The sequence below is a fragment of the Saccharopolyspora sp. NPDC047091 genome, from assembly GCF_040643635.1.
In the GTDB taxonomy this organism is placed as follows: Bacteria; Actinomycetota; Actinomycetes; order Mycobacteriales; family Pseudonocardiaceae; genus Saccharopolyspora_C.
Genome location: NZ_JBEYUS010000054.1, coordinates 1 through 45,331 on the forward strand (window position 1 = coordinate 1; position 45,331 = coordinate 45,331).

Annotated in this window: 39 protein-coding genes and 2 pseudogenes; 23 read left to right on the forward strand and 18 right to left on the reverse strand. The window is 74.3% G+C overall.

All coding sequences use genetic code 11. From position 1 onward, the window contains the following. The 4 genes from ABZ805_RS21150 to sigK all read left to right on the forward strand — a co-directional run. Positions 1 to 1,991 (forward strand): glycosyltransferase (locus ABZ805_RS21150; protein ID WP_358442874.1); only part of this gene is annotated, 1,991 nt, incomplete at its 5' end. Next, entirely contained in the window at positions 1,988 to 3,049 is a 1,062-nt protein-coding gene (locus ABZ805_RS21155; protein WP_358442877.1) for a glycosyltransferase family 1 protein, read from the forward strand. The genes ABZ805_RS21150 and ABZ805_RS21155, both read left to right, overlap by 4 nt. Before the next feature lie 578 nt (positions 3,050 to 3,627). Further along, complete coding sequence (locus tag ABZ805_RS21160; RefSeq protein ID WP_358442879.1) at positions 3,628 to 4,455, forward strand: hypothetical protein; 828 nt, start codon at positions 3,628 to 3,630, stop codon at positions 4,453 to 4,455. Positions 4,456 to 4,616: 161 nt separating this feature from the next. Then, positions 4,617 to 5,189, forward strand: a complete 573-nt coding sequence (gene sigK, locus ABZ805_RS21165; protein ID WP_358442881.1) for an ECF RNA polymerase sigma factor SigK — start codon at positions 4,617 to 4,619, stop codon at positions 5,187 to 5,189. On the opposite strand, the gene ABZ805_RS21170 is transcribed toward sigK, so the two are convergent. The 6 genes from ABZ805_RS21170 to rfbB form a co-directional block, all read right to left on the reverse strand. Beyond that, the gene (locus ABZ805_RS21170) at positions 5,176 to 6,894 is read right to left on the reverse strand and encodes an ABC transporter ATP-binding protein (RefSeq protein WP_358442883.1); all 1,719 of its coding nucleotides are present in this window, start codon (positions 6,892 to 6,894) and stop codon (positions 5,176 to 5,178) included. The two genes, sigK and ABZ805_RS21170, sit on opposite strands and share 14 nt — an antisense overlap. Beyond that, positions 6,888 to 8,552, reverse strand: coding sequence for an ABC transporter ATP-binding protein (locus ABZ805_RS21175; protein WP_358442885.1), 1,665 nt, complete (start codon positions 8,550 to 8,552; stop codon positions 6,888 to 6,890). The genes ABZ805_RS21170 and ABZ805_RS21175 overlap by 7 nt, the downstream gene beginning before the upstream one ends. A 430-nt stretch (positions 8,553 to 8,982) precedes the next feature. Then, complete coding sequence (locus ABZ805_RS21180) at positions 8,983 to 9,129, reverse strand: SapB/AmfS family lanthipeptide (protein ID WP_358442888.1); 147 nt, start codon at positions 9,127 to 9,129, stop codon at positions 8,983 to 8,985. A 147-nt stretch (positions 9,130 to 9,276) separates the two neighbouring features. Then, on the reverse strand, positions 9,277 to 11,817 hold the full coding sequence (lanKC, locus tag ABZ805_RS21185; protein WP_358442890.1) for a class III lanthionine synthetase LanKC: 2,541 nt from the start codon (positions 11,815 to 11,817) through the stop codon (positions 9,277 to 9,279). Positions 11,818 to 12,330: 513 nt separating this feature from the next. After that, complete coding sequence (gene rfbD / locus ABZ805_RS21190; RefSeq protein WP_358442892.1) at positions 12,331 to 13,281, reverse strand: dTDP-4-dehydrorhamnose reductase; 951 nt, start codon at positions 13,279 to 13,281, stop codon at positions 12,331 to 12,333. Further along, positions 13,278 to 14,267, reverse strand: coding sequence for a dTDP-glucose 4,6-dehydratase (gene rfbB, locus ABZ805_RS21195; protein WP_358442895.1), 990 nt, complete (start codon positions 14,265 to 14,267; stop codon positions 13,278 to 13,280). Before rfbB ends, rfbD begins: the two co-directional genes overlap by 4 nt. 369 nt (positions 14,268 to 14,636) lie before the next feature. On the opposite strand from rfbB, the gene ABZ805_RS21200 reads away from it, so the two are divergent. From ABZ805_RS21200 to ABZ805_RS21210, 3 genes are all read left to right on the forward strand, one after another. Further along, complete coding sequence (locus tag ABZ805_RS21200; RefSeq protein WP_358442898.1) at positions 14,637 to 16,499, forward strand: LCP family protein; 1,863 nt, start codon at positions 14,637 to 14,639, stop codon at positions 16,497 to 16,499. A 143-nt stretch (positions 16,500 to 16,642) separates the two neighbouring features. Then, positions 16,643 to 17,815 carry an LCP family protein gene (locus ABZ805_RS21205; RefSeq protein WP_358442901.1) on the forward strand — a complete coding sequence of 391 codons (1,173 nt, stop codon included), beginning with the start codon at positions 16,643 to 16,645 and terminating at the stop codon, positions 17,813 to 17,815. A 65-nt stretch (positions 17,816 to 17,880) separates the two neighbouring features. Then, positions 17,881 to 18,594: a TIGR03089 family protein gene (locus ABZ805_RS21210; protein ID WP_358442904.1), complete on the forward strand. Its 714-nt coding sequence runs from the start codon at positions 17,881 to 17,883 to the stop codon at positions 18,592 to 18,594. Positions 18,595 to 18,735: 141 nt separating this feature from the next. Here ABZ805_RS21210 and ABZ805_RS21215 read toward each other — a convergent pair whose 3' ends face one another. Next, positions 18,736 to 19,167: a DoxX family protein gene (locus tag ABZ805_RS21215; protein ID WP_358442907.1), complete on the reverse strand. Its 432-nt coding sequence runs from the start codon at positions 19,165 to 19,167 to the stop codon at positions 18,736 to 18,738. Between the two features lie 215 nt (positions 19,168 to 19,382). Between ABZ805_RS21215 and ABZ805_RS21220 the strand changes: the two genes are divergently transcribed. From ABZ805_RS21220 to ABZ805_RS21235, 4 genes are all read left to right on the forward strand, one after another. Continuing rightward, entirely contained in the window at positions 19,383 to 20,165 is a 783-nt protein-coding gene (locus ABZ805_RS21220; protein ID WP_358442909.1) for a thioesterase family protein, read from the forward strand. A 144-nt stretch (positions 20,166 to 20,309) separates the two neighbouring features. Next, a complete protein-coding gene (locus ABZ805_RS21225) occupies positions 20,310 to 20,486 on the forward strand; it encodes a hypothetical protein (protein WP_358442912.1) in 177 nt (58 codons plus the stop codon). Positions 20,487 to 20,488: 2 nt separating this feature from the next. Further along, positions 20,489 to 22,414: an asparagine synthase-related protein gene (locus tag ABZ805_RS21230; protein ID WP_358442914.1), complete on the forward strand. Its 1,926-nt coding sequence runs from the start codon at positions 20,489 to 20,491 to the stop codon at positions 22,412 to 22,414. After that, positions 22,392 to 22,655, forward strand: coding sequence for a PqqD family peptide modification chaperone (locus tag ABZ805_RS21235; RefSeq protein ID WP_358442917.1), 264 nt, complete (start codon positions 22,392 to 22,394; stop codon positions 22,653 to 22,655). Before ABZ805_RS21230 ends, ABZ805_RS21235 begins: the two co-directional genes overlap by 23 nt. A 2-nt stretch (positions 22,656 to 22,657) precedes the next feature. On the opposite strand, the gene purE is transcribed toward ABZ805_RS21235, so the two are convergent. The 3 genes from purE to ABZ805_RS21250 form a co-directional block, all read right to left on the reverse strand. Next, positions 22,658 to 23,170 (reverse strand): 5-(carboxyamino)imidazole ribonucleotide mutase, encoded by a 513-nt coding sequence (gene purE, locus ABZ805_RS21240; RefSeq protein ID WP_358442960.1) that lies wholly within the window; start codon positions 23,168 to 23,170, stop codon positions 22,658 to 22,660. Positions 23,171 to 23,340: 170 nt separating this feature from the next. Beyond that, the gene (locus ABZ805_RS21245) at positions 23,341 to 24,525 is read right to left on the reverse strand and encodes a 5-(carboxyamino)imidazole ribonucleotide synthase (protein ID WP_358442920.1); all 1,185 of its coding nucleotides are present in this window, start codon (positions 24,523 to 24,525) and stop codon (positions 23,341 to 23,343) included. A gap of 51 nt (positions 24,526 to 24,576) precedes the next feature. Beyond that, on the reverse strand, positions 24,577 to 25,374 hold the full coding sequence (locus ABZ805_RS21250; protein ID WP_358442922.1) for a hypothetical protein: 798 nt from the start codon (positions 25,372 to 25,374) through the stop codon (positions 24,577 to 24,579). A gap of 275 nt (positions 25,375 to 25,649) precedes the next feature. Between ABZ805_RS21250 and ABZ805_RS21255 the strand changes: the two genes are divergently transcribed. Both ABZ805_RS21255 and ABZ805_RS21260 read left to right on the forward strand, forming a co-directional pair. Beyond that, positions 25,650 to 28,082: a sigma-70 family RNA polymerase sigma factor gene (locus ABZ805_RS21255; RefSeq protein ID WP_358442925.1), complete on the forward strand. Its 2,433-nt coding sequence runs from the start codon at positions 25,650 to 25,652 to the stop codon at positions 28,080 to 28,082. Positions 28,083 to 28,166: 84 nt separating this feature from the next. Further along, positions 28,167 to 28,640 (forward strand): annotated as a pseudogene (locus ABZ805_RS21260) (GtrA family protein); the annotation flags it as partial. 59 nt (positions 28,641 to 28,699) lie between these two features. Here ABZ805_RS21260 and ABZ805_RS21265 read toward each other — a convergent pair. Further along, positions 28,700 to 29,974: an ATP-binding protein gene (locus tag ABZ805_RS21265; RefSeq protein WP_358442927.1), complete on the reverse strand. Its 1,275-nt coding sequence runs from the start codon at positions 29,972 to 29,974 to the stop codon at positions 28,700 to 28,702. A gap of 12 nt (positions 29,975 to 29,986) precedes the next feature. Next, on the reverse strand, positions 29,987 to 30,661 hold the full coding sequence (locus tag ABZ805_RS21270; RefSeq protein WP_224961839.1) for a response regulator transcription factor: 675 nt from the start codon (positions 30,659 to 30,661) through the stop codon (positions 29,987 to 29,989). 126 nt (positions 30,662 to 30,787) lie between these two features. On the opposite strand from ABZ805_RS21270, the gene hisN reads away from it, so the two are divergent. Continuing rightward, positions 30,788 to 31,558: a histidinol-phosphatase gene (gene hisN / locus ABZ805_RS21275; protein WP_358442963.1), complete on the forward strand. Its 771-nt coding sequence runs from the start codon at positions 30,788 to 30,790 to the stop codon at positions 31,556 to 31,558. Positions 31,559 to 31,812: 254 nt separating this feature from the next. Here the strand turns inward: hisN and ABZ805_RS21280 are convergent, their stop codons facing one another. Next, positions 31,813 to 32,145, reverse strand: coding sequence for a hypothetical protein (locus ABZ805_RS21280; protein WP_358442930.1), 333 nt, complete (start codon positions 32,143 to 32,145; stop codon positions 31,813 to 31,815). Then, entirely contained in the window at positions 32,142 to 33,830 is a 1,689-nt protein-coding gene (locus tag ABZ805_RS21285; protein ID WP_358442932.1) for a TNT domain-containing protein, read from the reverse strand. The genes ABZ805_RS21280 and ABZ805_RS21285 overlap by 4 nt, the downstream gene beginning before the upstream one ends. A gap of 264 nt (positions 33,831 to 34,094) precedes the next feature. On the opposite strand from ABZ805_RS21285, the gene ABZ805_RS21290 reads away from it, so the two are divergent. After that, positions 34,095 to 34,544, forward strand: a complete 450-nt coding sequence (locus ABZ805_RS21290) for a MaoC family dehydratase (RefSeq protein WP_358442934.1) — start codon at positions 34,095 to 34,097, stop codon at positions 34,542 to 34,544. Here the strand turns inward: ABZ805_RS21290 and ABZ805_RS21295 are convergent. The 3 genes from ABZ805_RS21295 to ABZ805_RS21305 all read right to left on the reverse strand — a co-directional run bounded on the left by ABZ805_RS21295 (position 34,541) and on the right by ABZ805_RS21305 (position 36,923). Further along, the gene (locus ABZ805_RS21295; protein ID WP_358442937.1) at positions 34,541 to 35,494 is read right to left on the reverse strand and encodes a hydroxymethylglutaryl-CoA lyase; all 954 of its coding nucleotides are present in this window, start codon (positions 35,492 to 35,494) and stop codon (positions 34,541 to 34,543) included. The genes ABZ805_RS21290 and ABZ805_RS21295 overlap by 4 nt on opposite strands. Continuing rightward, positions 35,491 to 36,009 (reverse strand): PH domain-containing protein, encoded by a 519-nt coding sequence (locus ABZ805_RS21300; RefSeq protein WP_358442939.1) that lies wholly within the window; start codon positions 36,007 to 36,009, stop codon positions 35,491 to 35,493. Before ABZ805_RS21300 ends, ABZ805_RS21295 begins: the two co-directional genes overlap by 4 nt. 89 nt (positions 36,010 to 36,098) lie before the next feature. Continuing rightward, complete coding sequence (locus tag ABZ805_RS21305; RefSeq protein ID WP_358442942.1) at positions 36,099 to 36,923, reverse strand: biotin--[acetyl-CoA-carboxylase] ligase; 825 nt, start codon at positions 36,921 to 36,923, stop codon at positions 36,099 to 36,101. A gap of 314 nt (positions 36,924 to 37,237) precedes the next feature. Between ABZ805_RS21305 and ABZ805_RS21310 the strand changes: the two genes are divergently transcribed. Continuing rightward, complete coding sequence (locus ABZ805_RS21310) at positions 37,238 to 39,154, forward strand: Xaa-Pro dipeptidyl-peptidase (protein ID WP_358442965.1); 1,917 nt, start codon at positions 37,238 to 37,240, stop codon at positions 39,152 to 39,154. A gap of 59 nt (positions 39,155 to 39,213) precedes the next feature. On the opposite strand, the gene ABZ805_RS21315 is transcribed toward ABZ805_RS21310, so the two are convergent. Then, positions 39,214 to 40,350: a S1 family peptidase gene (locus ABZ805_RS21315; RefSeq protein WP_358442944.1), complete on the reverse strand. Its 1,137-nt coding sequence runs from the start codon at positions 40,348 to 40,350 to the stop codon at positions 39,214 to 39,216. A gap of 417 nt (positions 40,351 to 40,767) precedes the next feature. Here ABZ805_RS21315 and ABZ805_RS21320 point away from each other — a divergent pair, with 417 nt between their 5' ends. From ABZ805_RS21320 to ABZ805_RS21350, 7 genes and pseudogenes are all read left to right on the forward strand, one after another. Then, positions 40,768 to 41,382, forward strand: a complete 615-nt coding sequence (locus ABZ805_RS21320) for a Maf family protein (RefSeq protein ID WP_358442947.1) — start codon at positions 40,768 to 40,770, stop codon at positions 41,380 to 41,382. A 142-nt stretch (positions 41,383 to 41,524) separates the two neighbouring features. Then, on the forward strand, positions 41,525 to 41,602 hold the full coding sequence (locus ABZ805_RS21325; protein WP_358442968.1) for a putative leader peptide: 78 nt from the start codon (positions 41,525 to 41,527) through the stop codon (positions 41,600 to 41,602). Positions 41,603 to 41,801: 199 nt separating this feature from the next. Continuing rightward, positions 41,802 to 43,127: a dicarboxylate/amino acid:cation symporter gene (locus ABZ805_RS21330; protein ID WP_358442950.1), complete on the forward strand. Its 1,326-nt coding sequence runs from the start codon at positions 41,802 to 41,804 to the stop codon at positions 43,125 to 43,127. Between the two features lie 105 nt (positions 43,128 to 43,232). After that, positions 43,233 to 43,604: a DUF1707 domain-containing protein gene (locus tag ABZ805_RS21335; RefSeq protein WP_358442953.1), complete on the forward strand. Its 372-nt coding sequence runs from the start codon at positions 43,233 to 43,235 to the stop codon at positions 43,602 to 43,604. A gap of 226 nt (positions 43,605 to 43,830) precedes the next feature. Beyond that, positions 43,831 to 44,565: a DUF3558 domain-containing protein gene (locus ABZ805_RS21340; RefSeq protein WP_358442955.1), complete on the forward strand. Its 735-nt coding sequence runs from the start codon at positions 43,831 to 43,833 to the stop codon at positions 44,563 to 44,565. Positions 44,566 to 44,779: 214 nt separating this feature from the next. Then, positions 44,780 to 45,088: a hypothetical protein gene (locus tag ABZ805_RS21345; RefSeq protein ID WP_358442958.1), complete on the forward strand. Its 309-nt coding sequence runs from the start codon at positions 44,780 to 44,782 to the stop codon at positions 45,086 to 45,088. A gap of 31 nt (positions 45,089 to 45,119) precedes the next feature. Beyond that, a pseudogene (locus tag ABZ805_RS21350) lies at positions 45,120 to 45,331 on the forward strand (hypothetical protein); the annotation flags it as partial.

Genomic DNA, 45,331 nt, shown 5'->3' on the forward strand with positions numbered 1-45,331 from the left:
CGGCGCTGCTGGTGCGCGCCGAGCTGTTCGCCGCGCTGGACGGGTTCGACGAGCGGTTCTTCATGTTCTACGAGGACGTGGACCTGGGCTGGCGGCTGAACCTGCGCGGCTGGCGGGTGCGCTACGAGCCGCGGTCGCTGACCTTCCACCGCCACCACGCCTCGATGACGCAGGTGTCCTCGGCGCGGGAGCACTTCCTGCTGGAGCGCAACGCGCTGGCCGCGCTGTACAAGAACGTCTCCGCGGAGACGCTGGCGAAGGTGCTGCCCGCGGCGATGGCGCTGTCGGTGCGCCGCGCGACCGCCCGCGGCGACATCGACCCGGATCAGCTGGAGATGACGCGGCGCCCGGAGGGCCCGGACTTCGACGACGAGGTGCCGATCTCGCGGGACTCGCTGGCGAGCCTGCTCGCGATCGACCGGTTCGTGGAGATGCTGCCGCAGCTGGCCGAATCCCGGGAGGTCGAGCAGGCCGCCCGGGTGCGCTCGGACGCGGACCTAGTGCCGCTGATGCGCAAGGCGATGGAACCGGCCTACCCGCTGCCGAGCTACCTGGCCGCGCACGAGGTGCTGGTGGACGCGTTCGGCCTGGACGAGGTCTACGGCCGCCCCCGCACCATCGCGGTGATCACCGGGGACTCGGTGGCCGAGCGGATGGCGGGCCCGGCGATCCGCGCCTGGCACATGGCGGAGGTGCTCAGCGCCGAGCACCAGGTGCGGCTGGTCAGCGTGAACGCGCACGTGAACCCGCCGGAGTCGGCCTTCCCCGTGGTGGCGGCGAAACCGCGCGAGCTCGCCGCGCACGTGGAGTGGGCGGACGTGGTGATCGTGCAGGGCCACGTGCTGGAGATGGTGCCCGCGCTCAAGCACGCCGACTCCACGAAGGTCGTGGTGTGCGACGTGTACGACCCGATGCACCTGGAGCTGCTGGAGCAGGGCCGGGACACCGACGACGAACGCCGCGCCGCCGACCTGCGCGGGGTGACGAAGGTGCTGAACTCGCAGCTGGAGCGCGGTGACTTCTTCCTGTGCGCCTCGGAGCGGCAGCGGCACTTCTGGCTGGGGCACCTGGCGTCGCTGGGCCGGTTGACGCCGGGCCTCTACGACACCGATCCGACGGTGCGCTCGCTGCTGGAGGTGGTGCCGTTCGGGTTGTCCTCGGTGGCGCCGCGCCGCACCGGTCCGGCGATCAAGGGCGTGCAGCCGGGCGTGGACGCCGACGACAAGGTGGTGCTGTGGGCGGGCGGCGTCTACAGCTGGTTCGACCCGCTGACGCTGCTGCACGCGGTGGACCGGGTCGCGCGGCGGCACCACGACGTGCGGTTGTTCTTCCTCGGCATGAAGCATCCGAACCCGGACGTGCCGGAGATGGGCATGGCGGACCGGACGCGGCACCTGTCGAGCCGGTTGGGGCTGACCGGCAAGCACGTGTTCTTCAACGAGACGTGGGTGCCGTACGGGGAGCGGCAGAACTTCCTGCTGGACGCCGACTGCGGCGTGACCTCGCACTTCGAGCACGTGGAGACGACGTTCGCGTTCCGCACCCGGGTGCTGGACTACCTGTGGTCGGGTCTGCCGGTGGTGACGACGGACGGCGATTCGTTCGCGGACCTGGTGCGGCAGGAGGGCTTGGGCGTGGTGGTGCCCGCCGAGGACCCGGACGCGCTGGCCGCGGCGCTGGAGCGGGTGCTCTACGACGCGGAGTTCGCCGCGTCCTGCCGGGAACGCATCGAGGCGGTGCGGGAGCGGTTCACCTGGGAGTCGGTGCTGGCGCCGCTCACCGAGTTCTGCCGCGACCCGCGCCCGGCCGCGGACCGGTTGCGGGCCGCGTCGCCGCTGACCCGGACGCAGCCGCCGGACCGGGTGGAGGCGGTGCGCCGCGATGTGGCGCTGCTGCGCGAATACCTGGACGCGGGTGGCCCGGTCGAGGTGGCGCGGCGGGCCGGTGGCCGGTTGCGCAGGCTGGCCGGTGATCGGCTCCGCAAGCGGTGAGCGGGCCGCTGCGGGTCCTGCTGGACGGCACTCCGCTGCTGGGCAGGCGCACCGGGATCGGGCGCTACACCGCGTCGTTGAGCGCAGAGCTCGGCCGGATGTCCGATGTGGACGCTCGGGCGATCGGGTTCACCGCGCGCGGCTGGCGCGCGCTGCGCGGGGCGGTGCCGCCGGGGGTGCGGGCCACCGGCGTGCCGGTGCCGGCGCGGGCGGTGCGGGCGTTGTGGACCCGGGTGCCGTTCCCGCCGGTGGAGCTGCTGGCGGGCGCGGTGGACGTGGTGCACGGCACGAACTTCGCGCTGCCGCCCGCGGTGCGCGCGGGCGGCGTGGTGACGGTGCACGACCTGGCGTTCCTGGACGAGCCCGCCGAGGCGGAGCCGGGTTTCGCCGACCTGGTGCGCTCCTCGGTGCGGCGGGCCGCGGTGGTGTGCACGCCGAGCGCCGCGGTCGCCGACGTCGTCGCCGAGCGGTTCGGGGTGCCGCGCGCGGACGTGGCGGTCACCCCGCTGGGCGTGGACCCGGAGTGGTTCGAGGCGGTGCCACCGGGTGCCGAGCTGCACCGGCTGGGCCTGCCGGACGAGTACTTCGCGTTCGTCGGCGCCGAAGGCCCGCGCAAGGGCGTGGAGGTGCTGCTGCGCGCGCACGACCGGGACCTGCCGCCGCTGGTGCTGGCCGGTCCGGGCGAGGCGCGGCAGACCGGCAAGGTGCTGCGCACCGGGTACCTGCCGGAACCGGAGCTGCGCAGCGTGGTGGCCGGGGCGCGGGCTTTGGTGCTGCCCTCGCGGGATGAGGGCTTCGGGCTGCCCGCGCTGGAGGCGCTGGCCTGCGGGGTGCCGGTGATCTGCTCGGATCTGCCGGTGCTGCGGGAGGTCACCGGCGGGCTGGCGGAGTTCGTCCCGCACGGCGACGCGGCGGCGCTGCGCGCGGCGCTGCGGCGGGCCGCGGAAGCCGCCCCGGACCCGGCGGCGGTGGCGGCGCGGCGGGCGCACGCGGCCCGCTTCACCTGGCGCGGCTGCGCGGAGGCGACGCTGCGCGCCTACGAGCGCGCGGCGAGCTGACCCGGCCGCGTCCGGCCGTCCGCCCCGGTTCCGCGACCACACCGATGCCGCGACCACACCGATGCACACCCGGTATCCCGGCACTCCCGGACCGTGACCGCGGCGGCCGCGATCCGTGCGAAGGTGCCGTGGCAGCACCCGGCACCGCATTCCTTCGTAGCCGCGGGCCCGATCGATCGGTCCCCGCGCGATGTTTATCCGAATCGATGGGGAACGCCGCCGGAACTCGGTGTCGAATCCCACCGGAAATCGACCAATCGATTTCCCGCCGCGTTCCTGATCTGCCGCTGGAGAATCAGTTCGCACCCGATCCCCTAATAGCGGAAAACCGTACGGGGATCACCCCCATGTCCTGCTTCCCGCAGCTCTCCTAGCGTGGTGACCACGGGCGGAACGGGTCGGCGGCGCGAGGGTCGCGGTGCGATCGGTCCCCGGAATCCGAGTCCTGGCAGGCTCGGACGAGGCTGTGCGGCGGGTACCGATGACTTCGCCACAACCGTTCCGCCCCGCTCGTGCGGAATCCCTGGGAACGGAGCGTGCGAACCGTGGACACGGTGTACGAAATATTGCGGAGAGTGGTGACCGGCGCGGAATCGCGCGCCGAGTTCACCGCCGAACCGCGCGCATTCCTGGACCAGGCGGGCCTGCCCGAGCTGAGCGGTGCGGACGTGGTGCACGCCGCCTCCCTGGCCCTCGACCTCGCACCGGTCGAGGTCGTCGACGAGTTCACCCGAGCCCTGCCCCCAGGGCTGGTGGCGCTCGCCGCCGACGGCCACGGCGCACCCGCGGACGCCCTGATGCCGTTCCTCCCGAACGGCCCCGATGAATTGGAGAGCACCATGGCCACCCCGGAGATCTTCACCGCGCTCGGCGACGTCGAAGGCCTGCTGTCGCCGACGGCGCGCACCACCGACGAGCAGTCCACCGAGAACAGCGGCAACAGCACCGAGATGTCCCGCAGCGAGGACAGCACCGGCTCGGACAACCAGCTGGGCGCGCCCGTCGGCAACGGCAACGACGTCGGCCTGGTCGGCGACATCAACACCGGTGACATCAGCGGCCTGACCGGCGACCTGAACGCGGGCAACGTCGCGGGCAACGGCGTCACCGACGTGGTCGGCGGCCTGGAGGACACCGTCGGCGGCGTCCAGGGCGGCGACCTGACCGGTCAGCTCTCGGACCTCACCGGCGCCGGTGACCTGACCGGCGGGCTGGACCTCGGCGGCGTCGACGGCGGCGGCGTCATGGGTTCGGTGCAGGACGTCACCGGTGAGCTGCCGGTCGACGACGTGGTCGGCGGCGTCGCCCCGATGGCGGACCTGACGGCCCCGCTGACCGGTGCCGACGGCCCCGTCGGCGGCGTCGAGGGCACCGTCGAGGACCTGACCGGCGGCCTCGGCATCTGATCCGGCCGACGCAGCGGGAAGGCCACCGGGCAGTGCCCGGTGGCCTTCTTCGCGGGCGCCCGATTCGCGCCGTTCCTGGCCGGATCACCGTTTCGGCCCGTCGCCGCCCCGGTCGGCACCGAACACCGGGAGTACGGGCGGACGACGGGACGGGAGATCGGATGCGGCAGCCCCAGGGCGCGGGGGCGCGGGACGGACCGGACGCACTGCTGCTCCGGGTGGCCGCGGGCGACCAGCGCGCGTTCGAGCTGCTCTACGACCGGGTCGTGGTGCTCGTGCACGCGGCGGCCCGCGACGTGCTCGACGACGACGCGCAGGCGGAGGAGGTCACCCAGGAGGCGCTCGTGGAGGTGTGGCGCACCGCAGCCCGGTACCGGCCGGAGCGCGGCGGCGCGATCGGCTGGGTCCTCACCGTCGCGCACCGGCGGGCCGTGGACCGGCTGCGCTCGGTGCGGGCGGCGCGGGCGCGGGAACTGCGGTTCGCGGCGCGCTCGCACCAGATCGCGCACGACTCGGTGGTGGAGGCGGTGCTGATCCGCGGCGAGCACTGCGAGGTGCGGGGCTGCCTGGCCGGGTTGACCGCGTTGCAGCGGGAGGCGGTGGCGCTGACCTACTACTGCGGGCTCGACTACCGGGAGGCGGCGCACCGGCTGGCCGCCCCGGCCGCGACGGTGAAGACGCGGTTGCGGGACGGGCTGATCCGGTTGCGGGACTGCCTGCTCACCGTCCGCTGAGGTCGGGCGGGACGCCGTCCCAGGCGCGCACCAGCTCGGCGTAGGTCGCGGAGCCGGCGAGCAGTTCGTCGGGTGCGCCGAGCCGGGCGCCGCCGCCGTCGAGCAGCAGCACGCGGTTCGCGCGCCGCGCCGAGCCGAGCCGGTGCGCGATCACCACCAGCACCCCGCCGCGGGCGGCGAAGGCGCGTTCGGCGCGGGCTTCGGCGGGGCCGTCGAGGTGCGCGGTGGCCTCGTCGAGCACGACGATCGGCGCCGCGCTCGCGTGCACCCTGGCCAGCGCGAGCAGTTGCCGCTGCCCCGCCGACAGGCCGGTGCCGCCGTGCCGCACGGCGCCGTCCAGCCCGCCGAGCGCGCCGACCAGGTCGGCGGCTCCGACTTCGCCTGCCGCGGCCAGCAGGTGCTCGTCGGTGCTCCCGGCCGCCAGCAGCGCCAGGTTCTCCCGCACCGTACCGGCGAACAGGTACGTCTCCTGCGGGGTGAACGCGATGAGCCGGTGCCGCAGCGCCGGGTCGAGCTCGGCGACCTCCACTCCCCCGATGCGCACCGAGCCGCCGGTGGGCGCGGTGGTGCCGGTGAGCAGCCCGGCGAAGGTGGACTTGCCGATGCCGCTGGGTCCGACGACCGCCAGGTGATCGCCGGAGGCCAGGTCCAGGTCCAGTTCGGACAGCACGGGTTCGGCGTGGTCGCCCCACCGGTGGGTGAGCCCGCGCGCCCGCACCTCCGGTCCGTTCGGCACGCCGCGCGGCCGGTCCGCGGGTTCCTCGCGGCCGATCTCGGCGAGCCGGTGCAGCCCCACCAGCAGCCGCAGCAGCACCGATCCGGTGGTGGCGGCCAGCCCGTGCAGCGCAGGCTGCACGGTGCCGGTGACGTACACCAGCGCGCCGAGCACCGCGCCCGCGGTGAGCCGTCCCGCGTCGACGGCCCACGGTGCGATGGCCAGCACCAGCAGCACCGGCAGCAGTCCCCCGGCGCCGATGATCAGGGTGCGCAGCGCGGCGGCGGTGGACATCCGCACCGCGGCCGCGGCCTGCTCGTCCACCGCGGCGCGCACCGCGCCGATCGCCTGCCGCTGCGCGCCGCAGGCCGCCACGTCGCGCAGCCCGGTGAGCACCGCCCCGGCCCGGGTGGCGGCCCGCTCGTCGGCGAGGGCGAGGCCGCGCTGCCTGCGGGCCAGCGCGGGCAGCGAGCACCCGAACAGCGCGATCGCCAGCAGCACCGGCGGCGCCACCGGCCACAGCAGCAGCGGGTCCAGCGCCGCCACCCCGGCGAGCGCGGCGACCACCGACACCAGCAGTCCTCTGGCCTGCACGAGCAGTCCCGCCGTCGCGTCCCGCACCACCTCCACGTGCTGGGTGATCCGGGCGACGCCCGCCGCGTCCGGTCCGCCGCGCGGCGGGACGGTGTCGGCGAGCACGTCGCGCACGACGCGGCGCACCAGCACGTCCCGCAGCGGTTCCACGATGGCGCCGATGCGCCGCCACACGAACCGGACCCCGGTCGCGCCGAGCACCGCGGCGGCGGCGAACGCGAGCAGCCAGGCCGCGCCGACGTCGAACCGGCCGGCGGCGAACCCGCGGTCGACGGCGTTGCGCACGAACGTCCCGGACAGCAGCGCGGGCGCGGCCTCCAGCGCGGAGCAGGCCAGCAGCACCGCCCAGCCGCGCCGGTGCCCGGTCAGGGCCCGCCGGTATTCGCCGATCAGCACGGCGCCTCCTCGGTGAACAGGGCGCGGTAGTCCGGGTCGGCCCACAGCTCCGCGTGCGGGGCGGCGCGCCGGATCCGGCCCTCGTCGAGCCACACCACGAGGTCGGCGCGGCGCGCGGTGCCCGCGCGGTGGGTGACCACGACGCGGGTGCGGCCGGGCAGCGCGGTGGTGATGGCGCGCTCCACGCGGTCCTCGGTGATGGTGTCCAGGCTGGCGGTGGCGTCGTCGAGCACCAGCAGCCGCGGCGTCCTGGCCAGCGCGCGGGCCAGCCCGAGCCGCTGCGCCTCCCCGCCGGAGAGCGGGACGTCGGCGAGCGGGGTGAGGTAGCCGTCGGGCAGCCGCGTCACCAGGTCGTGCACCTGGGCGGCGCGGCAGGCGGCGGCCACGTCGGCTTCGACGGCCCCGTAGGACACCGCGGTCGCCACCGTGCTCCCGAGCAGCGCCGGCCGGGCGAAGGCCACCCCGACGTGCGCCGCCGCCGGGTCCAGCTCCGCCACCGGCACCCCGTCCAGCAGCACCCGGCCCCGGTCCGGCGGGCGCAGCCCGGCGAGCAGTTCGGCGAAGGTGGACTTGCCCGCACCGGAACGCCCGACGACGGCGACGATCGTGCCCGCGGGCACCACCAGGTCGAGCCCGTCGAGCACCTCGTCGACCGCGGCACCGCGGACGCGCAGCTCCCCCGGCCCCGGCGGCAGCACCCGGGTGCCGGTCGGATCCGGTGCGCTCCCGCGCACCTCCGCGATCCGCCGCGCGCAGGAGCGGGCGCGCGACAGGGCGGTGAACAGCGCCGACTGCCGCACGACCGCCATGCCCGCGGTGGCGTAGCCGAACGCGGCGAGCACCTCGCCGACGCTGAGCCTGCCCGCGAACACGCCGATCCCGGCCGCGCCCAGCACCGCGATCTGCACCAGCGGCAGCAACAACCCGGCCCGCCACATCAACCGGGCCTGGGTGCGCCAGGTGCCCGCGCCCGCCGCGCCGAGCCGCGCCAGCGGCCGCAGCACCCGCTGCGCCTCCTGCTCGGCGACCCCGGCGGCGGCGATGGTGCGCAGCCCGGTGACCGCGTCGAGCAGCCGGGCGCCCAGCTCGCCGGACGCCTCCTGGTAGTCGAGCAGGTCCGCGGCCGTGCTGCGCAGGTGCGACCGGGCCAGCAGGACCGCGAGCGGCAGCAACACCACGAACACCAGCGCCACCCGCCAGTCCAGCAGCACCAGCGCGCCGAGCGCTCCCGCGGACAGCAGCACCGAGGTCGTGAGCTCCACCAACGTCGCGGTGATCGCGCCCGCGCCCGCGCAGTCCCCGGTGAGCCTGCTGACCGCGTCCCCGGCGGCGAACCCGCCGCGGTGCCCGAGGAGCACCAGCCGCTCGGCCAGGCCGGTGCGCAGCCGGGCCGTGGTGGCGGCGGTGATCCGCGCCGACAGCAGCACGGCCAGCACCTGGGCGGCGATCCCGCCGCAGCCGAGCAGCAGCAGGACCAGCAGCGGTCCGGCGGCACCGTTCCCCGCGGCGGCGGCGACGGCCGCGTCGACGGTCCGCGCCAGTGCCGCGGGCACCAGCAGCGCGCAGCCCGCCGCCGCCAGCGCGGTCAGCACCAGCAGCAGCACCGGCCCCCGCTGCGCGCGCACCGCGTCCCGCAGCACCCGCTCGTCGTCCATCATCCGCCGTCCTCCATCCCGATCCCCACCACCGCGGCGAACACCCCCGATCACCCGCGACGTCCCAGCACCCGTCGGCGATCCCGCAACGAGGGAACCGCCGAGGTTCCGCCACCCGACCACCGAGGAAGAAGAACCCCCGGCGCAGCAGGGAAAAGCCCCGGCACCGTGTGGGGTGCCGGGGCTGCTCCTCACCCGTCGCCTGCCTCGGGATCGTGCTCCGCGTGGTGCCGTCGCTCGGCCGGCGCGTGCGCCGACCGGTGCCCACCGGTCGCGACCGGCACCGTCGCGGTTCCGCGACGACCTGCTCCCGGAGGCGGTCCCGCCGTCCGGCGGGTGGGCCGCCGGACGTGGGCTCGCCGCACTGGTTCGAGCGGGTCGTCGGAGCTCCGCCACCTGACCCCCGCGCGGGACGAGGCGGGCGACGCCGCGATCAGTGGCAGGTGAGCAGGCTCACCGTGCTGTTGGCACAGCTCGCGAGCAGGCTCAGGTTGCTGCCGTTGTCGCCGCCACCGCCGCCACCGCCGAACGAGGCGTCGTGCTGGGCTTCGAGCTCCTGGAGCTGCAGGACCATCTCCATGGTCGTTCCTTCCGTCGTTTCCTTCGTTGACCGGGCGGGATTCCGCCCGGAGTTCGTGGTGCCGGTCGCCCGGCCGGTGCGCGGTGCTCACGGCGGTGCTCACGGCGCGGTTCACAGCGGTGTTCGCCGCGCTGTTCACGGCGGTGCTCACGGCGCGGTGCCGAGGAACGGCAGGACCCTGCCGTGCCCGTCGAGGACGGCGGCGACGGTGGCGAGCACTCCGGCGCCGCCGGTGGCGACGTCCATCGACAGCCGCAGCAGCTGGTTGCCGGGCATGGCGATGCCGCCGTCACCGATCGGCAGCGCGTGCCAGCCGAGCGCGGCGAGGTGGGTGCCGATCGCCGCGGTCCGCTCCGGGTCGGGGAGCCGCCGGTTCGCCGCGGCCAGCGCCGCGAGCAGCCCGCAGCGGCCGTGCAGCAGTCCCGGGTGGATGACGAATTCGCCGAGGCAGGCGGTCAGCAGTTCCGGTTGCCGCCGCAGGCATTCGGCATCGGGGTGGCGCAGCGCGAGCTCTTCGGCGACGAGCGCGATGCCCGCGCTGCCGACTCCCGCGTACGGCAGGGTTCGGGCGCCGCCGTCGCGCACCTGGAGGCCGCCGCCGTCGAGGTGGGTGCACTCGTCGAGGTCGCGCAGCAGCGCCCGGTCGGCCAGGTCCAGCCAGGCGCGCTCCCCGGTGACGTCGTGCAGGTGCGCGAACAGCAGCGCGGGCCCGGACCAGCCGTCGAGCAGCCCGGCCCGGCCCACCTCGCCGGGTGGTGCGGCGGCGGGAAGTTCGTCGGCGAGCCTGCTGCCCAGGTGCACCGCGCGCCGCAGCAGCTCCCCGTCGTCCCAGCGGTGCGCCAGGTGCAGCAGGTTCAGCGCGATGCCCGCCCGTCCGGCGCCGTAGCCGTGGCCGGTGGTCTGCGCGGTGAGCCCGGCGGCGGAGTCGACCAGTTCTCGCGCGGCTTCGCGGTGCCCGAAGTGGTCGAGGACGTGCGCGGTGCCGTGCGCGCCGTCGAGCAGGCCGGGCCGCTGCGGCGGGGTGCGGCGCACCGCGTCGAGCAGCCACTGCTCGTGCTCCGGGTAGCGGCCCGCGCCTGCGACGTCCAGCGCGAGCAGCACGCCCGCGGCGCCGTGGGCGATGCCGGTGCCCCCGACCCGGAACTGCTCGATGTCGCCGGGGAACAGCCGGTCCGCGCGTGCCGGGGTGGCGCTGCCGAGCACGCCTTCGGCGAGTCCTTTGCGGACGATGCCCCAGTCCGGCGCGGGCTGGTCCAGTTCGGTGGTGGCGGGTGCGGTGCCGGCGGGCAGCAGGCGGTCGCGCAGCGCCCCGCCGTACTCGGCGGGCAGCCGGAAGCGGCGCCGCGCCACGTCGACGAGCGCGTCGAGCTTGCCGGGCGCCAGTTCCAGCAGCGCGTTCAGCGGCAGGAACATCCACAGCGCGAGGGCCGCGAGCGCGTGCCCGTCCACCTCGGTGCCGCTGCATCCGGGAGGGGCGCGGAAGCCGGGCGCGCCGAGCGCGGGCCGCGGCGCGTCCGGGTCCGGCTCGGCCATCTCGAAGTCGACGAGCGCCACCGAGTCGTCCTCGTCGACCAGCACGTTCAGCGGGTGCAGGTCGCCGAACACGACGCCCCGCGCGTGCACCCGGTCGATCAGGTCGCGCACCCGGTCGAGCAGGGCGAGCGCGCGGTCGGCGTAGTCGGCGAGGTCTTCCGCGGTGGTGCCGCTGCGGGTCAGCGGGTAGTTCCGGGCCAGCCAGGAGCCGAGGTTGCGACCGGGGACCGGTTCGAGCGCGAGGAAGGTGTGCTCCCACGCGGTGAACAGCTCGTGCACCGCGGGCACGCCGGGCACGCCGTCGAGGTGCCGCAGCACCTGGTGCTCCCGGCGCAGCCGGACTTCGGCGTCGGTGCCGTCGCGGTCCAGCCCGGCGTGCGGCCGGGCCTCCTTGAGCACCACGTCGAGCCCGTCGGATTCCCGGGTGGCGCGGTACACGCCGCCGCCGTTGGAGAAGTGCATCGAGGACGTCACCCGGTACGGGAACCGGGTCGACCCGTCGCCCCGGCGGGCGGCCAGGTGCGGTTCGAGGAATGCGGGCAGCCGCACCCAGTCGGGCACCGAGAACCCGGGTCCGCGCGCATCGGGAACGAGGGCGCCATCGGGTCGTTCGACCGCGAGCACCCGGGTTCCGCCGACTTCCACCCAGCGCTGTTCGAATCCGCCGTAGCGCACGTACAGCGGGCCCGCACCGCAGCGGAGATCGCTCAGCACGTAGGGCCCGGATTCACCGCCCAGCGGCCCGGACAGTTCGAGCAGAATGCGTTCGAGATGATTGTCGTCGACCGGGTAGAGCGTCATGAACTTCCCGCTCGACGAGCGCGACGCGTATTTGGAGTTGCGGGCGAGGAGCACGTCGCGACCGGTCAGGTGCTTGAACGCGATCCGATTGCGCAGGCAATGTCCGCCGACGATGCGCAGCACGCGTTCCGCGTTCTCCAGGGTCGCCGACACGTGCACCTTCCAGCCCTGGGACGGCAGGTCGACGCCGCGCGGCCGCAGCATCCGCCACCCGCCCGCGGTGGCGTCCGACCAGCTGGGGACCTCCGGGAGTTCAAGCAGCCGCGCGTATTCGCCGGGACCACCGGAAGCGCCGTTCTGCTCGTCGAAGAACAGCGGATCGGCGAAGCAGAATGCTTCGTACCGGAAGTCCATGGCATACCTTTCTCCGAGCGCAGATCATGCGATTTCCGCGACATTCCAGTCGGCCCGACACTTCACCGGCCGCGGTGAAATTTCCTCATGCCGGGAACTCGCTGCCAACCCGCCGAACAAGTGATCGCGCTAGGCTCGAAGAGTGACTACTTCGGTATCGTTACCGCTAAGTACCGCAGCGGTTCTCGCGCCGATCCGGAGCAACGATCACCCGTTCGCCTGTAACACGGTCGCTGGCAGCGGTAATGGTGAATCGGAAACCGAACGGCTCGAATCGAATGCAGGAGCAACGAAACGGCCGGGCGAATGCGCGAACGCGGCGCGCGAGGCCGTCGGCCGGAAGCCCGGACCGGATTCGAGCCGGGACGAAGGGCCGGACCGGGGAGAACCGCGGCCGGACCGGGAGAGCGGTGAGCGGACCGGGAGAGCGGTGAGCGGACCGGGAGAACGCCGGGCAGACCGGGAGAACGCCGGCCGGACCGGACCGGACCGGGAACGGGCACCGAGCCCGCGTCAGTCCTCGCCGCGCAGCGCCGCGCCGTCCACCTCGAACGCCGCCGCCAGCGCCGAACGCCAATCGCGCAGCGGGCCCAGCCCGGCCGCGCGCCACGCGCGCGGGGACAGCACCGAGTAGGCGGGCCGCGGCGCCGGCCGCGGGAAGTCGGCGGTGCCGCAGGGCAGCACCCGGTCCGGGTCGGCGCCGATCTCGGCGAACACGGCGCGGGCGAACTCGTACCAGCTGGCCTGCCCGGAGTTCGTGCAGTGCAGCACCCGGTCCGCCGGGTCGCGCCGCTCGACGAGCAGCCCGGCCAGCTCCAGCAGGCCCGCGGCCAGGTCACCGGTCCAGGTGGGTCCGCCGATCTGGTCCTCGACCACGGTCACCTGCTCGCGCTCGCCGGCGAGCCGCACCATCGTCTTGACGAAGTTCCCGCCCCCGGCGCCGTACACCCAGGAAGTGCGCACCACCCAGGCCCGCTCGGCGGCGGCGAGGACCGCGCGCTCCCCGGCGAGCTTGGTGCGCCCGTACACCGTGCGCGGCCCGGTCTCGTCCGACGGTTCGTAGGGCGCGTCCGCGGTGCCGTCGAAGACGTAGTCGGTGGACAGGTGCACCAGCGGCACCCGGCGCACCGCGCAGGCGCGGGCCAGCGCCGCGGCCCCGGCCTCGTTGATCGCCGCGGCCCGGTCCGGTTCGCCTTCGGCCGCGTCGACCGCGGTGTGCGCGGCGGCGTTGATGACGACGGGCCGCAGGTCGTTGTCCCGCGCGGTCTCGGCGAACGAGTCCACCTCGTCGGTGACGTCCTGCTCGTCGCGGACGTCGAGCTCGCCGGAGCCGGGCGCGTGCACGAGGCCGAGCCTGCCCTGCGCGCGGCGGCGCAGTTCGCGGCCCAGCTGGCCGCGGCCGCCGGGGATCAGCAGCGCGATCTCGTCCGGCCCGGTGATCGGGCCCGCTTCCCGTTCCGTCATCGGCTGATCGTCGCCGCCTGCTTCAGCGGTTCCCACCAGGCCCGGTTCTCCCGGTACCAGCGGATGGTGTCGGCGAGGCCCTCGTCGAAGTCGACGACGGGCCGGTAGCCCAGCTCGGTGCTGATCTTGGTGTGGTCCACCGAGTAGCGGCGGTCGTGGCCCTTGCGGTCCTCGACGGGCCGCACCATCGACTCGTCGGCGCCGAGTTCGGCCAGCAGCCGGTCGGTGAGCCGTCGGTTGGTCAGCTCGGTGCCGCCGCCGATGTTGTACACCTCGCCCGGCCGCCCGGATTCGGCCACGAGCCGGATGCCGCGGCAGTGGTCGGTGACGTGCAGCCAGTCCCGCACGTTGCCGCCGTCGCCGTAGAGCGGCACCTGCCGCCCGTCCAGCAGGTTCGTGATGAACAGCGGCAGCATCTTCTCCGGGAACTGGTACGGCCCGTAGTTGTTGGAGCACCGGGTCACGCACACCGGCAGGCCGTGGGTCCGGAAGTAGGCGCGGGCCAGCAGGTCCGAGCCCGCCTTCGCGGCGGAGTACGGCGAGTTCGGTTCGAGCGGGTCCGCTTCGGGCCAGGAGCCCTCGTCGATGGAGCCGTACACCTCGTCGGTGGAGACGTGCACGAACTTGCCGACCTCGGCGGCGAGCGCGGCCTGCAGCAGCACGTCGGTGCCGAGGACGTTGGTGCGCACGAAGTCGGAGGCGCCGAGGATCGACCTGTCCACGTGGGACTCGGCGGCGAAGTGCACCACCAGGTCGACCCCGCGCATCAGGTCGGCGACGAGCTCCGGATCGCAGATGTCGCCCTGCACGAACCGCAGCCGCGGGTCTTCCGCGACGGGGCGCAGGTTCTCCCTGTTCCCCGCGTAGGTGAGCTTGTCGAGCACCACGACTTCGGCGTCCGCGAGCTCCGGGTAGGCACCGCCGAGCGATTGCCGCACGAAGTGCGACCCGATGAAACCGGCACCGCCGGTGATCAGAACTCGCATGGCACCTTCCCGAAAGAGGCGACCGGGCCGGACGATGATCCGGGCCGGGCTGGCGTCGCCCGCAGTCTGCCACGCGCGCGACCGGCCGGATCACGGTACCGGCGCGAATCTCGTGCGCACCGGTTGTGGGGGGTTTCCCGGCCGCTACCGGAGTGCCGGGAGGGGCTCGTGGGGCTCCGCGGATCGCCACGCAGAATGAGTTCGGACAGTGCTCTGCGTGATCAGCCCTGTCCATCGTTCGAGTGACGTCGATGGTCCCGCCCGCGCGCAACCCCGGCGACAGATCACCGTTAGCCTGCACGGTGACCCCGCCGACATCACCCCGGCGAGGAGCAACGCTCGCAAGGCAGGCCCCAAGGAGGATTCGGCGTGGACGACCGGTCGCGACGGCCAGGTGGCCCACCAGGGCAGCCGGGCAGGCCCGTCCCCCCGCGCGGGCCGAAGGGCGGCCCGGCCGGCGGCACTCCCGGCAGGCCCCGCCCCGGCGGCGCACCGGCCGGACGACCCGCAGGCGGCGAGCCCGGTCGACCGACCCCGGCCGACCGACCCAAGCCCGAGCGGGCCACACCCGAGCGCGCCAAGCCGGAGCGGGCCAAGGACCGCGCCAAGCCGGATCGCCCCCGCGGCGATCACGCGGCACCCGACCGGCCGTCCCGATCGAGCCGCCGGGCCGCGGCGGCCGCCGCCGGTCACCGCAACCCCGCGGCACCGCCCGCACCCCCGCCGCCCGACGAGCACGCGCGCCCCGCGCGCCGCACCGGCGGGAACATCGGCCGCACCGTGGCCGCGCTGCTGTCGGTGCTGGTGCTCGGCACCACCGGCTACGCGTGGGGAACGCTGCGCAACCTGAACAACGGCCTCTCCGGCAGCGATGTGATCGGCAGCGGGCTGAACTCGCCCGACGGGGCCACCGACGTGCTGCTGGTCGGCAACGACAGCCGCACCGACGCCGACGGGAACCCGCTGCCCGAAGAAGTGCTCAAGGAACTGCGCACCACCGACGACGAGGGCGGCGACCTCACCGACACCATGATCCTGGTGCGCATCCCCAACGGCGGACAACGCGCCAGCGCGGTCTCCTTCCCCCGCGACACCATGGTCCAGCTCGGCAACGGATTCGGAGAGCAGAAGCTCAACTCCGCCCTCGGCCGCGCGAAGAGCGAGGCCCACCACCGGCTGGAGCAGGAGGGCGTCACCGACCCCAGGCAGCTGGAGCTGCAGTCCAAGGCCGAGGGCCAGAAGTTCCTGATCAAAACGATCGAAGAGCTCTCCGGTGCCAGCATCGACCACTACGCCGAAGTGAACCTGCTGGGCTTCCACGACATCACCAAGGCCGTCGGCGGCGTGGACGTGTGCCTGCTCGACGACGTCGACGACAGCTCCTACTCCGGCGCGGTGTTCAACGCCGGTCCGCAGACGATCGCCGGCGCCGACGCGCTGGCCTTCGTCCGCCAGCGGCACGGCCTGCCGCGGGGCGACCTGGACCGGGTGGTGCGCCAGCAGGTGTTCATGTCCGGGCTCGCGGGCAAGATGCTGTCCTCCGGCACCCTGAGCAACCCGAGCAAGCTCGGCGCGCTGATGCAGGCGCTGGAGAAGTCCGTGGTGCTGGACCAGGGCTGGGACGTGGTGGACTTCGCCCAGCAGATGTCCGGCATCGCCGGTGGCGACATCGACTTCCAGACCATCCCGATCGAGCTGGTCGGCGAATCCGGCGCCGAGGACGTCGAGGCGAACCCGCGCGAGGTCAAGCAGTTCGTGGACAACCTGCTGCTGCCGCCCGCGGAACGCCAGGCGAAGGAGCAGGAGGAGAAGGCCGCCGAGGAGCAGCGCAGCGGCACCACGGTCAGCGTCTTCAACGCCTCCGGCAAGACGGGGCTGGCCGCCGACGTGCTCAGCACCCTCAGCCAGGAGGGCTTCACCCAGGGCGGCAGCTCCAACGCCGACTCGATGCCGTCCTCGCTGGTCTACCACGCGTCCGGCGACGAGGCCGCCGCGCAGCAGGTCGCCGACTCCCTCGGCGGGCTGCCGCTGAAGGAGAGCAGCAACCTGAGCGCCGGTGCGGTGGAGGTCTACCTGGGCTCGGACTACGCGGGCCCGGGCACGCAGAACTTCGCCGGTGGCAAGCAGATCCGGCTCGACGGGCCCGCGCAGGCCCGGCCGCTGCCCGCCCAGCAGAACCCGAACGGACCGGACGGCCCGATCAACGCGGGCGGAGTGCCCTGCGTGAACTGATCCCTCCTCGCACCGCCGATCACCCCGCCACGCGCCCGGAACGGGCCCGTCCGGCGGGGTGATCCGGTTAGAGTGGATCAATTCCGGGATCGGGCCGCTGTCGGGGCGGACCGCCGGGCAGGCCGCAGTATCGGGGAGGAACCGTGGCCGGCGAACAGGACTCCCCCGGGACGCCGGGGAGGCGCGGGGGCCGCGCGCTGCGGATCTTCGGCCGGGCGGCGATCGCGCTGCTGTCGGCGTGCGTGCTCGCGGTCGTCGCGGCCGGGTGGACCGCGCTGGACCGGCTCAGCGACGAGGTCGGTGGATCCCAGGTGCTCACCGAGACGCCCGACGCGCCGCCCGCCGACGACGGCGCCACCGACGTGCTGCTGGTCGGCAACGACAGCCGCACCGACGCGCAGGGCGATCCGCTGCCGCTGAGCGTGCTGCGCGAGCTGCGCACCGAGAGCACCAGCGGGCTCAACACGGACACGCTGATCCTGCTGCGGATCCCGCACGACGGCGCGCAGCCGACGGCGGTATCGCTGCCCAGGGACACCTCGGTGCCGGTGCCCGGCGGCGGCACCCAGAAGATCAACGCGGTGTACGGGCTGGCGAAGGCGGCCGCGTCCCGGCAGGACCCCGGATCGGGCGCCGCCGCCGAGCGGCGCGCGCAGCTGGCCGGGCAGCGCGCGCTGGTGCAGAGCGTGCAGGGCCTCGCCGGGATCAGGGTGGACCGCTACGCCGAGGTGAACCTGCTGGGGTTCTACGAGGTGACCGACGCGCTCGGCGGCGTCGAGGTGTGCCTGCGGCACGCCACCAGCGACAAGGATTCAGGCGCGGACTTCGCGGCGGGCCGCCAGACCGTCTCCGGCGGCGACGCGCTGGCGTTCGTCCGCCAGCGGCACGGGCTGCCGCGCGGCGACCTGGACCGGATCGTGCGGCAGCAGGCGTTCCTGGCGGCGGTGACGGACAAGCTGCTGTCCACCGGGACGCTCACCGATCCGGTGAAGCTCGGCGAGCTGCAGGAGGCGGCGCGGCGCTCGGTGGTGCTGGACCAGAGCTGGGACGTCACCGAGTTCGCCGCGCGGATGCAGGGCCTGGCCTCCGGCAGCGTGCGGTTCGTGACGCTGCCGGTGCGCTCGGTCGGCGACCGCGACGAGCACGGGCAGAGCGTGGTGACGGTGGATCCGGCGCAGGTGCGGGGGTTCGTCGCGGACCTGGTGCCCACCGCCGGTTTCGGCGCGGGTCCCGCGCTGGACCTGGACGGTTCGGCGCGGCGGCAGGGCCCGCCGTCGCCCGCGATCAGCTCCGCGGGCGTCCCCTGCGTCAACTGAGCCCGGAGCACGGGCCCGCTCACCTCGCTTCGCCGGGCCGCCGCGGCGGGTTCTAGGGTCCCGGCATGAGCATCACGCAGGCGTTGCTGGCCCCGATGGTGGCCGCCGGATCACCGCGGCCGCTGATCACGCACTACGACGACGCGACCGGCGCGCGGGTGGAGCTGTCCAGGGCCACCACCGCGAACTGGGCGGCGAAGACGGCGAACTGGCTGGTCGACGAGATCGACCTGGAACCGGGCGCCCCGGTGGCGGTGGCGCTGCCCGCGCACTGGCAGACGCTGGGGGTGCTGCTGGGCGCCTGGTGGTGCGGGGCGCACGTGGTCGCCGATCCGAAGGGCGCCGAGGTGGCGTTCGTGCCGGGCTCGGCCCTGGATGCGGGCGCGGGCGCGCACGTGGTGGCCGCGGTCGGCCTGGACGCGATGGGCGGTCCGGTGCGCGGGCTGCCCGCGGAGGTCGTGGACTACGCCACGGACGTGCGGGTGCACGGCGACGACTTCGTGCCGCGCGACCCGGTGCCGGGCGGTGCGCCCGCGCTGCTGGAGTTCAGCGTGGACGAGGTGCTGGGGCTCGCGTCGCGGCGCGCCGCCGAGCAGGGGGTGGACCGCGGGGCCCGGGTGCTGTCGGCGCGGAACTGGACGCTGCCGCAGGGGGTGCTGGACGGCCTGCTGTCGGTGCTGTCCGCGCAGGGCTCCCTGGTGCAGGTGAGCAATCCGGACCCGGCGAAGGCGGAGCGGCGGCGCGCGGACGAGAAGGTCACGGTCGAGCTGGCGGGCTGACCGGCCGTGCTCCGCGGCCCTCCCGGGCGGCGCCACCACCGAGCGGTGCCGCCCCGGCCGCGGAGCACGATCCGTCCGGCCTCCCCCGCCGGAGCTCTCCGCGCGGACCGGGCGACCGGCCCGCGCGGTGGTGCGCACCGGTCAGGCGTCGACCTTGGCGCGTTCGGCCTGCGCGCCGCCGGTGAACAGGGCCTGCACGGTGTACTTCGGTCCGCTGAAGCCGAGCGCGAGGGCCGTCGCGGCGAGCACCAGCACGTACTCGAAGCCGCCGTCGGTGGCGAAGAAGCCCGCGCTGGCGTGCGCGGTGACGAGCGCGCCGAGCATCACGGCGGCGAGCAGCACACCGGCCACCGGCATCAGCACGCCGAGGATGAGCGCGAGCCCGCCGAGCAGTTCGACGGTGGCGGTGAACCCGGCGGCGACGACGGGCATCGGGATGCCCATCTGCTCGAAACCGGCGCCGACGCCGGAGAGGCCGTTGAGCACGAACTTCTGGTAGGCGTGCAAGACGAAGGTCACGCCGACCACCAGCCTGGCCAGCAGGATCGTGAGGTCGCGGAGACGGTGCTGCATCGGCTCACCTTTCGGGGGGCTCGGGAGGTTCCGGCCGCCCAGCATATACGTGAACCTTCAAATAAAGTTCAACTGGGAAACTGGTCACGGATCCCGCACCGGTTTCACCCCGAACGCCCCAGCCCGAACGCACCCGAACGCCGCAGCCGCCGCGCCACCACGGGACGGGCCACCGGACCTACCCAAAGTAAGATACCGGCAAGTAATATCCGGGCGTGCGCCGAGACGAGAGCCTCTTCCGCCGCGAAGGCGACCTGTTCGTGCCCACCGAAGCCGCAGGCAACCCGTGGGGCGAGCTCACCGGCGGCGGCCCCGTCGCCGGGCTCGTCGCCCGCGCCGTCGAAGAAGCCCTCGACGAACCCGAGCTGTTCGTCGCCCGGCTCACCGTCGACCTGCACCGGCCCGTCCCCCGCACCGGGATCGCCGTCGGCACCCGCACCGTGCGGGCCGGCAAGCGGCTGCGCGTCCTCGAAGTCACCCTCAGCCAGCACGGCACCGAGGTCACCCGCGCCACCGCGCAGGTGCTGCGCCGCAGCGAGGTCGACGGCGACCCGGCCGCCGAACCCACCCCGTTCCCGGGACCGCAGGGCGTGCCGGACTCCTCGCTGCTGCCCGCCGAGCTCGGGCTGCGCTGGGGAGTGCACGACGTCGTGCAGGTCCGCTGGGTCCGCGACCAGCTCGCGGGCGGCCCCACCCAGGCCTGGATGCGGATGCCGCTGCCGCTGCTGCCCGACGAACCGACCAGCAGGCTCAGCCAGGTCGCCGTCCTCGTCGACTGCATCAGCGCGGGCAGCCCCGTCGGCTCGCTGTTCGGCCCGTGGATCAACAGCGACATCACGCTGTACCTGCACCGGGAGCCCGCGGGCGAGTGGCTCGGCATGGAGATGGCGCGCGACGTCGAACCCACCGGTCTCGGCGTGGCCCGCGCCCGGCTCTTCGACGAGCGCGGGCCGGTCGGGACGGCCCACGAAGCGGTGCTGGCGCACCGGCTGGGCTGAGACCGCGCAGCGCGGTCGCGACACCGCCGAGACGGTCCCGGCGCAGTTTTTCGCGGCGCATTCGTTACGTGACTAGTACTTATTTCACCGAATGGGGTCATCATCCCCCCGGAAGCATTGTGCCTCACCTGATCGCCTAGCAGTGTGATCATCGGCATGAATCCATGCCTGCACCGCACCGTGGAGGAATTCATGGACGAGCAGACGACTGCCGACGGCTACGAAACCCCCGCACTCGTGGAAATCGTGGAATTACCGGAACCGACCACGGCGCCGTTTTCCCCCTACGCCGCATCCCGGTCCGATTCGAGAGCGGAATGAGCATGTTCGCACACCACTCCGGCTGGGTCGTGCTGCCCGACGTACCGGCCCTGAAGAACGTCGTGGACCGATTCCCCGCACAAGGCCGGATCGTGCTCCGGCACGACTCCGGGAACCCGTGGCTCGTCGGCCGCTTCCGCACCGACGACTTGGTGCCGGTGGCGCTCGGGCCGGTCCGGGTGGCGCTGCTGGGATCCTGCCCGATCGACGCCACCCGGCTCGCGTCGATCGTGCACGGGCTGCGCTCCGTCGCCGACCTGGACGCCGTGCTGCACCGGCTGCCCGGCGGGGTGCACCTGGCCGCCTCGGTGCGCGGCGAGGTGCGGGTGCAGGGCGGGATCTCCGGGCTGCGCCAGGTGTTCCACACCCGGATCGGCGGCGTCCCGATCGCCGGTGACCGTGCCGACCTGCTCGCCGAGCTGGCCGGCACGGGCATCGACGAGCGGGTGCTGGCGCTGCGGGTGGCGGTCGGGCCGACCGGGCCGCCGCTGGACCGGCGCACCGCGTGGTCCGGGGTGCGGGCCCTGCCCCCGGACTCGTACCTGCGGATCGACGCCGACCGGGCGCGCGAGGTGCGGTGGTGGCGGCCACCGGAACCGGACGTGGCGCTGCGCCGCGGCGCCCGCGGCACCCGGGAGGCGCTCGACGGCGCGGTCCGCACCGGGGACGGGCGCACCGGCGCGGACCTCTCCGGCGGGATGGATTCGACCGCGCTGTGCTTCCTCGCCGCGCGGGACGAACCGGAACTGCTCACGCTGACCCGTGTGGAAAGCGCGGACGAGAAATCGCCGAACCGGTTCGTCGACGAATACCTGCGACAATTTCCGGACGGCGCGCACATCGCGCTCGACCCACGCGAACTTCCCGCCGCATTCGACGATCCGGGCAGGCTCACCGACCACGAAGAACCCATTCCGCTCTTTCGCGGGATGGCGGCGGCGGGACGGTGCGCGGAACTGCTCGGCGAACGCGGAGTGCGCCGGCACCTCGCCGGATTCGGTGGGGACGCGGTATTCGGCGGGCCACCGGGATATCTGCATTCGCTGCTGCGCAGGAGCCCGGTGAAAGCGATCCGGCAGCTGCGCGGATATCGCGCGCTGCACCACTGGCCGCTGCTGCCGACGGTCTCGGCGCTGTTCGCCGCGCACGACGTGGCGCACTGGTGGCGGGAGCAGTCCGACCGGCTCACCGAGCCCGCGCCGGCCACCTCGGTGCTGGGCCGGAACCTCCCGGGCGGGATCGCGCCGGACGGGGCGGCGCCGGGCTGGACCGCGCTGGACCGGGCCGGGCCGGGCTGGAACCCGCTGGACTGGGGCATCGCCCCGCTGCGCGCGGCGCCGTGGGCGAGCGCGGACGCGGTGGCCACCGCCCGCACCGCGCTGCGCACCGCGGCCGCCGACGCCGAACCGCTGGCCGCCGACCGCGGGCAGCACCAGCTGCTCACCGCGCTGCGCACCGCCGCCCCCGGATACCGGCGGCTGGTCCGGCGGTACGCGGCGGCCGGGGTGCGGCTGGAGCTGCCCTACTACGACGACCGGGTGGTGGAGGCCGCGATCGCGGTACGCCCGGCCGAACGGGCGTCACCCTGGCGGTACAAACCGCTGCTGGCCGAGGCCGTCCGCGGCGCCGCACCGGACGCGGTGCTGCACCGGCCCGTTCCCGCGGTCCGGCCGGACGCCGGGATCGGGGCGCACGCGCACATCGGGTTCCGCCGCAACCGCGGCGCGGTCCTGGCGCTGTTCACCGACTCGGAGCTCGCCGCGCACGGGCTCGTCGACACCGGCGTGCTGCGCAGGCACCTGCTCGCGCCGCACGTGGAACCGCGCACCCTGGTCGCGCTGGAGCACCTGCTGGGCTGCGAGGCGTGGCTGCGCGGCGTGACCCGAGGCTCCACCGGGAGGACCGATGCCCCTGCGACTGCGTCCTGACGTCGACCCGACCGACGTCGGCGAGGAGACCGTGCTGCGCGACGAGCGCACCGGGCGGCGCTGGCTGCTCAACCGCACCGGCACCCAGGTGCTGCGCGGCCTGCTGATCGGGCAGGACGCGGACCGGATCGCGGGCGAGCTCGCCGACCGCCACCGGATCCCGGCGGCGGTGGCCCGGCACGACGTGACCACCATCGTCGAGCGGCTGCGCGGCGCGGCGCTGCTCGAATCCTCCGGCTGACGTCAGAGGCGCGCCTGCAGCGCCTCGTGCTTGTCGTGGACCATCGACTCCAGGCCCTCCTGGAAGCTCGCCATCGCGGCGCGCAGCCGGGTGCCCAGCTCACCGGAGTCCGCGGCGAGGGTGCGCACCGCGAGCAGCCCCGCGTTGCGCGCCCCGCCGACCGAGACGGTCGCGACCGGCACGCCCGCGGGCATCTGCACGATCGACAGCAGCGAGTCCATGCCGTCCAGGTACTTCAGCGGCACCGGCACGCCGATCACCGGCAGCACCGTCGCGGAGGCCACCATGCCGGGCAGGTGCGCCGCTCCCCCGGCCCCGGCGATGATCACGCGCAGGCCGCGGTCCGCGGCGTCGCGGGCGTAGTCCAGCATCCGCTGCGGAGTGCGGTGCGCGGAGTACACGCCCGCCTCGAACGGCACGTCGAACTCGGCGAGGGCCTGTCCCGCGGCCTCCATCACCGGCCAGTCCGAGTCGCTGCCCATGACCACGCCGACCAGCGGCCGTTCCTGCGCCATCTCCGGTTCCTCCCCGCCGGGCGTCCGCGCCCGGTGTCGCTGCTCGTCCTCCGCGGGCGCCCGCCCGCCGCCGCGCCCGCGGCGCGACCCGCCCATCCCATCATCCGTCCAGGTGAGCGGCCCACCAGACCGGCGTACCCGGTCCAGCGGGCCGTCCACCTGCGGTGCGGTCAGTGCACGGGGTGCCCGTCGGCCCATTCGCCGGTGGACAGGAAGTGCGCGGCCAGCTCCGCCTCGCGGCGGGTGGGGGCCATGTCGTCGCCGAGGACGGTGACGTGGCCGACCTTGCGGCCGGGCCGCTCCGCCTTGCCGTAGAGGTGCACCTTGGCGTGCGGGAACCGCGCGAACAGGTGGTGCATCCGCTCGTCCACGCCCATCGCCGGTTCGGTGGGCGCGCCGAGCACGTTCGCCATCACCACGGCGGGCGCGGTGAGCTCGGTGCTGCCCAGCGGGTAGTCCAGCACGGCGCGCAGGTGCTGCTCGAACTGCGAGGTGCGGGCGCCTTCGATGCTGAAGTGCCCGGAGTTGTGCGGCCGCATCGCCAGCTCGTTGATCACGAGCCCGTCCTCGGTCTCGAACAGCTCCACCGCGAGCACGCCGACGACGCCGAGCGCCTCGGCGATGTGCAGCGCCATGTTCTGCGCCTCGTTCCGCAGCTCCGCGGAGGCGTCCGGGGCGGGGGCGAGCACCTGCACGCAGATGCCGTCCTGCTGGACGGTCTCCACCAGCGGCCACGCGGCGCCCTGGCCGAACGGGGAGCGCGCGACGAGCGCGGCGAGCTCGCGGCGCAGCGGCACCCGCTGCTCGACGAGCAGCGGGGCGCCGCCGTCGAGGAGTTCGCCGACGACGCGCTCCGCGCTCTCCGGCGTGTTCAGCATCCACACGCCGCGGCCGTCGTAGCCGCCGCGAGCGGTCTTGAGCACGCAGGGCCAGCCGTGCTCGGCGCCGAACTCCAGCGCCTGGGCGACCTCGGTGACCTCGGCGTACGGCGGCACCGGCAGGCCGAGCTCGGCGAGCTTGCGGCGCATCACCAGCTTGTCCTGGGCGTGCGACAGCGCGTCCGGGCCGGGGTGCACGGCGACCCCGGCGGCGACGAGGGCGCGCAGGTGCTCGCCCGGGACGTGCTCGTGGTCGAAGGTGACGGCGTCGCAGCCTTCGGCGAAGGTGCGCAGCGCCTCGAGGTCGGTGTGCTCGCCGAGCTGCACGTCCGGCGCGACCAGCGCCGCCGGGTCCTGCGGCGAGACGGCCAGCACCTTGAGGGACTGGCCCAGCGGGATCGCGGCCTGGTGGGTCATCCGTGCGAGCTGCCCACCACCGATCATGCCAACGACGGGGATGCGTGTGCGGTGGTCCACGAGCAGGAGAGCCTACTTCCCGCCCTCCGGCTCCCGGACCACCGGGAACGCTCAGTCCAGCGCGCCGAGCATCGCGCAGGCCGCGGCCGGGTCGCCGGGCAGCGGTTCCTGCCTGATCCGCACCGGGCCGACCGGCCGCAGCGCCGGGTCGCCCGCGATGCTGCTCCGCACCTGCGCGCGCACCCGCTCGCACCGCTCCTCCAGGCAGGAGCGCCGGGTCGCGAGCACCGCGGCGGTGTCCGGCCGCAGCAGCGACACCGTCTCGCCCGCGTCGAACACCTCCCGCAGCACGTCGGCGGCCAGCACCATCGCCATCATCATCGGATATCCGCCGGTGTCCGGCGGGATGTCCAGCGACACGGTGATCAGCGCGTGGTCCTCGTCCGCGGTGCGGCCGGCCGCCAGCGCGCCGCGGTACACCTCGTGCAGCCGGGTCCGCAGGTAGGACGCGGTGGTGAGCCCGGTGAGCGGGTCCTGCACCTCGCGGCCCACGGCGTACTCGGCCTGCACCTCGGCCCAGCCGAGCACCAGCGGCCGCAGCATCCACGCGGGCACCGAGTCCTGGTCCGGCGAGACGAGCCCGTCGCCGGTACCGGTGTGCGCCGCGTGCAGCGCGGCCACGTCCAGCAGCGCCTCGGCCAGCCCGACCCCGGCTTCCGCGCGGGCCGCGCCGAGCCTGCCCAGCGGTTCGGCGAGGTCCGCCTCGTTCGCGACCGCCCGGCACACCACGTCGACCGCCCGCACCCCCCAGTCGCTGGGGAACGGCCATCCCGCCGCGAGGCTCGCGGTGCGCCACCGCATCCGCAACGAGCGGTCGATCCCCGTGCACCCCTGAATCCAGTTGCTCATCCCGACCCCCTTTCACCGTGGAGACGACCTGCGCGTTCGACCATGACGGAAGACTGCGTGCAGGGCGCGGGGAGTCGTCGATCACAATGGTGTTCGACGCGAATTCGCATCACGTTGGCGGATCGACTGGCGATCGCGCGGATGGTTCCATGAAGCGGATCTGCTCCGATCGGCGGCATCCGGACGCACCCGGTCGGTCGCGCCGGAACCCCGGGACTCCGGATCCCGACCAACGGCACACCCCGGACAGCGGACCACACAGAGGAAGGTGCGGCGTGGCCACAGCCCCGGCCGAAGCGCAGGGCCCCAGCGACGGCGAACTGATCGAAGCCGTCCGGCACGGTTCGACGGAGGCCTACGGGACGCTCTACGAACGCCACGTCGCCGCCGCGCAGAACATGGCCCGGCAGGTCTCCAGATCCCAGGCCGAGGCCGACGACCTGGTGTCCGAGGCGTTCGCGAAGGTGCTCGCCACGTTGCGCGGCGGCCGCGGCCCGACGACCGCGTTCCGCGCCTACCTGCTGACGGCGCTGCGCCACGTCGCCTACGACCGGACGCGCCGGGACCGGAAGCTGCAGCTGGCCGAGGACGTCACCGAGGTCTCCGGCGCCGAGGCGAGCGTGCCGTTCACCGACACCGCGGTCGCCGGGCTGGAGCGGTCGCTGGCGGCGCGGGCGTTCGCGCGGCTGCCTGAGCGCTGGAAGACCGTGCTGTGGCACATCGAGGTGGAGGGCGAGACGCCCGCCCAGGTCGGGCCGCTGTTAGGGCTCACCCCGAACGGGGTGTCGGCGCTGGCGTACCGGGCGCGGGAAGGCCTGCGCCAGGCGTACCTGCAGGTGCACCTGAGTTCGCTGTCCGACGACGAACCGGGGATCGCCTCCTGCCGGGCGGCGGCCGACCGGCTGGGCGCGTGGACCCGCGGCGGGCTGTCGAAGCGGGAGACCGCGCAGGTGGACAACCACCTCGACGGCTGCGACCGGTGCCGCGGGCTGGCGGCTGAGCTCGCCGACGTCAACGGCGGCCTGCGCGCGGTGATCGCACCGCTGGTGATCGGTACCGGTGCCGCGGCCTACCTGCTCTCCGGCGGAGGTGCCACGGCGACGGCGGCGGCCGCGTCGGCGGGCGCGAGCGCCGGTTCGGCGACGGGTGCGGCGAGTTCGGTGCCGCGCCAGGCGGTGTCCGGGGTCGCCGCCTCCGCCGCGCTGTGCCTGGCACTGGCGCTGGCCCTGACGTCGGGCACGGCGCCGCTGCCGTCGGCGTCCGCGCCCCCGCCCGCGCCGGAGCCCGCGGTCGCGCCGCCACCGGCACCGAACCCGCCCGCGCCGAGCCCGCAGGCTCCGCAGCGGCCCGCGCCGCAGGCCCCCGCCCCGGCGCCCGCGCCCGCCCCGCCCGCTCCCGCGCCGAAGCTGGACGCGCACGGCCCGACGGACCCGTTGACGCTGGTGCCGGGCGGCGATCCGGCGAGCCTGCCGATCACGGTCCGCAACGACGGCACCGGGCCGTCCGATCCGGTGACCGCGATCCTGTCGCTGCCGCCGCACGTCTCCGCCGAGATCCCCGGGTCGACCTCCCAGCAGCCGTCGGGGCCCGCGGGCACCGCGCCCGCGTCCGCCCGCACCGCGCAGGCCGCCGGGACCGCGCGGGCCGCCGGGAGTCCGGGGGTGCGCTGCCAGAGCTGGGGCGGCGGGCTGCAGTGCTCCTCGGAACGGGGTCTCGAACCGGGTGAGCAGCTGACCTTCGACCTGCACGTGGCCGCCGGGGCCGCCGCCACCGGCGGCGAGATCGGGGCGCGCATCGTGGCGGGCACCGACCTGGACCTGCCGCTGTCCCGCATCCAGGTGCGGATGCGCTCCGGGGACGGCGTGGACGTGTCGGTGCAGGCGGCGCCGCGCCCGGTGCACGACCTGCTGCTCGGGGAGCAGATCCCGGCGGGCCCGCCGCTGCGGCTGAACCTGGACGTGCGCAACACCGGCGTGACCCGGGGCCGGGCCGAGGCGGTCACCGAGCTGCCCGCCGGTTCGCACGCGGTGGGCATCCCGCCGGAGTGCGACGTGCTGCCGACGGACGACCGGCTGCGCTGCTCGGCGGAGCTGGATCCCGGCGAGTCCTACCGGGGGCACCTGTGGCTGGCCGGGCTGCCGGTGGAGCCGCGCGACGGCTCGGACGGCGAGGACCGCCGCGTCACCATCCCGGTGCACGCCCGGCTGGGCACCGCGAGCGACAGCGCCGCGGTGACCACCCTGCTCTGGTTCCCGTGGCAGCCGCGGCCGGAGCCGGACTGCCCGCTGCCGCCGCTGTGGCCGCTGCGCCCGCTGGACGGCGCGGAGCGGCCGTGCTGGTTGCCGGAGGTGCCGGGCCTGCCTGGCTTCCCCGACGTGCCCGACTTCCCGGATGTGCCCGGCCTGCCGGACGTGCCCGGCCGTCCCGACGAGCCCGGTGAACCGGGTGGGCCGGAGATGCCCGGTCCGCCCGACGTGCCGGGCCTGCCCGACCTCCCGAGGCCGCCGAGCACGACCCCCGCGCCGAGCCCGGAACCGACGCCCAGCCCGACGCCGACCGAGCCGGGCACCTCCGCGCCGCCGGACCCGTCCGACCCGACCCGGCCACCGGAGTCCGCGGAACCGGTCCCGAGCGACCGGCGGCTGCCGATCCTCGAACCGCTGCTGCCGCCCGCCACCCCACCGCCGTGGTGGTGGCTCCCGCGCTGATGGAGGACCGCCCCGGCCGGTCCCGGAACCGTCCCGGGCGCACGAGGTCCGGGCGCCCGGGCCGGGGCGGTTAACATCGTCGGGGTGTCCGTCGTGGAAGCCGTGCTGGCCCGCGTCCCGCGCCTGCTGCGGGACCGCGCGGTGCGCCATCGCGAACTGGTGAAGTTCGCGATCGTCGGCGCCAGCACGTTCTTCATCGACTCGGCGATCTTCTACGCGCTGAAGCTGACGATCCTGGTGCCGAAGCCGGTCACCGCGAAGGTGATCGCGGTGCTGGTCGCGACGATCGTGTCGTACGTGCTGAACCGGGAGTGGTCGTTCCGCACCCGGGGCGGCCGGGAACGCCACCACGAGGCCACGCTGTACTTCCTGTTCAGCGGCATCGGGGTGGCGCTGTACGTGGCGCCGCTGTGGTTCTCCCGGTACGCGCTGCACCTGCAGACGCCGTACACCAGCAGGTTCGTCGAGGAGATCGCCGACTTCACCGCCGCGCAGGTGGTGGGACTGGTGCTGGGCATGGTGTTCCGCTGGTGGGCGTTCCGGAAGTGGGTGTTCCCGGCCGACGACTCGGACGACGAGCCCCCGGGCGGAGACCCGGACGAGGCCCCGGAGCCTGCTCAGCGCGGCCGGGACTCGATCTTCCACGGCACGCCGAGCACGTCGTCGGCCCGCGCCACCGGCAGGAAGATCTCGAACAGCGCGGGCCGCGCCTTGCTGAGCTCCAGGCGCCCGCCGTCGGCCTCCACCAGCGCCCGCGCCAAGGCCAGGCCCACCCCGGTGGAGCCGCCCGCGGAGAACCCGCGCTCGAACACGTAGGGCACCAGCTGGTCCGGCACCCCGGGCCCCGCGTCGCCGACCTCGACGACGACGGTGCCGCCGCCGTTGCGCGCGGTCAGCGTCACCGTGCCCTTGCCGTGGCGGACCGCGTTGTCCAGCAGCACCCCGATGGCCTCCCGCAACCGGCCGGGCGTGGCCCTGGCGAGCAGGCCGTCCGGCACCCGCTGGCGCAGCGTCCGGCCCTGGTTGCGCAGCGGTTCGCGCCATTCGGCGGCGGCTTCGGCGAGCGCTTCGGACACGTCGAGCGGTTCGGCGTCCCTGGCGCGGGCGGCGGTCGCGGCGGCGAGCAGGTCGTCGAGCACGCTGGAGAGCCGCTCGGCCTGCTCCAGCGCCGCGGTGGCCTCCTCGGCGACCTCCGGGTCGGGCACGTCGGAGAGCGCCTCCAGCCGCAGCTGCAGCGCGGTGAGCCTGCTGCGCAGCTGGTGCGAGACGTCCCCGACGAGTTCCCGCTCCCGCTGCACCAGCTGGGACAGGGCCGCCCCGGAGGCGTCGAGCGCGTCGGCGACCCGGTCCAGCTCGGGCACCTCGTGCCGCCGCGGATCGGCCCGGAAGTCCCCGGCGCCGAGCCGGGCCGCGCGGGCCGCCACGTGCCGCAGCGGATCGGCCAGCCGCCGCGCGGTCAGTCCCGCCACCACCATCCCGGTGCCCGCGGAGAGCACCACCAGCAGCAGCACCAGCCCCGCGACCTGGAACTGCTGGGTGCGGACCGGGGCGCTCGGCGCGGACAGCGTCACCGTGCCGCTCTGCACCATCGGCACGCTCTCGGTCAGCGGCGACTTGCCGGGGTCGGTGCCGTACACGTACTCGTGGTCCCTGGTGCGCACCACGAGCCGCGCGTCCCGGGGTACCGCCAGCAGCACCGATTCCACGTCGATCGGGTGGCGGGACGCGACCTGCTCGTCCAGCGAGGTCGCGATCTGCTGGGAGCGGGTGGACAGGTCGGTGCGGGTGAAGTCCTCCACCAGCTTCAACGCGGTCACGCCCAGCGGCAGGCCCAGCACGACCGCCGTCACCGCCACCGCCAGCAGCGTCGCGACCAGGATCCGCCTGTGCACCGGGCCGCCCCGTCAGTCCGCGTTGAACCGGAAGCCGACGCCGCGGACCGTCGCGATCCGCTGCTCGTCGGCCCGGCCGTTGCCGTCGCCGAGCTTCCGGCGCAGCCAGGAGATGTGCATGTCCAGCGTCTTGCTGCCCTTGCGGCTGGCTTCGGGCCACACCTCGTCGAGGATCTCTTCGCGGGTGACGACCTGGCCGGCGTGCTGCATGAGCACCCGCAGCAGCTCGAACTCCTTGTTCGCCAGCCCCACCTCGTGCTCGTCGACGAGGACGCGGCGGGCGGTCAACTCCAGCCGCACCCCGGACGCCTCCAGCGTCTCCGGGGAGCCGCGGCGCAGCAGCGCCCGGATGCGGGCCATCAGCTCCGCGAGCCGGAACGGTTTCGCCACGTAGTCGTCGGCGCCCGCGTCGAGGCCCACCACGAAGTCCACCTCGTCGGTGCGCGCGGTGAGCATCAGCACGGGGATGCCGCGGCCCTGCGCGCGCAGCCGCCTGCACACTTCCAGCCCGTCCATCCCGGGCAGGCCGAGGTCCAGCACCATCAGGTCGATTCCGCCGGAGGACGCCTCCTGCAACGCCGAGGGGCCGTCGTCGATGACTCGGACCGAGTAGCCCTCCCGCTGCAATGCCCTCGACAACGGCACAGCAATGGCTGGGTCGTCCTCGGCCAGCAGCACTACGCTCACGCCTCCACCCTAGAGGTCCTAGATGATCAGCTCCGGCTCCGAGGCGGTTAGTCCCGCCCGACCGGTCTGGTAACCGCACCTCGGCAGGGCTTCCCGGGGCGCGGAAGTAGAGTCGCGGCCGTGACGATCGCCGATGACCTGGACCTGGCCCTGCACCTCGCGGACACCGCGGACGGGATCACCGCGGACCGGTTCCGCGCCCTGGACCTCGCGGTGGACCGCAAGCCGGACCGCACTCCCGTCACCGATGCCGACCTGGCCGTGGAGGACGGGGTGCGCGCGGTGCTCGCCGAGCAGCGCCCCGCCGACGAGATCGCCGGCGAGGAGCGCGGTGGCGAGGTCACCGCCGCCCGCACCTGGGTGCTGGACCCCATCGACGGCACGAAGAACTTCCTGCGCGGCGTGCCCGCCTGGGCGACGCTGATCGCGCTGGTGGAGGACGGCACGCCGACGGTCGGCGTGATCAGCGCACCGGCGCTGGGCCGCCGCTGGTGGGCGGCCGCGGGACGCGGCGCGTGGGCCGGTTCCGGGGGCGCGGCCGAGCGGATCTCGGTGTCCGGGGTGCGGGAGATCTCCGACGCCTACCTGTCCACCACGCACCTGGGCAGCTGGGTGGAGCACCACTCGCGGGAGTCGTACCTGCGGCTGGTGGACGCGTGCTGGGAGAACCGGGCGTTCGGCGACTTCTGGCAGCACTGCCTGGTCGCGGAGGGCGCCATCGACGTGGCGGCCGAGGCGATCGTGAACCCGTGGGACGTGGCCGCGGTGCAGGTGATCGTGCGCGAAGCCGGGGGCGAGTTCACCGATCTGGGCGGGCAGCGCGGTTTCCAGGGCGGTTCGGCGCTGAGCACCAACGGCCACCTGCACGCGACCGCGCTGGACCTGCTGCGGCGCTGATCGCGCGGGACCCGCTGACCGCCTGTCGTCGAACCTGCCCGGCGGGTCGTGCCGGTTTCCGGTCAGCGGCGGAGCCGCTGAGCCACCGACCACGCACGCGGAACGACCACCGGCGGGTTCTCAGCGGTTCCCTCGCGAGGATGGCGATGTCGCTGCGCACGGGCTCGGTACCTGAGAAATCGATCCCGCAGCGGGGGAACCGCTGAGGTTCCGCCACCCGAGCAACTCGCGAACCGAGTTCGACGTTCAGGCGGTCACGGTGCCGGGGTCCCGTGCGGCGGGGTCGCGGGCTCGGCGGGCGCCTGCGGGGTGCGCGGGCGCTCCTGGTCGACGGGGCCGATGGCGCCGCGCAACGCCTGCGTCCAGCTGAGCCTGCCGAACAGGTAGAAGCAGGCGACCTGCTCGCTGCTGAACCGCGCCCAGTCGTAGCGGTTGCCCTGCTCGCGCCAGAACACCTCCCAGCCCGCCGCGCCGTCGAGCTCCTCGCGGACGAGGCACCAGGTGTGGTCGGCCTCGCTCCCGATCGACACCAGCTCGGCGGGGACCCCGAGCGCCGCGAGCCAGCCGAGCATCGATTCGGTGTTCACTTCGCGATCTCCTCCGTGGCCTCGGGCCGGTCGGTGCGGCGGGGTTCCGGTGCGGCGTCGCCGGTGCTGCCGTCCTGGTCCGCGTCCTCGTCCGCCGCTCGCCGGGACGCCCGGTCGGCGGCCTCGATCACCGCGGGATCCAGCCGCAGGGTGCCCGCTTCGGCGGCGACCCGGACCGCGGTGAGCTCCACGAGGTGGCCCAGCGCCACCAGTTCCGCCAGCGAGTGCGTGAGCCGGTAGCGCACGCCACCGCCGCTGCCCGCGAACCACGGTGCGGACACCGCCCGCCACACCGGCAGCGGCCGCAGCACCCGGTACCGGTGGTACGGCAGCTCCAGGTACTCCGGCGGCAGGCTGCGGCGGGTGAACGCGGTGCCGTCGGGCGCGGCGACCCGGCCCGCGTCGGAGCCGAGCGCGTCGAGCACCACGTCCGGTTCCAGCACGATCGGCTCGCCCGGGTCCGCGCAGCCCTCCGGCACCGCTTCGGCGGCGGGCCAGCGGTGCCCGGCGGGCCCGGTGTAGCGGCGTTCCCATTCGAGCTCGCTGAGCTCGGCGAGCGGGTCGTGCCCGACGGCGAACTCGGCGGGCCGCTCCACCCCGTCGGAGTCGGCCGGATCGGCCACCGGCTCGCCGGAGCGCGCCCTGGCGAGGGCGTCCCGGTCGTCGACGAGATCCGCACGGGGGTGGTCGAGCGGCGGGAACCGGCGTCCGGCCAGCGGATCCACGCCGTCCGCGGGCATCGGCAGCTGGCGGCTGGCGCTGGCCGCGGCCACCGGGAGGTAGCCGATCGGGAACTGGTGGAGCATGAACGCGACCGCTTCCTTGCGGTCGCCCTGGCGCGGGCGGACGGGATCGGCGGGTCGGCGGGCCTGCCGAGCGCCCGGCTCGCCTTGCTGGTGCGGGCGGTGACCGCCGTCCGGCGGGGTGCCGCGCCTGCCCTGCTGGGGTTGCTGCGGGCCTCGCTGATCGGGCCGGTGGTTCGGGTGGCCCTGCCGGGGTTGCCGACTCTGCTGGGCCTGCTGGCCCTGCTGGCCCTGGCGAGCCTGCTGGCCTTGCTGGTGTTGCTGGCCTTGCTGGTGTTGCTGGCCCTGCTGGTTTTGCTGCCCGTGCTGGTTTTGCTGGGCCTGCTGGCCTTGTTGAGCTTGCTGGCCCTGCTGAGGTTGCTTGCCCTGCTTGCCCTGCTTGCCCTGCTGGCCCTGCTGGCCTTGCGGCGCCTGCTGGTTCTGGCCGTGCTGCGGCGCGGGCCCGTGCTGCGCCTGCCCGCCCTGCTGCGACCGCTGCTCCGGCCGTCCCGCGCGCGCCTCCTGGCCCTGCTGCGCGGGCCCCGGCCGGCCCGGCTGCTGCCCGTGCCGGGTGGTCTCCGGGTGGGAGCCACCGGCCTGGCCGGGGTGCGCGCGGAACCCGTCGGACCGCGGGCCGCGGGCGAACGGCTCGCCGCGCGCCGGGCTCTGCGGCCGAGCGGTCGTGGCGGACCAGGCCTGGCGCACCGGGTGCGGCGCGGTCACCGAGGCGGGGTCGACCCCGTCCGGGACCCAGCTCGCGGCGCCGCCGGTTCCGGTCGTCTCGACCGTGACCGGACCGGTGTGCTCGGCGTCGCCGCGCCACGGCGCGCGGTCGCGGGAGCCCGCGTGCTCGTCCTGCGCCGGGGAGTCGTGGTCCCGGGCGTCGTCGTGGTCTGCGCTCATGGCCGGTTCCGCCTCGCCGTTCCGGGGAGTTCGGGCCGTCCTCGCAGGCGCCGATGTCGAGCGGCGAGCTCCTCGGCGTGCGCGCGGCTTTCGGTGGCCACCGCCACTCCCCCTTCCGCGGTCGAGGCATCGGCGGACGCGTCGGCGCGTCCCGCTCCCCGGGACGCGCTCCGGTGTTCGATGGTTCCACGTCGATCCTGCCGCACCCGAGGCGGACCGGGCACCGCCCGTCGTCCGGCGGGGACGGCCTGCGATGATCCGGGCATGGTGGGGATCGCGTACGAGGACCTCGAACCGGGCCGGGTGTTCGACCTGGGTTCGGTGCGGATCGACCGGGACGAGATGGTGGAGTTCGCGCGCCGCTTCGACCCGCAGCCGTTCCACCTGGACGAGGAGGCCGGGGCGCGGTCGGTGCTCGGCGGGTTGTGCGCGTCGGGCTGGTACACCTCGTCGCTGTGGATGCGGGCCTACGTGGACGGCGTGCTGTCCGGTTCCACGTCGCAGGGTTCGCCCGGCGGCAACGAGCTGTCCTGGGCGGCGCCGGTGTTCCCGGACGACGAGCTCCGGTTCGGCATGACGGTGAACAGCAGGCGGCTGTCGAAGAGCAGGCCGAACCTGGGCCTGGTGGAGATCACCGGTACCGCGGACCGCGACGCCGACCGCATCATGCGCTTCACGTTCCTGGCCATGTTCGGCACCCGCGAGCAGTCCTAGGCGCCGGTCAGCGCCTTGACCACGCGGGAGGGGCTGGGGCGGCCGAGCCGTTCGGCCATCCAGGCGCTGGTCTCGGCGAGCGCCGCGAGGTCCACGCCGTGGTCGACGCCGAGCCCGTCCAGCATCCACACGAGGTCTTCGGTGGCGAGGTTCCCGGTGGCGGACTTCGCGTAGGGGCAGCCGCCCAGCCCGCCCGCCGAGGAATCCACAGTGGACACTCCGTGCCGCAGGGCCGTCCAGGTGTTGGCCAGCGCCTGCCCGTAGGTGTCGTGGAAGTGCACCGCCAGCGACTCCACCGGCACCCCGGCCGCGGTGAACGCGCGCAGCACCGACTCCACCTGGCCGGGCGTCGCCACGCCGATCGTGTCGCCGAGCGAGAGCTGCCCGCAGCCCATCTCCAGCAGCCTGCGCCCGGCCGCCACGACCTGCTCGACCGGCACCGGGCCTTCCCACGGGTCGCCGAAGACCATCGACAGGTACCCGCGCACGGCGAGGCCCTCGTCGGTGGCGCGGCGCACCACCGGCTCGAACATGGCGAACTGCTCGTCCAGCCCGCGGTTGAGGTTGCGGCGGGTGAACGACTCGGTGGCGGCGGCGAACACGGCGATGTCGGCGACCCCCGCGTCGAGGGCCCGGTCGAGGCCGCGGGCGTTCGGCACCAGCACCGGGTAGCGCACGCCGTCCCGCCGGTCCAGCCCGGCGAGCACCTCGGCTGCGTCGGCCAGCTGCGGCACCCACTCCGGGCGGACGAAGCTGGTGGCCTCCACGATCCGCAGCCCGGCGTCGGCGAGCCTGCGCAGGAACTCCAGCTTCACCTCGACCGGCACCACGGCCTGCTCGTTCTGCAGCCCGTCGCGCGGCCCGACCTCCCAGATGGTGACCGCGGTCGGCAGATCTCCGGGTTCCGGCGACGGCACCCGGTCCGGCAGGCCGACCTCCAGCGCGCTCATCCCCGCTCCCACCGGTCCTGGTCGTCGTGCTCGGATTCGTCGTTGACCTCGCGGTAGAGCATGGTGTGCACCCGCTCGACCTTGGGGATGTCGTCGAACTCCAGCGGCTCGTCGGAGGCGGACTCGACGATCAGCGTCCCGCAGCCGAAGAACCGGTCCACCAGGCCGTGGCTGAACCGCACGCTGTTGATCCGCCACATCGGGATGTCCACGCCGGTGCGGGTGAACACGCCCTCGCGGACCATCAGCCGCCGCGAGGTGACCACGAAGTGGGTGGTGCGCCAGCGGATCAGCGGGGCCAGCGTCCACCAGATGACCAGCACCGCGCCGACGGCGGCGAGTGCGATCCACACCGGCACGTTCCAGGTCAGCGGGGCGGCCAGCGCTGCGGCGTACGAACCGGCGCCGACCACCACGAGGAACAGCACCACCGGCAGGACGAGCATCTTCCAGTGCGGGTGGGTGTGCACCACCACGTACTCGTCCTCGCTCAGCAAACCGTCCGGATACGCCACCGGAGAATCCCTCCCTCGATCACCAGGCGCTGATCACGCTACCCGCCCGACCACCCCGCCGAGCGTCCCTCGATCAGGCGAGCCGCGGTTCAGCGCGGGCGCAGGTGCACCACGTCGCCCGCCGACACCGGGGTTCCCGCGCCGTCGGCGCCGCGCACCACCAGCCTGCCGTCCGCGTCGACGCCGGTGGCGGTGCCCAGCAGGTCGTTCCCGCCGAGCTCCACCCGGACCTGCCGGCCGACGGTGCCGCACAGCCGCTGGTAGCGGTCCAGCAGGCCGCTGGCCAGCACGTCGCCGCCGTGCTCCCGCCACAGGTCGTCGACGGCGGCGAGCGCGGTCAGCAGCCGCACCGCGAAATCCTGCCGGTCCACGTCCGCCCCCTGCTCGGCGAGCGAGGTGGCGGGCAGCCCGCCCGCGCCGGTGGGCAGCTCACCAGGACCGTGGTGCACGTTCACGCCGATGCCGACGACGATCGCCAACCCGTCGGCGGTGCTGACGGCCTCGGCGAGGATGCCCGCGCCCTTGCGCCAGGTGTCGCCGTCGCCGAGCAGCAGGTCGTTCGGCCACTTCAGCGCGGCGGGCACCCCGCACGCGTCGCGGACCGTCTCGGCGAGCGCGATCCCGGCCAGCAGCGGCAACCAGCCCAGCGCCTCCTGCGGCACCGGCCCCGGCCGCAGCACGGTGCTCACGTGCAGGCCGTAGCCGCGCGGCGAGATCCAGGTGCGCCGCATCCGGCCGCGCCCGGACTGCTGCTCCTCGGCGAACAGCACGGTGCGGTCCGGCGCACCGGCCGCGGCGGCCGCGGACAGGTCGGTGTTGGTGGAGCCGGTCACGGTGACCACGTCGAGCTTCGCGTACGGACCGTCGTCGACGAGCCGCCTGCGCAGCTCCGCCGCGTCGAGCAGAGCAACCATGACCCCAGGTTACGAGCGCACACCGGTGGAGCCGCGGCGGAGTGCGCCGCAGCCGCGTCGAACGGCACCGCGCGAGAGGACCGGCCGAACCCCGGCCCGCGGCGGGCGGCGGGACGACGCACCTCCCGGCGAGCCCACCCGGCCTCCGGCGGACCCGCGCGGCGTCCCGCCGGACGGTCCTCGCGGCGCCACACTTTCGGCCGTGGCACGGCGTTGATCTCGGCGCTTAGGGTTCCGCGAGATCATCGGAGGTGACCGTGCCGACTTCCCGTTCCCCGCACCGCGGAATCCGCGGGTGGCGCGCCCTGGCGGCCGTGCTCTGCGCTGCGCTGCCCGCGCTGGCCGCCACGCCCGCCGTCGCGGCCCCGCCACCAGCAGCAGCGGACCCGGCCGCGGCACCGCGCAGCGAGCCGGTGTTCGCCGCCGAACCCGTGCGCGAGACCACGTGGGTGGACACCGGCCTGGACGGCGACGGCGACGGCGCCACCGACCGGGTCGCGGTGGACATCGCGCGGCCGCGGACCGACGGGCCCGTCCCGGTGATCATGGATGCGAGCCCGTACTACTCGTGCTGCGGCCGCGGCAACGAGAACGAGCTCAAGACCTACGACGACGAGGGCCGCCCGGTCGGCTTCCCGCTGTTCTACGACAACTACTTCGTGCCGCGCGGCTACGCGACGGTGCTGGTGGACCTGGCGGGCACGAACCGCTCGCAGGGCTGCGTGGACGTGGGCGGGCCGTCCGACGTGGGCTCGGCCAAGGCCGTGATCGACTGGTTGAACGGCCGCGCCAAGGGCTACGACGCGGCCACCGGCGGCGCCGAGGTCGACGCGGGCTGGTCCACCGGTGCCGTCGGCATGATCGGCAAGTCCTACGACGGGACGATCGCCAACGGGGTCGCCGCGACCGGGGTGGACGGGCTGCGCACGATCGTGCCGATCGGGGCGATCAGCTCCTGGTACGACTACTACCGCTCCGACGGCGTGTCCTTCGGCGCGGACCCGAGCGGGCTCGCCGAGACCGTCGAGGAGGGCGGCCGCCCGGAGTGCGCCGACGCCAAGCGGCGGCTCGACGAGGGCTCGCCCGCGAACGGCGACGTCACCGGCATGTGGACCGAGCGGGACCACGTGGCCGACGCCGCGAACGTGCGGGCCAGCGTGTTCGCCGTGCACGGCCTCAACGACCTCAACGTGAAGACCGTCCAGTTCGGGCAGTGGTGGGACGCGCTGGCCGCGAACGACGTGCCGCGCAAGGTGTGGCTGAGCCAGACCGGCCACGTCGACCCGTTCGACTTCCGCCGCGAGGAGTGGGTGGACACCTTGCAGCGCTGGTTCGACCACGAGCTGCTCGGCATGGACAACGGCATCGACGCCGAACCGGCCGCCAGCGTCGAACGCGCCCCGGACGAGTGGTCCGACGAGGCCTCCTGGTCCGGCGAGTCCGCGACCGCGACCACCCTGCACCCGGTGCCGGGCGGTACCGACGGGCTCGGCGGGCTCACCGCCGAACCGGCCCCGGCCGACGCGCGCGCCGCGTTCACCGACGACCCGGCGCAGGACGAGTACGACTGGGCGCGCGAACCCGACCAGGCATCCTCGGCCCGCACCCTGTTCACCAGCGCCCCGCTGGAGCAGGACCTGCGGCTGGCGGGCACCGGTTCGATCTCGGTGACGGCGACGCCCGCGACGCCGACCGCGCACCTGTCCGCGATGCTCGTCGACTACGGCCCGGCCACCACGCGGGACGCGCTCGGCGCGGGCGAAGGCATCCGCACCCTGGACTCGGAGTCCTGCTGGGGCGAGAGCCGCGACGGCGACGACGCCTGCTACCGCGACACCGAGGCCACCACCACCGACGTCGACTACCAGGTGCTGTCCCGCGGCTGGGCCGATCTGGCCAACCACGAGTCGCTGTCCCAGGAATCGCCGCTGACGCCGGGCACGCCGTACGAGATGACGTTCCGGCTGGCCACCACCGATCACGTGCTCCCCGCCGGGCACCGGCTGGGCCTGCTCATCGGCGGGACCGACGCCGCGTTCATCCGGCCACCGGCCGAGCCGGGCCGCGTCGAGCTGGGGCTGGCGGGCACCTCGGTGTCGCTGCCGGTCGTCGGCGGGGACGCCGCGGCAAGGGACGCGGGCCTCGACCGCACCCCGACCGGCACGGCCACCGTCCGCCCGGACCGCCTCCCGGCGGAGCCGCGGGTGCTGCTCAACCGCGACGGCGCCTGATCTGGTGAGCGGCCCGTTCGTCCGGTGTACGCGGACGAACGGGCCGTTCACCTGCCGGATCAGTTCGTGACGAGGCTCAGGCCGTAGGCGCTGAGCGCTTCCCCGACCGGCTGGAAGTACGTGGTGCCACCGGACGAGCAGTTGCCGGAGCCGCCCGAAGTCGTGCCCTGGGCGGAGTTCCCGCTGATGAACGACCCGCCGGAGTCACCGGGCTCCGCGCACACGTTGGTCTGGGTGAGCCCGCTGACCGTGCCCTCCGCGTAGCGGACGGTCTGGTTCAGCGCCTGCACCGAACCGCAGTGCCAGCCGGTGGTCGACCCGGACCGGCAGACGGACGAACCGGTCGGCGCGACGCTGTGCCCGGACACGGCGCGGCCGCTGCCGTTGTACATGTTCACCAGCCCGCGCGGGGTCCAGTTGCCGTTCGCCGAGACCCACGCGTAGTCGTTGCCGGGGAACGACGATCCCTGGAACGAACCGAGCGCGGCCTGGTTGTAACCGGACGCCGAGGTGCCCGCGGTCCCGCAGTGCCCGGCGGTGACCATGCCGGACGCGCCGCTGGAGCTGCGCACCGGGAAACCGACCGAGCAGCGCCCGCCGCCCATGTAGAAGGCGTCGCCGCCGACGAGGTCGTAGAGCGTGCGCGGCGCCTCGGTGACCTCGTCGACCCGCACCGGCGCGTCACCGGTGGTCTCGGCGAGGTAGCCGTCGGTGGCGGCGTCGCGCAGCGCGGCCTGCACGTCGACGACGACGGTGTTGGCCCGTTCGTCCACGTACCAGCCGGTGATGGACGCCGGGGCGGACGCCTCGGCGCGGTCGAGGGCGGCGACGGCGGCGTCGAGCTCGGCGCTGCTGTGCCGCACCAGCCGGGCGGTGGCCCCGGCGTCCTCCACTTCGGCGAGCTTCGCGGCGTCGGTGACGCCGACGACGAGCGCACCGCTCGCCGCGTCGAAGTGGGCGCCGCCGAAGCTGTCGCCCAGCGAGCGGCTCAACGTCTCGTCGAGCCGCCGGGCGGTGTCCTCCTGCGCGAGGCGGGTGCGGGCCTGCTGCTCGGTGAGGCCCAGGTCGCGCTGCACGGCGGCGAGCATGTCGGGGTCCAGCGGCGTGGCCGCGACCGCGGGGCTCACCGCGGCGGTCGCGGTGCCCGCGACGAGCAGCGCGGCGCTGGCCAGGCGAAGGGTTCGCTTCCGGCTCATCTGTCGATCTCCCTCGATATCCGGTGCTTGCGGAATGGAGCGAGCAGCGCGGCCGGGCGTGATCGGCGCTCCGGGACGCGCGGGGCCAGCCGGACAGGGGGCGTCCGGGCTGGAGGAGAGCGGTGTCCGGCCCGCGGGCCGGGAAGAGGAGTGGATCCACTGCCAAGGGGTGGAACCGGCGAGAGGAGCCCCTCGCCCGCGGTCTCGGCCGGCCGTCGCCGGAGGTGTCCGCGAGAAGGACATTAGGAATCTTCCACCTGAACCAGGCACCGCCATTAGAGCTATGGCGTTCCCTGTGAACGCACGAAACCGCACCGCACAGGCTTGCGGCTCGGCCGTTCGGCCCGTGCGGGCGACGCCGAACCGGGCAACGGGCCGCCCTCCGGGCCCGCACCGGGCCGCGGCTACAGTCGCCGCGTGCGCTTCGTCCTCGCCTCCGCGTCCCCCGCCCGACTCGCCGTGCTGCGCGCCGCCGGGATCGATCCCGCCGTGCAGGTGTCCGGAGTGGACGAGGACGCGGTGGCCGCCGCGCTGCCCGACCCGTCCCCCGCCGAGCTGGTGACCGCGCTGGCGCTGGCGAAGGCCGAGGCGGTGCTGCCGGAGATCGGCGGCGACGCGGTGGTCGTCGGCTGCGACTCGATGCTGTCCATCCACGGCGAGGTCGTCGGCAAGCCGCACGACCCGGAGATCGCGCTGAAGCGCTGGCGCGCGATGGCGGGCGGCACCGGGGAACTGCTCACCGGACACGCGGTGCTGCGGCTGCGCGACGGCGACGTGGTGGCCCGCGCGCACGCGCACAAGACGACGGTGGTGCGCTTCGCCGAACCGACCGAGGCGGAGCTGGCGGCCTACGTGGACTCCGGCGAGCCGCTGCGGGTCGCGGGCGGGTTCACCCTGGACGGCCTCGGCGGCTGGTTCGTGGAGGGCGTGGACGGCGACCCGTCGAGCGTGATCGGCATCAGCCTGCCGCTGACCCGCACCCTGCTCGCCGAGGTGGGTGTCGGCGTGACGGAGCTGTGGAACCGCTCCTGACCTCCGGGAGTGATCGCCCCGGCGCGCTTCGTGGCCGAATTCCGCCGCATGTGCCGGATTCCGCGAGCGCGCAGGTGAACGCGAACACAATTCGGTCAAGACGGGATGGTCTGGACCGAACCGCGGGTTAGAACTGTCCGCGATGGGAGCTCAGCGGCGGTACCTGACGTCACGCCTGCACGTCGATCTGCGACGGCAGGCCAGCAGCACCTGTCCCTGAGCGGGCGGCGAACCCCGGTCCCGCGCGCACCGCGCGCCCCGGCTCCGCGCTGATCCGCGCCGGTCCCGGCCGATCCGCACCGCCCGCGCACGTCCCGCCCGGGCGCAGCCCGCGAGCGGTCCTCCCCCGGCGCGACCGCGCCTCCCCGCGTCCCGCGCCTTCCGGACCACCTTCCCGGACCACGCAGTCAGGAGATCCCGTGTCCACCTCCCCCGAACCCGCTCGGCGACGGTTCCGGTTCAACCCGCGGCTGTTCGCCGTCGCGGTCGTCGCCTCCCTCGTCGTCGGCGCGCTGCTGGGCTGGATCGCGAAGGCGACCGACGCGCAGTGGCTGATCACGACGCTGGACACGATCGGATCCACGTTCACCAGCCTGCTCACGTTCACCGTGCTGCCGCTGATCTTCACGGCGATCGTCGTGGGCATCACCAGCCTGCGCTCGGTCGGCGGCGGGCGGACCGCGGCCCGGCTCGGCGGCAAGACCGCGCTGTGGTTCGCGATCACCTCGCTGATCGCGGTGGTCATCGGCATCGCGGTGGGCAGGCTCGTGCAGCCCGGGCAGGGCCTGGTGCTCGAACCCGACCCGGAGCGGCTGAAGTCCATCGGGGAGAAGACGCAGGGCTCCTGGCTGGACCTGATCAACGGGCTGATCCCGAGCAACCTGGTGCAGGCCTTCTCCGAGGGCGAGACGCTGCAGGTGGTGTTCGTGTCGCTCATCATCGGCGCCGCCGCCTACAGCCTCGGCGACACCGCGCAGCCGTTCGTGGACTTCAACCGCTCGCTGTTCGAGGTGATCCAGCGGGTGCTCGGCTGGATCATCAAGCTCGCCCCCATCGGCACCCTCGGCCTGATCGGCAACGCGGTCGCCACCTACGGCAACGAGTTCTTCGCGCCGCTGCTGAAGCTGATCGGCGCCACCTACCTGGGCTGCGCGCTGGTGCTGTTCGTGGTGTACCCGGTGCTGCTGCGGTTCGTGGCGAAGGTGAGCCCCGCGACGTTCTTCGCGAAGGCGTGGACGGTGCTGCAGTTCGCGTTCGTGTCCCGCTCCTCCGGCGCCAGCCTGCCGCTGAGCAGGCAGACCGCGGAGAACCTGGGCGTCAGCAGCTCGTACGCGAACTTCGCGGTGCCGCTGGCCACCACGACCAAGATGGACGGCTGCGCGGCGATCTACCCGGCGGTCGGCGCGATCTTCATCGCGAACCTGTTCGGCATCCAGCTGGGCATCGTGCAGTACCTGACGATCATCGCGGTCGCCGTGTTCGGCGCCATCGCCACCGCCGGGGTCACCGGCTGGTTCACCATGCTCACCCTCACGGTGAGCGCGCTCGGCTTCCCGCCAGAAGTGGTGGCCACCGGCATCGCCGTCGCCTACGCCGTCGACCCGATCATGGACATGGCGCGGACCGCGACGAACGTGGCGGGGCAGATCGTGGTGCCGACCGTCGTCGCCCGCGGCGAAGGGCTCATCGACGACGAGAAGCTCAACTCGCCCACCGACCCGCCGCTCCTCGCCGCCCGGGCGTGAGGCCCACGGCCCGTTCGACCGGTCCGCCCGGTCGGATGGGCCGTTCGCCCGGTCCGTCCGGTCCGGGACGTCGGCTTCGGGCGGGACGCGTCCTAGGATGGCGGAGTGCGCGCGAGGGAACGGAAGCTGCGGATCGGTGATGCCGAACGCGAAGCCGCGATCGCGCTGCTGGGCGAACACCTCACCTCCGGCAGGCTGGACCTCGTCGAGTACGACGAGCGGTGCGCCGAGGTGGTCGCGGCCCGCAGCGGAGCCGACCTGGACGCGCTGTTCAGCGATCTGCCCGACACCGCGAAGACCGGCGGCGCGACCTGGGCCCCCGGCAGGCGGCCGGCCCGCGCCCGGCCACGGACCGAGGTGCTGCTCGGGGTCGGCGGCGCCGTCCTGCTGCTCGTGCTGACCGTGGTGACGAGGGACCTGTGGCTGCTCGGCCTCCTCGCGATCTTCCTGATCGCCTGGGCGGTCCGGCGGCGGTGACCGGCTGCGCCGAATGGCGAGAACCAGCCACCTCCCGCCCCGATCCCGGTCTCCCGCACCCGGCACCCGAACAGCAGCACCCCGTTCCCCCACCCGGCTCCGGACGAGCCGACGAGCCCGTTCGACCGAGCGAGCTGGGCCGATGGGCCGTTCACCCGGGCGACGACCGCGCGGCGCGCCCCGGAGTTGCCCCGGACCGGCCGCCGCCTTCGTTACGGTGAGGGACATGCAGAGCTCGCGGACCGCCTCGGCGCGGAACGGCCGGACGTCGGCCATGCGGCTGGGCGGGATGTGCGCGGCGGCGCTGCTCACCCTCTCCGGATGCGGTTTCCTCCGCTCCGAGCCCGCGGCGGAGACGCCCGCGCCACCGCCGCCGGCACCTCCGACCACCAGCACCCCGCCGCCCCCACCGCCGCGCCCGTACGAGCTGAGCATGTCCGATGTGGAACCGTGCGGACTGCTCACCGCCGCCCAGCGCGGCCAGCTCGGCTTCGACCGCGACCCGCTGGCCGACACCGAAGGCGGCTTCGGCGACGCGCCCACGTGCAGCTTCCGCAACACCACCGCGAAGGTCGGCGCCCGGTTGTCGCTGATCACCACCGAATCGATGAGCGTGTGGACCGACGACACCGCGCAGGTGCAGGCGACGCCGGTGGTGGTGCACGGCTTCCCCGCGCTGGTGATCAAGACGCCGGACCTGGACCTGTCCTGCAACGTGGCGGTGGACGTCGCCGAGGGCCAGCACCTCGACGTGCTCTACCGCGACGACGGCGGGCAGCCCGCACCGCCGCTGGACGCCCTCTGCGAAGGGGCGCAGCTGGTCGCGGAGAACGCGGTGGCCTCGCTCGCCGACCCCGCACCGGAGACCTCCGAGTCCGCCACCACGTCCGCGGATCCCACCGCGGAAGAGTCCACGAGCGGCTCCTCGGAGCCGTTGATGAGCCCCCGTCCGACGGAGTGATCGACGGCGTACGGTGCAGTGCGGCTGGGCCTCGCGGCCCAACCACGTTGATACTCACCGCGTTTGGAGCACTCCCCACCGTGACGAATAGTGATTAGAGTGAGCGCGGACGTCTTACCCGTGGGAGGGAAACCCCGTGCCGCTGCACTCACCGTCGGGGGACGGCGCGCCGGATTCCACCGATCTACCGGGAATCTCCGGTTCCGGTGGCTCCATGCGCGTCGAACCCACCGCCATCCCGAGCCTCGTGAACGCCTTACAGTCCTCGCTGGACCAGGTGGGCGTGGAGATCGAGCACGCGATCACCGAGCTGCGCATCCGGCCGTGGGCGGGTGACCCGATCAGCAGCACCGCCGCCGAGCAGTTCAACGAGCGCTCGGTCGGCGGCGACCAGGACGCGCTGACCGCGCTGTGCGGCTACCGCGACCAGCTGCAGTCGGCGGCCGAGTCCCTGCAGCTGGCCAACCAGCACTACCAGGACACCGACGACGTGAACGCGGTGCGGCTCGGCGGAGGGTGCTGACCGTGACCGGTGCGACGGGAGGCGCGACCCGATGAGCGACCACCGCTGGCAGGGGTACCGCCACGAGGAGCTCTACGAGCAGATCCACCAGGGCCCCGGCGCGGACGCGTCGACCGATTCGGTGCGCCGCTGGAGCGAGCTGACCCGCACCCTCGGGGAGATCGACGGTGATCTCGCCGCCGCGCTGAACTCCGCGATGTCCGGCTGGCAGGGCGCCGCCGCCGACAACGCCCACGGCGGCAT

Bases quoted from the DNA above. Each gene is read 5' to 3' on its own strand.
- sigK (WP_358442881.1), top strand. From the start codon at position 4,617: ATGCGGCAGCCCCAGGGCGCGGGGGCGCGGGACGGACCGGACGCACTG.
- ABZ805_RS21175 (WP_358442885.1), bottom strand. From the start codon at position 8,552: ATGATGGACGACGAGCGGGTGCTGCGGGACGCGGTGCGCGCGCAGCGG.
- ABZ805_RS21180 (WP_358442888.1), bottom strand. From the start codon at position 9,129: ATGGAGATGGTCCTGCAGCTCCAGGAGCTCGAAGCCCAGCACGACGCC.
- lanKC (WP_358442890.1), bottom strand. From the start codon at position 11,817: ATGGACTTCCGGTACGAAGCATTCTGCTTCGCCGATCCGCTGTTCTTC.
- rfbD (WP_358442892.1), bottom strand. From the start codon at position 13,281: ATGACGGAACGGGAAGCGGGCCCGATCACCGGGCCGGACGAGATCGCG.
- rfbB (WP_358442895.1), bottom strand. From the start codon at position 14,267: ATGCGAGTTCTGATCACCGGCGGTGCCGGTTTCATCGGGTCGCACTTC.
- ABZ805_RS21210 (WP_358442904.1), top strand. From the start codon at position 17,881: ATGAGCATCACGCAGGCGTTGCTGGCCCCGATGGTGGCCGCCGGATCA.
- ABZ805_RS21215 (WP_358442907.1), bottom strand. From the start codon at position 19,167: ATGCAGCACCGTCTCCGCGACCTCACGATCCTGCTGGCCAGGCTGGTG.
- ABZ805_RS21230 (WP_358442914.1), top strand. From the start codon at position 20,489: ATGTTCGCACACCACTCCGGCTGGGTCGTGCTGCCCGACGTACCGGCC.
- ABZ805_RS21235 (WP_358442917.1), top strand. From the start codon at position 22,392: ATGCCCCTGCGACTGCGTCCTGACGTCGACCCGACCGACGTCGGCGAG.
- purE (WP_358442960.1), bottom strand. From the start codon at position 23,170: ATGGCGCAGGAACGGCCGCTGGTCGGCGTGGTCATGGGCAGCGACTCG.
- ABZ805_RS21250 (WP_358442922.1), bottom strand. From the start codon at position 25,374: ATGAGCAACTGGATTCAGGGGTGCACGGGGATCGACCGCTCGTTGCGG.
- ABZ805_RS21285 (WP_358442932.1), bottom strand. From the start codon at position 33,830: ATGAGCGCAGACCACGACGACGCCCGGGACCACGACTCCCCGGCGCAG.
- ABZ805_RS21290 (WP_358442934.1), top strand. From the start codon at position 34,095: ATGGTGGGGATCGCGTACGAGGACCTCGAACCGGGCCGGGTGTTCGAC.
- ABZ805_RS21295 (WP_358442937.1), bottom strand. From the start codon at position 35,494: ATGAGCGCGCTGGAGGTCGGCCTGCCGGACCGGGTGCCGTCGCCGGAA.
- ABZ805_RS21305 (WP_358442942.1), bottom strand. From the start codon at position 36,923: ATGGTTGCTCTGCTCGACGCGGCGGAGCTGCGCAGGCGGCTCGTCGAC.
- ABZ805_RS21315 (WP_358442944.1), bottom strand. From the start codon at position 40,350: ATGAGCCGGAAGCGAACCCTTCGCCTGGCCAGCGCCGCGCTGCTCGTC.
- ABZ805_RS21325 (WP_358442968.1), top strand. From the start codon at position 41,525: ATGGGAGCTCAGCGGCGGTACCTGACGTCACGCCTGCACGTCGATCTG.
- ABZ805_RS21340 (WP_358442955.1), top strand. From the start codon at position 43,831: ATGCAGAGCTCGCGGACCGCCTCGGCGCGGAACGGCCGGACGTCGGCC.
- ABZ805_RS21345 (WP_358442958.1), top strand. From the start codon at position 44,780: ATGCGCGTCGAACCCACCGCCATCCCGAGCCTCGTGAACGCCTTACAG.